Annotated in this window: 49 protein-coding genes and 1 tRNA gene; 24 read left to right on the top strand and 26 right to left on the bottom strand. The window is 68.7% G+C overall.

The features are described 5' to 3' along the window. The first annotated feature begins 437 nt into the window (after positions 1-437). From FG154_RS15910 to recR, 3 genes are read left to right on the top strand one after another with little or no spacing between them, the layout of a single operon-like run. Complete coding sequence (locus FG154_RS15910; protein WP_145110044.1) at positions 438-2,183, top strand: DNA polymerase III subunit gamma/tau; 1,746 nt, start codon at positions 438-440, stop codon at positions 2,181-2,183. A 12-nt stretch (positions 2,184-2,195) separates the two neighbouring features. After that, positions 2,196-2,540, top strand: a complete 345-nt coding sequence (locus FG154_RS15905; RefSeq protein ID WP_011907576.1) for a YbaB/EbfC family nucleoid-associated protein — start codon at positions 2,196-2,198, stop codon at positions 2,538-2,540. 1 nt (position 2,541) lies between these two features. Then, entirely contained in the window at positions 2,542-3,141 is a 600-nt protein-coding gene (recR, locus tag FG154_RS15900; protein WP_145110041.1) for a recombination mediator RecR, read from the top strand. 39 nt (positions 3,142-3,180) lie between these two features. Here the strand turns inward: recR and opgC are convergent, their stop codons facing one another. Together opgC and FG154_RS15890 are read right to left on the bottom strand one after the other, a co-directional pair. Beyond that, the gene (gene opgC / locus FG154_RS15895; RefSeq protein ID WP_145110038.1) at positions 3,181-4,401 is read right to left on the bottom strand and encodes an OpgC domain-containing protein; all 1,221 of its coding nucleotides are present in this window, start codon (positions 4,399-4,401) and stop codon (positions 3,181-3,183) included. Positions 4,402-4,598: 197 nt separating this feature from the next. Continuing rightward, entirely contained in the window at positions 4,599-5,354 is a 756-nt protein-coding gene (locus tag FG154_RS15890) for a DUF1013 domain-containing protein (protein WP_145110035.1), read from the bottom strand. Positions 5,355-5,475: 121 nt separating this feature from the next. Here FG154_RS15890 and FG154_RS15885 point away from each other — a divergent pair, with 121 nt between their 5' ends. After that, on the top strand, positions 5,476-6,096 hold the full coding sequence (locus FG154_RS15885; protein ID WP_145110033.1) for a ribonuclease T2 family protein: 621 nt from the start codon (positions 5,476-5,478) through the stop codon (positions 6,094-6,096). 250 nt (positions 6,097-6,346) lie between these two features. Here FG154_RS15885 and FG154_RS15880 read toward each other — a convergent pair whose 3' ends face one another. The 4 genes from FG154_RS15880 to FG154_RS15865 form a co-directional block, all read right to left on the bottom strand. Then, positions 6,347-6,865, bottom strand: a complete 519-nt coding sequence (locus tag FG154_RS15880; protein WP_145110030.1) for a lipocalin family protein — start codon at positions 6,863-6,865, stop codon at positions 6,347-6,349. Positions 6,866-6,939: 74 nt separating this feature from the next. Next, complete coding sequence (locus tag FG154_RS15875) at positions 6,940-8,958, bottom strand: M3 family metallopeptidase (RefSeq protein WP_145110027.1); 2,019 nt, start codon at positions 8,956-8,958, stop codon at positions 6,940-6,942. Positions 8,959-9,026: 68 nt separating this feature from the next. Then, entirely contained in the window at positions 9,027-10,073 is a 1,047-nt protein-coding gene (locus FG154_RS15870; RefSeq protein ID WP_145110024.1) for a HesA/MoeB/ThiF family protein, read from the bottom strand. Between the two features lie 60 nt (positions 10,074-10,133). After that, entirely contained in the window at positions 10,134-10,628 is a 495-nt protein-coding gene (locus FG154_RS15865; protein WP_186312399.1) for a HugZ family pyridoxamine 5'-phosphate oxidase, read from the bottom strand. 71 nt (positions 10,629-10,699) lie between these two features. Between FG154_RS15865 and FG154_RS15860 the strand changes: the two genes are divergently transcribed. The 9 genes from FG154_RS15860 to FG154_RS15820 all read left to right on the top strand — a co-directional run bounded on the left by FG154_RS15860 (position 10,700) and on the right by FG154_RS15820 (position 22,419). Then, positions 10,700-12,334 carry a SulP family inorganic anion transporter gene (locus tag FG154_RS15860; RefSeq protein WP_186312398.1) on the top strand — a complete coding sequence of 545 codons (1,635 nt, stop codon included), beginning with the start codon at positions 10,700-10,702 and terminating at the stop codon, positions 12,332-12,334. A 351-nt stretch (positions 12,335-12,685) separates the two neighbouring features. Beyond that, on the top strand, positions 12,686-14,647 hold the full coding sequence (acs, locus tag FG154_RS15855) for an acetate--CoA ligase (protein ID WP_145110018.1): 1,962 nt from the start codon (positions 12,686-12,688) through the stop codon (positions 14,645-14,647). A gap of 3 nt (positions 14,648-14,650) precedes the next feature. Then, positions 14,651-15,340 (top strand): adenylate kinase, encoded by a 690-nt coding sequence (locus tag FG154_RS15850; protein ID WP_186312396.1) that lies wholly within the window; start codon positions 14,651-14,653, stop codon positions 15,338-15,340. A 67-nt stretch (positions 15,341-15,407) separates the two neighbouring features. Continuing rightward, positions 15,408-15,689: a DUF4212 domain-containing protein gene (locus tag FG154_RS15845; RefSeq protein ID WP_011907564.1), complete on the top strand. Its 282-nt coding sequence runs from the start codon at positions 15,408-15,410 to the stop codon at positions 15,687-15,689. Between the two features lie 15 nt (positions 15,690-15,704). After that, positions 15,705-17,522 carry a sodium:solute symporter family protein gene (locus tag FG154_RS15840; RefSeq protein WP_145110015.1) on the top strand — a complete coding sequence of 606 codons (1,818 nt, stop codon included), beginning with the start codon at positions 15,705-15,707 and terminating at the stop codon, positions 17,520-17,522. Positions 17,523-17,583: 61 nt separating this feature from the next. Next, positions 17,584-19,404, top strand: coding sequence for a DUF294 nucleotidyltransferase-like domain-containing protein (locus FG154_RS15835; protein WP_145110012.1), 1,821 nt, complete (start codon positions 17,584-17,586; stop codon positions 19,402-19,404). Between the two features lie 11 nt (positions 19,405-19,415). After that, on the top strand, positions 19,416-19,937 hold the full coding sequence (locus FG154_RS15830; RefSeq protein WP_145110009.1) for a hypothetical protein: 522 nt from the start codon (positions 19,416-19,418) through the stop codon (positions 19,935-19,937). A 1-nt stretch (position 19,938) separates the two neighbouring features. Continuing rightward, complete coding sequence (locus FG154_RS15825; protein ID WP_011907560.1) at positions 19,939-20,328, top strand: response regulator transcription factor; 390 nt, start codon at positions 19,939-19,941, stop codon at positions 20,326-20,328. A gap of 3 nt (positions 20,329-20,331) precedes the next feature. Next, positions 20,332-22,419 (top strand): 3'-5' exonuclease, encoded by a 2,088-nt coding sequence (locus FG154_RS15820; protein WP_145110006.1) that lies wholly within the window; start codon positions 20,332-20,334, stop codon positions 22,417-22,419. Between the two features lie 21 nt (positions 22,420-22,440). Here FG154_RS15820 and truA read toward each other — a convergent pair whose 3' ends face one another. Further along, positions 22,441-23,214: a tRNA pseudouridine(38-40) synthase TruA gene (gene truA, locus FG154_RS15815; RefSeq protein WP_145110003.1), complete on the bottom strand. Its 774-nt coding sequence runs from the start codon at positions 23,212-23,214 to the stop codon at positions 22,441-22,443. Between the two features lie 197 nt (positions 23,215-23,411). On the opposite strand from truA, the gene FG154_RS15810 reads away from it, so the two are divergent. The 4 genes from FG154_RS15810 to FG154_RS15795 all read left to right on the top strand — a co-directional run bounded on the left by FG154_RS15810 (position 23,412) and on the right by FG154_RS15795 (position 30,015). After that, positions 23,412-24,827, top strand: a complete 1,416-nt coding sequence (locus FG154_RS15810; RefSeq protein WP_145110001.1) for a YcjX family GTP-binding protein — start codon at positions 23,412-23,414, stop codon at positions 24,825-24,827. A gap of 61 nt (positions 24,828-24,888) precedes the next feature. Next, a complete protein-coding gene (locus tag FG154_RS15805; RefSeq protein WP_145109996.1) occupies positions 24,889-25,947 on the top strand; it encodes a YcjF family protein in 1,059 nt (352 codons plus the stop codon). A 187-nt stretch (positions 25,948-26,134) separates the two neighbouring features. Then, positions 26,135-29,068, top strand: coding sequence for an isoleucine--tRNA ligase (gene ileS / locus FG154_RS15800; RefSeq protein ID WP_145109993.1), 2,934 nt, complete (start codon positions 26,135-26,137; stop codon positions 29,066-29,068). 110 nt (positions 29,069-29,178) lie between these two features. Further along, entirely contained in the window at positions 29,179-30,015 is an 837-nt protein-coding gene (locus tag FG154_RS15795; RefSeq protein ID WP_145109991.1) for an EamA family transporter, read from the top strand. 103 nt (positions 30,016-30,118) lie between these two features. Here the strand turns inward: FG154_RS15795 and FG154_RS15790 are convergent, their stop codons facing one another. The 3 genes from FG154_RS15790 to FG154_RS15780 all read right to left on the bottom strand — a co-directional run bounded on the left by FG154_RS15790 (position 30,119) and on the right by FG154_RS15780 (position 32,929). Beyond that, positions 30,119-30,835, bottom strand: coding sequence for a CDP-alcohol phosphatidyltransferase family protein (locus FG154_RS15790; RefSeq protein WP_145109988.1), 717 nt, complete (start codon positions 30,833-30,835; stop codon positions 30,119-30,121). A gap of 151 nt (positions 30,836-30,986) precedes the next feature. Then, positions 30,987-32,492 carry a choline-sulfatase gene (gene betC, locus FG154_RS15785; protein ID WP_145109985.1) on the bottom strand — a complete coding sequence of 502 codons (1,506 nt, stop codon included), beginning with the start codon at positions 32,490-32,492 and terminating at the stop codon, positions 30,987-30,989. Between the two features lie 230 nt (positions 32,493-32,722). Beyond that, positions 32,723-32,929 carry a cold-shock protein gene (locus FG154_RS15780; protein WP_002720759.1) on the bottom strand — a complete coding sequence of 69 codons (207 nt, stop codon included), beginning with the start codon at positions 32,927-32,929 and terminating at the stop codon, positions 32,723-32,725. A 251-nt stretch (positions 32,930-33,180) separates the two neighbouring features. Between FG154_RS15780 and FG154_RS15775 the strand changes: the two genes are divergently transcribed. Next, a complete protein-coding gene (locus FG154_RS15775; protein WP_145109982.1) occupies positions 33,181-33,471 on the top strand; it encodes a hypothetical protein in 291 nt (96 codons plus the stop codon). A gap of 44 nt (positions 33,472-33,515) precedes the next feature. On the opposite strand, the gene FG154_RS15770 is transcribed toward FG154_RS15775, so the two are convergent. After that, the gene (locus tag FG154_RS15770) at positions 33,516-33,674 is read right to left on the bottom strand and encodes a DUF3309 family protein (protein WP_145109979.1); all 159 of its coding nucleotides are present in this window, start codon (positions 33,672-33,674) and stop codon (positions 33,516-33,518) included. Between the two features lie 143 nt (positions 33,675-33,817). Here FG154_RS15770 and FG154_RS15765 point away from each other — a divergent pair, with 143 nt between their 5' ends. After that, entirely contained in the window at positions 33,818-34,021 is a 204-nt protein-coding gene (locus tag FG154_RS15765) for a YgaP family membrane protein (RefSeq protein ID WP_145109976.1), read from the top strand. Between the two features lie 49 nt (positions 34,022-34,070). Here FG154_RS15765 and FG154_RS15760 read toward each other — a convergent pair whose 3' ends face one another. Together FG154_RS15760 and ettA are read right to left on the bottom strand one after the other, a co-directional pair. Beyond that, positions 34,071-34,430 carry a hypothetical protein gene (locus FG154_RS15760; RefSeq protein WP_145109973.1) on the bottom strand — a complete coding sequence of 120 codons (360 nt, stop codon included), beginning with the start codon at positions 34,428-34,430 and terminating at the stop codon, positions 34,071-34,073. Next, complete coding sequence (ettA, locus tag FG154_RS15755; RefSeq protein ID WP_145109970.1) at positions 34,427-36,082, bottom strand: energy-dependent translational throttle protein EttA; 1,656 nt, start codon at positions 36,080-36,082, stop codon at positions 34,427-34,429. The genes FG154_RS15760 and ettA overlap by 4 nt, the downstream gene beginning before the upstream one ends. A 66-nt stretch (positions 36,083-36,148) precedes the next feature. Between ettA and FG154_RS15750 the strand changes: the two genes are divergently transcribed. Further along, positions 36,149-36,772 carry a nicotinate-nucleotide adenylyltransferase gene (locus FG154_RS15750; protein WP_186312394.1) on the top strand — a complete coding sequence of 208 codons (624 nt, stop codon included), beginning with the start codon at positions 36,149-36,151 and terminating at the stop codon, positions 36,770-36,772. Here the strand turns inward: FG154_RS15750 and FG154_RS15745 are convergent. After that, on the bottom strand, positions 36,769-37,191 hold the full coding sequence (locus FG154_RS15745; protein WP_145109967.1) for an OsmC family protein: 423 nt from the start codon (positions 37,189-37,191) through the stop codon (positions 36,769-36,771). The two genes, FG154_RS15750 and FG154_RS15745, sit on opposite strands and share 4 nt — an antisense overlap. Before the next feature lie 169 nt (positions 37,192-37,360). Beyond that, positions 37,361-38,941, bottom strand: a complete 1,581-nt coding sequence (locus tag FG154_RS15740) for a lysine--tRNA ligase (protein WP_145109964.1) — start codon at positions 38,939-38,941, stop codon at positions 37,361-37,363. Positions 38,942-39,212: 271 nt separating this feature from the next. On the opposite strand from FG154_RS15740, the gene FG154_RS15735 reads away from it, so the two are divergent. After that, positions 39,213-39,644: a tellurite resistance TerB family protein gene (locus FG154_RS15735; protein ID WP_412842010.1), complete on the top strand. Its 432-nt coding sequence runs from the start codon at positions 39,213-39,215 to the stop codon at positions 39,642-39,644. A gap of 163 nt (positions 39,645-39,807) precedes the next feature. On the opposite strand, the gene dacB is transcribed toward FG154_RS15735, so the two are convergent. The 4 genes from dacB to FG154_RS15715 all read right to left on the bottom strand — a co-directional run bounded on the left by dacB (position 39,808) and on the right by FG154_RS15715 (position 44,362). Beyond that, a complete protein-coding gene (gene dacB, locus FG154_RS15730; RefSeq protein ID WP_145109961.1) occupies positions 39,808-41,265 on the bottom strand; it encodes a D-alanyl-D-alanine carboxypeptidase/D-alanyl-D-alanine endopeptidase in 1,458 nt (485 codons plus the stop codon). 102 nt (positions 41,266-41,367) lie between these two features. After that, a complete protein-coding gene (coaBC, locus tag FG154_RS15725; RefSeq protein WP_145109958.1) occupies positions 41,368-42,558 on the bottom strand; it encodes a bifunctional phosphopantothenoylcysteine decarboxylase/phosphopantothenate--cysteine ligase CoaBC in 1,191 nt (396 codons plus the stop codon). A gap of 101 nt (positions 42,559-42,659) precedes the next feature. Beyond that, a complete protein-coding gene (locus FG154_RS15720; protein ID WP_145109955.1) occupies positions 42,660-43,487 on the bottom strand; it encodes a ChaN family lipoprotein in 828 nt (275 codons plus the stop codon). Continuing rightward, positions 43,484-44,362, bottom strand: a complete 879-nt coding sequence (locus FG154_RS15715; protein WP_145109952.1) for an RNA polymerase factor sigma-32 — start codon at positions 44,360-44,362, stop codon at positions 43,484-43,486. Before FG154_RS15715 ends, FG154_RS15720 begins: the two co-directional genes overlap by 4 nt. A gap of 54 nt (positions 44,363-44,416) precedes the next feature. Between FG154_RS15715 and cobU the strand changes: the two genes are divergently transcribed. The 3 genes from cobU (at position 44,417) to FG154_RS15700 (ending at position 45,689) form a co-directional block, all read left to right on the top strand. Then, entirely contained in the window at positions 44,417-44,971 is a 555-nt protein-coding gene (gene cobU / locus FG154_RS15710) for a bifunctional adenosylcobinamide kinase/adenosylcobinamide-phosphate guanylyltransferase (protein ID WP_145109949.1), read from the top strand. Then, positions 44,968-45,546 carry a histidine phosphatase family protein gene (locus FG154_RS15705; protein WP_145109946.1) on the top strand — a complete coding sequence of 193 codons (579 nt, stop codon included), beginning with the start codon at positions 44,968-44,970 and terminating at the stop codon, positions 45,544-45,546. The genes cobU and FG154_RS15705 overlap by 4 nt, the downstream gene beginning before the upstream one ends. A 66-nt stretch (positions 45,547-45,612) precedes the next feature. Next, positions 45,613-45,689, top strand: a tRNA-Arg gene (locus FG154_RS15700). Between the two features lie 80 nt (positions 45,690-45,769). Here FG154_RS15700 and FG154_RS15695 read toward each other — a convergent pair. From FG154_RS15695 to FG154_RS15665, 7 genes are all read right to left on the bottom strand, one after another. Beyond that, the gene (locus FG154_RS15695) at positions 45,770-46,129 is read right to left on the bottom strand and encodes a hypothetical protein (protein WP_145109943.1); all 360 of its coding nucleotides are present in this window, start codon (positions 46,127-46,129) and stop codon (positions 45,770-45,772) included. Between the two features lie 11 nt (positions 46,130-46,140). Further along, positions 46,141-47,784 (bottom strand): terminase large subunit, encoded by a 1,644-nt coding sequence (locus tag FG154_RS15690; protein WP_222120564.1) that lies wholly within the window; start codon positions 47,782-47,784, stop codon positions 46,141-46,143. Between the two features lie 93 nt (positions 47,785-47,877). Continuing rightward, the gene (locus tag FG154_RS15685; RefSeq protein WP_181318527.1) at positions 47,878-48,285 is read right to left on the bottom strand and encodes a phage terminase small subunit P27 family; all 408 of its coding nucleotides are present in this window, start codon (positions 48,283-48,285) and stop codon (positions 47,878-47,880) included. Then, on the bottom strand, positions 48,282-48,746 hold the full coding sequence (locus FG154_RS15680) for an HNH endonuclease (protein ID WP_425456853.1): 465 nt from the start codon (positions 48,744-48,746) through the stop codon (positions 48,282-48,284). The genes FG154_RS15685 and FG154_RS15680 overlap by 4 nt, the downstream gene beginning before the upstream one ends. Next, a complete protein-coding gene (locus FG154_RS15675; RefSeq protein ID WP_145109940.1) occupies positions 48,731-49,279 on the bottom strand; it encodes a head-tail connector protein in 549 nt (182 codons plus the stop codon). The genes FG154_RS15680 and FG154_RS15675 overlap by 16 nt, the downstream gene beginning before the upstream one ends. 52 nt (positions 49,280-49,331) lie before the next feature. Then, entirely contained in the window at positions 49,332-50,966 is a 1,635-nt protein-coding gene (locus FG154_RS15670) for a phage major capsid protein (RefSeq protein ID WP_145109937.1), read from the bottom strand. A 327-nt stretch (positions 50,967-51,293) separates the two neighbouring features. Then, positions 51,294-53,185: YfjI family protein (locus FG154_RS15665; RefSeq protein WP_145109934.1), on the bottom strand; the 1,892-nt coding region annotated here is incomplete at its 5' end.

Here is a 53,185-nt window from a genome sequence, read left to right as displayed (position 1 = left end):
CCCATGCGCAAAACGGCTTGACCGGAACGGCCCCGTTACCGAAGTCTGGAGCCTAATCCACTGCCCCACAAGCCGCCGCTTATGCGCCTTGATCGCATCAAGGCGACAAGAGTTGATTCCGCACGCCGAGATTCGGCCATTTTAGAAAATGCACCAAGCAACCGCGCCCGCGCCCGAGACCGAGACCGAGACCGAGACCGGCGAACCTCGGAGCGTGCAGCTGAACATGATCAATCTGTTGCTTGGCGCCCTTGGAGGGTGCCGCCGGGGCGGCACTGGTGGGTCAGCCCTCACCACATGCCGGTTCCCCGGGTGAGGATAGCGGTGCGGTTCCATCGGACGTCGTCCGCTTCACGGCGCGGCGGCGGGCCCCTTCGGGTGGACGTTGCGCGTTTGGGGCCCTAATCTCGCTCCGTCCCCGAATCCGCCGAGGCCCGATGTCCGACACACCCGAGCAAGGCTACCAGGTCCTTGCCCGCAAATACCGTCCGCAGACCTTCGCCGACCTGATCGGGCAGGATGCGATGGTGCGCACGCTGAAGAACGCCTTCGCCGCCGACCGGATCGCCCATGCCTTCGTGATGACCGGCGTGCGGGGCGTGGGCAAGACCACCACCGCGCGGATCATCGCCAAGGGGCTGAACTGCGTCGGCCCCGACGGAAACGGCGGACCGACCACCGAACCCTGCGGGGTCTGCGAAGCCTGCCGCTCGATCGCCGAGGGCCGGCACGTCGATGTCCTGGAGATGGACGCGGCCTCGCGCACCGGCGTGGGCGACATCCGTGAGATCATTGATTCGGTGCACTATCGCGCGGCCTCGGCGCGCTACAAGATCTACATCATCGACGAGGTCCACATGCTCTCGACCAGCGCGTTCAACGCGCTGCTCAAGACGCTCGAGGAGCCGCCGGCCCATGTGAAGTTCATCTTCGCCACCACCGAGATCCGCAAGGTGCCGGTCACGGTGCTGTCGCGCTGCCAGCGGTTCGACCTGAAGCGGATCGAGCCCGAGGTCATGATGGCGCATCTGGCGAAGGTGGCCGACAAGGAAGGCGCGCGGCTTACGGCCGACGCGCTCGCGCTCATCACCCGCGCGGCCGAGGGATCGGTGCGCGACGCGATGAGCCTGATGGATCAGGCCATCGCGCACGGCGCGGGCGAGACGACGGCCGATCAGGTCCGCGCGATGCTGGGCCTTGCCGACCGGGGCCGGGTGCTCGACCTGTTCGATCTGGTGATGAAGGGCGATGCGGCCAGCGCGCTGGCCGAGCTTTCGGGCCAGTATGCCGATGGCGCGGACCCGATGGCCGTCCTGCGCGATCTGGCCGAGATCACGCACTGGATCTCGATCATCAAGATCAGCCCGGACGCCGCCGACGATCCGACCACGCCGCCCGACGAACGCAGGCGCGGCCTCGAGATGGCCGAGCGGCTGCCGATGCGGGTGCTGACCCGCATGTGGCAGATGCTGCTGAAGGCCATCGAGGAGGTCTCGCTGGCGCCCAACGCCATGATGGCGGCCGAGATGGCGGTGATCCGCCTGACCCATGTGGCCGATCTGCCCGACCCCGAGGCGCTGATCCGCAGGCTCCAGTCCGAGCCGCGGCCCTCGGGTCCGGGGGGCGGTGGTGGGCTGCAGGCAGGGCTGCCGGCCGCGGCGCCGATGGCGCGGATGCAGGCCGCCGCGCCGCGCACCGCCGCCCCTGCGCCGCAAGCCTCGGGCGCCGCCACCGCCATGGCGCTCGCGCCCGGCGCCGTCCTCTGCCAGAGCTTTGGCCAGATGGTCGAGCTGATCCGGCAGAAGCGCGACATGAAACTGCTTTACGAGGTCGAGACGGGCGTGCGGCTCGTCCGCTTCGCCCCCGGCCGTATCGAGTTCGAGCCGGCGCCCGATGCCGCGCCCGACCTGGCCGCCCGGCTTTCGCAGCGTCTGCAGGGCTGGACGGGCACACGCTGGGGCGTGTCGGTCGTCTCGGGCGGCGGCGCGCCGACGCTGGCCGAAGAGCGCGACAAGGGGCGCCTTGAAGAAGAGGCGCGGGCACTGGAAAACCCGCTCGTGCAGGCGGTGATGGCCGCCTTTCCGGGCGCGCGGATCGCCGAGATCCGCAAGCTCGAGGAACAGGCCGCGGCCGAGGCTCTGCCCGAGGTCGAGGACGAGTGGGACCCGTTCGAGGACAATTGAGAGGAGCAACGAATGCTGAAGGGTTTGGGCGGTCTTGGCGACATGGCCAAGATGATGAAGGCCGCGCAGGGATTCCAGGAGAAGATGGCGCAGCTGCAGGAGGATCTCGGCAGCATGACCGTTGTGGGCGAGTCCGGTGCGGGCCTCGTGCGCGCCACGGCGACCGCCAAGGGCGAGCTGACGGGTCTCGAGATCGACCCCTCGATCTTCGTGGCCTCGGAGAAGGAAGTGGTCGAGGACCTGATCCTCGCCGCGATCAAGGACGCGCAGTCGAAGGCCTCCGAGCGGGCCAAGCAGGAAATGGGCAAGCTGACCGACGGTCTCGGCCTGCCGCCGGGCATGAAGCTGCCCTTCTGACATGGCCGAGGCCCCGGGCGACATCGAGCGGCTGATCGAGCTGATGGCGCGCCTGCCGGGCCTCGGGCCGCGCTCGGCCCGCCGGGCCGTGCTTGTGATGCTGAAGAAACGGGGGGCCGTGATGGCCCCTCTGGCGCAGGCCATGGCCGAGGTTGCGGCCACGGCGCGCGACTGCGCCCGCTGCGGCAACATCACCAGCGCCGACCTCTGCGACATCTGCCGCGACGACCGCCGCGCCACGGGCGAGCTGTGCGTGGTCGAGGATGTGGCCGACCTCTGGGCGCTCGAGCGCGCGGGCGTGTTCCGCGGCCGCTACCATGTGCTGGGCGGGGTACTCTCGGCGCTCGACTCGGTCGGGCCGGACGAGCTGCGCATCCCCCGCCTTGCCGAAAGGGTGCGGGAGGAGCGCATCTCCGAGGTGATCCTCGCGCTCAATGCGACGGTGGACGGGCAGACGACCGCCCACTACATCGCCGACGTGCTCGCGCCCTCGGGCGTGCAGGTCACCTCGCTTGCGCAGGGCGTGCCGATCGGCGGCGAGCTGGATTATCTCGACGACGGCACCATCGGCGCGGCACTTCGGGCGCGCCGGAGGTTCTGAGGGCCGCCGCCCCGCCGGGCGGCCGCCCCCTCGCCCGGCCTAGCCCCGTGACGGCACGAGCCGCGACACCGTCCCGTCCACCGGCCGCTGCATCCAGCGCACGAGGCGCTGGAATCCGGTCGCGACCTTGCGCCAGATCCCGCTCGCATCCGCGGCGACCGGCGTCATGAGCCGCAGGAAAAGCCAGCTCTGCCCCATCATGATCGTGAAGAACGCAAGCGCAAGCGGCAGGCCATCACCGATCGCGGGGACCCTCTCGGGCGCCAGATAGAGCAGGATGTTGCCGAAGGCGAAGGTGAAGAGGCTCGTCTGCCCGAAGAACAGCAGGGGTTTGCCCCAGCGCCGCCCGAGCCGGTCAAAGAGCATGACCGCAAGCATCACCTCGATCAGCGTCACGGTGAGGCCGACGGAGCCGTAGAGCGGGTGATTGTCGTTCCGCAGGCTCATGTCGGCCAGCGCGGCCAGGGTGGCGAAGGGCGCCTGCCAGTTCCACATCAGCGCCGAGGCTGTGCCGGCCGCACCCAGCATCAGCCCGAAGATCAGCCGGCCCTCACGCCGCGTCGATCCCTCGGCCGAGAGAAGGAGGCGGACGCCACGCCCGAGGATCATCCCGGCCGCGACCAGCGCCAGCCCGTGCAGCACCGAGGGGCCGCCCGCTTCGCTCGTGCCGCCGTAGAGGAAACTGGCGGGCTTGAGCAGGTAGTCGTGGCCGAAGACGAGCGGCGGCTCGGGCAACCGTGCGAGCAGGGGATAGGCGGCCGGAACCGCCACCGCGAACAGAAGCAGCGGGCTCATCCCGTGGCGGCGCCGCACACGCAGCAGCAATGGCGCCGCCAGCAAGGCCAGCGCGTAGAATTTCAGGATATCCGTGTAGGGCGTCACGCCCAGCATCAGGAGGCAGCGGATCGTATAGCCCGGCGACGACCCGCCCGACACATGGAGCGCGACCACCGACAGCGCATACAGCAGGTAGCATTGCAGCGCCCGCGTCCAGAGCCGGCGTGTCACGGCCTGCTCCGCGCCCGGGACGAAGCGCGGCGCGTACACGATCTCGAGCATGGCGCCGAAGAGGCAGATGAAGGTGACGGGCGCGGTCTGGATCAGGAAGCGCGTCAGCGTGGTGGCGGTGCCGGGGAAGGCTGAAAACACGTCGAACTCGATAAGGGCGTGGCTCAGCATCACCAGCATGATCGCGAAGGAGCGGGTGACATCCACGCCGTTGATGCGCGGTGTCGAGCTTCGGGAGATGGTGGTTGGCATGGTCGGTCCTGCACGGGAGGCGACTGCCCGGCGCTCGACCGGCGGCAGCCCCCAAGGCGGAAATGGCAATGTGTCGTCAATGCGGCACGATCAAAAGCGAACAGCCGCCCGAGGCGGCTGTTCGTGTCCTCGCCCATCGAACGAGTGAGATCAATCACAAATTGTCCGGCATCGCCCTGCCGGCGACGGGCCGCCGGTCAGCGGCGGGGATCCTCGTCCTCGTCCTCGTCCGCATCATCGCCGTGCGGCAGGTTGAAGAAGGAATCGGCGTCCGAGAAATCCGCAGGCCGCTTTTCCTCTTCGGCGCGGCCGAACTGCTCGAGCCCCGCCAGGCCCGACGGCATCCGCGGCTCGTCCGGCATCGAGAGCGACTGCTCGGTCGAGACGAGCTTGCGGCGCTCGTCATCGCTCATCACCACGCCCTCGGCGGCCTTGCGGCGGGCCGCCTGCTGCACCGCCGTGTCAAGCTCGGACTGCCGGCAGAGACCCAGCGCCACCGGGTCGATCGGCTGGATCGAGCCGATGTTCCAGTGCGTCCGCTCGCGGATCGACTGGATGGTGGGCTTGGTGGTGCCGACAAGCTTGGCGATGGCGCCGTCCGAAAGCTCGGGGTGGAACTTGACGAGCCACAGGATCGCCGCCGGCCGGTCCTGCCGCTTGGACAGCGGCGTATAGCGCGGGCCGCGGCGCTTCTCCTCGCCGACGGCGGCGGGATTGAACTTGAGCTTCAGCCGGTAGAGCGGGTCCTTTTCGCCCTTCTGGATCTCGATCTGGTCGAGCTGGTTGTTGGCCACCGGGTCGAAGCCCTTGACCCCGGTCGCCACATCCCCGTCGGCGATGCCCTGCACCTCAAGCTCGTGCATGCCGCAGAAGTCCGCGATCTGCTTGAACGAGAGAGTGGTGTTGTCGATCAGCCAGACCGCGGTGGCCTTGGACATCAGCGGCTTGTTCATCGGGCGATCCTCTGCAAATCTTGACCATGCCGGGAAAACGGCTGCGGCCTGGCCGCGTCTTCTCGTTTTCGGGAAGTTCACGCTGGCATATACTGCCGATCCGCAGCGAGGGGAAGTAAAAATGCGCATCCTGGCTGTCATACTCGCACTGGGCGCGGCACCGGCCCTTGCCGATCACGACCGGGCGGGCGACTTCACCCACTACATCCTTGCCCTCAGTTGGGAGCCGACCTGGTGTGCGCTGGAAGGCGAGGCCCGGGGGGCCGAGGAATGCAGCTGGGGCCGCGGCTTCGTGCTGCATGGCCTCTGGCCGCAGCGCGAGGAAGGCTGGCCGGCCTATTGCCTGACGGTCGAGCGCGACCCCTCGCGGCGCGAGACGGACGCCATGTCCGACCTGATGTCGCCGGGCCTTGTCTGGCACCAGTGGAAGAAGCACGGCCGCTGCGCCGATCTACCGCCGACGGACTACTTCGCCCTCATGCGCGAGGCCTTTGCCCGCGTGACCGTGCCCGAGCCGCTGCGACAGCTGGAGCAGGATATCTCGCTGCCGCCGCGCGTCCTCGAGGAGGCTTTCACCGAGGCCAATCCCGGGCTGATGCCCGACGGGATCACGATCACCTGCGAAGGCGGCCATGTGCAGGAGGTGCGGGTCTGCCTGACGAAGGACCTCGAGTTTCGTGCCTGCGCGTCGGACGCGCGAAGGGACTGCCGTCTGCCGGTCGCGATGATGGACCGGCCGTAGCGACCGGAGCCGGCGGCCGGGGGCGCTGCCCCCGGACCCCCGGGATATTTGGACAAGAGTGAAGGCCGCAGCGGTGGCAGGCTGTGGCGTGGGGGTGCTCTCGGGAGAACCGGTGGAGGGGGTCTCCGGGCGCTTGTGATCACCGTCTGTCGATACACGGGCCGCCTTCCGCGGCAGCGCCGCCTGAGGGGGTTCGATGCCCCCGAGGGCGGCTCCGCCTGCCGGTCCGGGTGATGGCCGGGCGTTGCCCTCAGCGATGGTCCATGCGCTGAAGCGCGGCGGCGTCGTAGCCGCTCCGCTCGAAGAGGTCGCGGGCCGCGCGCAGTTCCTCGGGTCCGATCCGCGGGTCACGGTGCAGCACCCATCCGGCGATGCGCGTCGGCGTGCCCACCACCAGCGTCCGCCCGTCGCGCGACTGCCCGAGGATCCAGTAGTCGCCCCCGAAGGGCACGCCTTGCAGATCCACCGTCAGTCGGGCCGGTGCCACCACCCGCGCCGTGCCCGAGACCTGACGCACCGTGCCGTTCACCTCGCAGCGGTTGGTCAGGGCGATGGTCCCGTCCGGCAGCGGCCGGTATTCCGCGGTCGTCCGGCGACAGCCCTGCTGGAAGGGCGCGGGATAGCTCGCCACCTCGTACCACAGCCCCGCGATGTCGGCGGGCTGCACCGTCGGATCGAGGAAGAAGGGCGCCCCCAGCCAGCGATCCGAGGGCACGTGCCGCTCGCAGGCCGCCAGAGCGAGAAGGGCAAAGAGGGCCATACCTTTCATCGGTAACTTCCTTGTCCAGTTGCCGCGTTGCCGGGTGCAGCCTTCAATGGCCGCGCCCCGTCCGTCCTGCCGCCTCAGGCGGCGTCGAGCAGTCCGCGGCCGCGAAGCAGCGCCTCCACCCCGGGCATCCGGCCGCGGAAGGCGGTGTAGAGCGCCTCTGCCTCATCCGAACCGCCGGCCGACAGCACATGCCGCTCAAGCCGCCGGGCCATCTCGGGGCTGAACGCGCCCCCCGCCTCCTCGAAGGCGGCGAAGGCGTCCGCATCCATCACCTCGGACCACATGTAACTGTAGTAGCCCGCGGAATAGCCGTCGCCAGTGAAGACATGCGCAAAGTGCGGCGTCGCGTGGCGCATACGGATCGCCCGGGGCATCCCGAGGCCCTCGAGCACTTCGGCCTGTCGCGCCATCGGATCGGCCGGGGCCTCGCCTTCATGGAAGGCCAGATCCACCATGGCCGACGAGATGAACTCGACGGTCGCAAAGCCCTGGTCATAGGTCGAGGCGGCGAGCAGCCGTTCCCGCATCGCGGCCGGCATCGGCTCGTCCGTCTGCCAGTGGCGCGCGTGCCGTTCCAGCACCTCGGGCACCTCGAGCCAATGTTCGTAAAGCTGGCTCGGCAGTTCGACGAAATCGCGCGCGACCGAGGTGCCCGAGATGTAGCCGTAGGTCACGTCCGAGAGCATCTGGTGCAGCGCATGGCCGAACTCGTGAAAGAGCGTGCGCGCATCGTCCCACGACAGCAGCGCCGGCTCGCCCTTGGCGAAGTTGCAGACATTGACCACGATGGGCCGCACCTCGCCGCCAAGCTTGCGCTGCCCCCGCATGGTCGAGCACCAGGCACCGGAGCGTTTCGAGGCGCGCGCGAACCAGTCGCCGAGGAAGACCGCCATGTGCCGGCCCTCGCGCGTCACCTCCCAGGCGCGCACGTCGGGGTGGTAGAGCGGCACGTCGAGCGGCCGGAACTCCAGCCCGAAGAGGCGGTGGGCGCAGTCGAAGGCCGCCTCGATCATCCGCTCGAGCGGCAGGTAGGGTTTCAGCGCCGCCTCGTCGAGGTCGAACTCGGCCGCGCGGCGCTTCTCGGAGTAGTAGCGCCAATCCCAGGGTTCGAGATCGCCGTTGATCCCGTCGCGGTGCATCATCGCCTCGAGCACGACCCCGTCCGCCTCGGCCCGCGCCTTGGCGGGCTCCCACACGCGCAGCAAAAGCTCTCGCACCGCGTCGGGGGTCTTGGCCATTTCGGTCTCGAGCTTGTAGGCCGCAAAACCCGGATAGCCGAGGAGCTTCGCCCTCTCCTCGCGCAGCGCGAGTATCTCGGCCGCCACGGCGCGGTTGTCGGTGGCGTTGCCGTTGGCCCCCCGAGCAACCCAGGCCTCATAGGCGCGCCGGCGCAGCTCGCGCCGCGGCGAGAATTGCAAAAAGGGCACGATCAGCGAGCGGTTGAGCGTGACGACCGGCCCTTCGGCCCCGCGTTCGGCGCCCGCCGCGCGGGCGGTCTCGACCACGAACGCCGGCAGCCCCTCCAGATCCTCCTCGGCCAGCGGCATCATCCACTCGCGCTCATCGGCCAGCAGGTTCTGCGCAAAGGTGGTGCCCAGCACCGCCAGCCGTGCCTTGACCTCGGTCAGCCGCTCGGCCTCGGCCCCCTCGAGCCGGGCGCCTGAGCGCACGAACATCCGCCGGTAGAGCATCAGCACCCGCTCCTGTTCAGGGGTGAGGCCGAGCCCGTCGCGCTGCTGCCAGAGCGTCTCGATCCGCTGGAAGAGCGGGCGGTTGGTCACCACCTCGGAGGAGAAGGCCGACATCTTCGGCGCCAGCTCGCGCTGGAGCGCCTCGCGCGCGGCGTTGCTGTCCGCCCCGGCGAGGTTGTAGAAGACGCCCGCCACCCGGTCGAGCGTCTCCTCGGCCAGTTCCAGCGCCTCGATCGTGTTGGCAAAGCTCGGGGCGTCGGGATTGTCGGCGATGGCGCGGATGTTGGCGCGCGCCTCGGCAAGCCCCGCCTCGAAGGCCGGACCGAACTGCTCGTCGCGGATCTCGGCGAAGGGAGGCAGGGCAAACGGCGTGGTCCAGGGCGCAAGCAGCGGATGGGTCATGGCGGGTCTCCTTCGCCCTCAAGGCTAGGGCGGCGACCCGTCGCCGTCCATCCCCTCGGGCGCGACCGTCAGCCGGCGCCGCCTCGGCCGCCGCAGACCGGGCAGCCTGCACGAGGTTTCAGCGCGATCCGCCGCGTCTCGCCCCAGAGCGCATCGTGGATCAGCAGCGCCCCGCGCAGCGTTGCGCCCGCACCCGTCAGATGCTTGATCGCCTCGACCGCCATGATCGAGCCCACCACCCCCGGCAGCGGTGCGATCACCCCCGCCTCGGCGCATGTGGGCACAAGGCCCGGTGCCGGCCGCTCGGGGAAGGTGCACTGGAAGCAGGGACCGCCGCGCGCCGGGTCATAGAGGCTGACCTGCCCCTCCCATTGCGTGATGGCGCCCGAGATGAGCGGCTTCTCGGCCGCCACGGCCATGCGGTTGGCGAGGTAGCGCGTGTCGAAATTGTCCGTCCCGTCGAGGATCAGGTCGTAATCGGCGAACAGGGCCGCCGCATTCTCCTCGGTCAGCCGCCGCTCGTAGGGGCGCACCTCGACGAAGGGATTGAGCGCCCGCATCGCCTCGGCCGCCGAGCGCACCTTGGGCCAGCCGATCCGCGCGTCGGTGTGGATCACCTGCCGCTGGAGGTTCGAGGCCTCGACCCGGTCGGCGTCGATCACGCCCACCGTGCCCACGCCCGCCGCCGCCAGATAGAGCAGCGCGGGCGAGCCGAGGCCGCCGGCCCCGATCACCAGCACGCGCGCCTCCTTCAGCCGCTTCTGGCCCGGGCCGCCCACCTCGCGCAGCATGATGTGGCGGGCGTAGCGTTCCAGCTCGGCCGGGCGGAAGAGCCCCGGCGCAGGTGGCGCCTCGGCGCCGCGCGCGCGCCGCCGCAGCGCGCCAAGGCCCAGCCGGTAGCCCAGCACCAGGGCCGCGAGCCCGCCGATGACCAGCCAGGGCTCGGCCCCCCCGCCGGTGGCCTGACGGAACGGATGTGCCGCAGGCAGCAGCAGATGCGCGAGCACCACGGCAAGCCACAGGACCGAGAGGGCCAGCAGCCGCAGCCGGACCGGAATCCCGAGGAACCAGGCCAGACCCCACAGAGCCGCCGCAAACAGGATCAGCGAGAGCATGTCATCCTCCGGCCCGTGGCCGAGCCTTCCCGCCCACCGGCCCCTGCCGCACGATGCCCCTCAGGCCGGGCGCAGATCATCGGGGCTCAGGCGCCAGGCGCGGCCGAAGCCGCCGTTCAGGATCGCCGAGACGGGCGTCAGGCGGGCGAAGGCGAAATCGGCGAAATCGACATAGAGCTTCGCCTTGTGGTGCAGGCCAAGCCAGTGCGCCCGCAAGTCGCCATGTTCGGGCGTGCCCCGGGCGATCAGCTCGGCCCGGACGCGGATCATCAGGCGCGGATGCGTCAAAGGGTCGCCCTTCGCGCCGGGGCTGCCCACCATCACGGCCGCATCGGGATGCGCCCTCAGGGCCGCCATGTGCGGCGCAAGCCCCGAGACCAGCGTCAGCGGTGTGCCCTCGGGATCAAGGCCAAAGGCGATCAGGCTGATTCCGGGCGTGTTGCTCTGCGCATCGGTCACGGCCAGCGAGGCATGGCGGGACTTCGACAGAAGCGTCCGCGCCAGCACGCGGGCATCGTCATCGGCCGCTAGCAGAGGGTCTGTGGGATCGGGCATCATCCGCGCCGAGGCTTGACAAGCAGGAAAGCGGACGTTCCGCTCTTGCTGCCAAGCGGTACAGGTATGCGATGCGCGATACAACCCTCACCTTCTGGGATCATTTCCTGCCGAAGATCGTGACGGTGCTGCGCGAGGGCTACGGGCTGCGCGACCTCAGGGCCGACGCGCTGGCCGGGCTCACGGTGGCCATCGTGGCCCTGCCGCTCTCGACGGCCATCGCCATCGCATCGGGGGTCGGCCCCGAGCGCGGGCTTTACACCGCGATCGTGGGGGGCTTCCTCGTCTCGGCCCTGGGCGGCAGCCGGTTCCAGATCGGCGGGCCCGCCGGGGCGTTCATCGTGCTCGTGTCCGCCTGCGTCATGCAGACCGGGATCGAGGGGCTGATCCTTGCCACCTTCCTCTCGGGCTTCCTGCTGATCGCGCTCGGCACGCTGAGGATGGGCAGCTACATCCGCTTCATTCCCTATCCGGTGACGGTGGGCTTCACGGCGGGCATCGCCGTCATCATCGGGGCCAGCCAGATGAAGGAGCTGCTCGGCCTGACCCTTGCCGGGCCCGAGCCTTCGGACGTGATCGAGAAGATCAAGGTGCTCTGGGCCGCGCGCGGGACGCTGACACCGCCGGCCCTTGCGGTGGCCGTGGGCACCATCGCCATGATCGAGGCGCTGAAACGGCTGGCGCCCCGCCTGCCGAGCCTGCTGATCGCGGTCGTCGTGGCCTCGGTCACGGTCGAGATGCTGGGCCTTCCGGTCGAGACGATCGGCACCCGCTTCGGCGAGCTGCCCACGATGCTTCCCATGCCCGCGCTGCCGGATCTCGGGACCGAGGCCCTGATCGCGGCGCTTCCCTGGGCCGTGAGCTTCACGCTTCTGGGCGCGATCGAGTCGCTCCTGTCGGCGGTGGTGGCGGACGGGATGGCGGGCACCCAGCACCGTCCCAACGCCGAACTGATCGCACAGGGCTGGGCCAACGTCGGTTCGGCCGTCTTCGGCGGCTTCTGCGTCACCGGCACCATCGCCCGGACCGCCACCAACGTGCGGGCGGGCTCGCGCAGCCCCGTCTCGGGGATGCTCTGCGCCCTCTTCGTGCTGGGGTTCATGATGCTGGCCGCGCCCCTGGCCGCCTATATCCCGCTGGCGGCGCTTGCGGGGCTGCTGGCCGTCGTTGCGTGGAACATGTTCGAGAAGGAGGAATTCTGGACGCTCCTGCGGACCTCGCGCGGGGATGCGATGGTGGTGCTGGTCACCTTCCTGCTCGTCGTGTTCCGCGACCTGACCGAAGGGATCGTCGTGGGCTTTGCGCTGGGTGGCCTTGTCTTCATCCGCCGCATGTCGGAAAGCGCCTCGGCCGAACCGGCCCCGGTGCCCGATCCCTCGGGCGCCGTCACGTCCGAGCGTGTGATCTACCGGCTGCGCGGCCCCTACTTCTTCGGCGCGGCGGCCATGCTCGGTTCGGCGCTTGACCGCTTTGCCGAGCGTCCGCGCGCCTTCGTGCTCGACTTCACCGAGGTGCCCTTCATCGACAGTTCGGGAGCGCGCTCCTTCGAGCTTCTGGCCCACAAGATGCACCGCCGCGGCGGCCAGCTCTTCCTGACCGGGGCCAACGTCGAGGTGCGCCGCGTGCTGCTGGCGCAGGGGCTGCGCGAGCCTCTGGTGCGCTACCTGCCGGACGTGGCGGGCGTGGACGAGTTCCTCGCAAACTGAGCGAATCGCCTTCTGCCGCAGATGCATGGGGCAGCGGCATGGTGCCGCTGCGGCCTTGCGAGCCATTTGCCGGGCGTGCGCCGCGGCGGGCACGGTCCGGCGGCGGGTCTCGTGACCCTGCGTCAGCCGACCGCGGACAGGCCGTTGAAAAACAAGCGCAAATGAGTTTGTCAATTTTCAGGATTTACAGCTTTTCGACGCGACAGTAAAGGAAATTACAGAAAAAGCGAGGCTGCAAAAAGAGTTACGCGAAAATTGACTGATGCGTTACACTCTGTCTATTGGAGGAGGGTGGCCGCGGTTGCGGCCGTGTGGCGGGCCACGCCAGGCCTGCATGTTGGAGGAGCTTTCATGGATCACGCTCAGACGAATGCGGTCTATTCCGCCTCGGCAGATTTCATTGCGCAGGCGCATGTCGATGCCGCCGGCTACGAGCGGATGTATGCTGCATCCGTGGCCGATCCCGAGGCCTACTGGGGCGAGCAGGGCAAACGGCTCGACTGGATCAAGCCCTACACCAAGGTCAAGAACACGAACTTCAAGCTGGGCGAGGTCTCGATCAAGTGGTTCGAGGACGGCACGCTGAACGTTGCCTGGAACTGCATCGACCGCCATCTGGCGACCCGCGCCAGCCAGACCGCGATCATCTGGGAGCCGGATGATCCCAACACTCCCGCCCAGCACATCACCTATCAGGAGTTGCACGATCAGGTCTGCCGCATGGCGAACGTGCTGGTCAGCCAGGGCGTGCGCAAGGGCGACCGCGTGGTGATGTATCTGCCGATGATCCCCGAGGCGGCCTATGCGATGCTGGCCTGCGCGCGGATCGGCGCGATCCATTCGGTGGTCTTCGCGGGCTTCTCGCCGGACGCGCTGGCGAACCGGATCAACGACTGCCAGGCCAAGGTGGTGATCACCGCCGACACCGCGCCGCGCGGCGGCCGCCGCACGCCGCTGAAGTCGAACACGGATGCCGCGCTGCTGCACTGCTCGGACCGGGTGCGCTGCCTTGTGGTCAAGCACACCGGCGACCAGATCCACTGGATGGACGGCCGCGACGTCGATGTGAAGGCGATGATGGCGCAGGCCTCGCCCGACTGCCCGATCGAGGAGGTCGGCGCCGAGGATCCGCTCTTCATCCTCTACACCTCGGGTTCGACCGGCAAGCCGAAGGGCGTCGTCCACACCTCGGGCGGGTATCTGACCTACGCGGCGATGACCCACCAGATGACGTTCGACTACCATGACGGCGACGTCTTCTGGTGCACGGCGGATGTGGGCTGGGTCACCGGCCACAGCTACATCGTCTATGGTCCGCTGGCCAATGGCGCCACCACGCTGATGTTCGAGGGCGTGCCGACCTACCCGGATGCGGGGCGCTTCTGGGCGGTCTGCGAGAAGCACAAGGTCAACCAGTTCTACACCGCGCCGACGGCGATCCGCTCGCTGATGGGCCTCGGGCCGGAGTGGGTCGAGAAGTACGACCTCTCGTCGCTGAAGCTGCTCGGTTCGGTCGGCGAGCCGATCAATCCCGAAGCCTGGAGCTGGTACAACACCCATGTCGGCAAGGGCCGCTGCCCGATCGTCGACACCTTCTGGCAGACCGAGACCGGCGGCCACATGATCACGCCGCTGCCGGGCGCGATCCCGGTCAAGCCGGGCGCGGCCTCGAAGCCCTTCTTCGGGGTGAAGCCGGTGGTCCTAGACCCGACCGACGGGCACGAGCTGACCGAGACGGCGACCGAGGGCGTCCTTTGCATCGCCGACAGCTGGCCGGGGCAGATGCGCACGCTCTGGGGCGATCACGAGCGCTTCGAGGAGGCCTACTTCTCGCAGTACAAGGGCTACTACTTCACCGGCGACGGCTGCCGCCGCGATGCGGACGGCTATTACTGGGTCACCGGCCGGGTCGATGACGTGATCAACGTCTCGGGCCACCGGATGGGCACGGCCGAGGTGGAATCGGCGCTGGTCGCCCATGCCCAGGTCGCCGAGGCCGCGGTGGTGGGCTATCCGCACGACATCAAGGGGCAGGGCATCTACGCCTATGTCACGCTGATGAACGGGGTCGAGCCGTCGGAAGAGCTGCGCAAGGATCTGGTCAAGTGGGTGCGGACCGAGATCGGCCCGATCGCCTCGCCCGACATCATCCAGTGGGCGCCGGGCCTGCCCAAGACCCGCTCGGGCAAGATCATGCGCCGCATCCTGCGCAAGATCGCCGAGAACGACTTCGGCAGCCTCGGCGACACCACGACGCTGGCCGACCCTTCGGTGGTGGACGACCTGATCTCCAACCGCAAGAACCGGGGCTGAGGCATGGAGGGCGTGACCGGGACCACGACCCGTCCGGCCGTGCTGATCCTGCTCGGGCCTCCGGGAGCGGGCAAGGGCACACAGGCGCGGATGCTGGAGGAGCGCTTCGGCCTCGTCCAGCTCTCGACGGGGGATCTCTTGCGCGCGGCGGTGGCCGCGGGCACGCCTGCGGGCATGGCCGCCAAGGCGGTGATGGAGGCCGGCGGCCTCGTGTCGGACGAGATCGTGCTCGAAATCCTCGCCGACAGGATGGCCGAGCCGGATGTGGCGCGCGGCATCATCCTCGACGGCTTTCCCCGCACCGCGGGGCAGGCTGCGGCCCTCGACGGGCTTCTTGGGCGCACCGGCCAAAGGGTGACGGCCGCCATCAGCCTCGAGGTGGATGACGCGGCCATGGTCGAGCGTGTCTCGGGCCGCTTCACCTGCGCTGCCTGCGGCGAGGGCTATCACGACCACTTCAAGCAGCCTGCCGTGGCAGGAACCTGCGACAAGTGCGGAGGGACGGATTTCAGGCGCCGCCCCGACGACAACGCCGAAACCGTGGGAGCGCGGCTTGCCGCCTACCATGCGCAGACGGCGCCGCTGATCGCCTACTACGACGGCTGCGGCGTGCTGGAGCGGATCGACGCGATGGGAGCCATCGACGAGATCGCCCGGTCCCTCGGCCGGATCGTGGATCGCGTATCCGCGTGAAGAGGCCAGCGTCCCTCGAGGAGGTGGGACGCCGGCAGGGAGAAGAAACCTACAGGGAGAAGGTCCAATGGTGGACAGAACTGGTCATGTGACATCAGACCGGACGTCGTCGAATGCCTACTGGTCGGCGAACGTCCGCATCATCCTCATCTCGTTGGCGATCTGGTTCGCCTGCTCGTTCGGTCTCGGCATCCTCCTGCGTCCGGCGCTGGAAGGCATCATGGTGGGCGGCGCCGACCTGGGCTTCTGGTTTGCGCAGCAGGGGTCGATCTACGTCTTCCTCGTGCTGATCTTCGTCTATGCGTGGCTGATGAACCGCCTGGACCGCCAGTACGGCGTGGACGAGTAAGGGAGGCAGGAACGAATGGATCAATTCACCCTCAACCTGATCGTGGTTGGCATCACTTTCGCCATCTACATCGGGATCGCGATCTGGGCCCGGGCGGGCTCCACCGCCGAGTTCTATGCGGCCGGCCAGGGCGTCCACCCCGTGGCGAACGGCATGGCGACCGGCGCCGACTGGATGTCGGCGGCGTCCTTCATCTCGATGGCCGGCATCATCGCGCTGGCCCCGGCGGGCGGCTACACGCAGTCGGCCTTCCTCATGGGCTGGACCGGCGGCTATGTGCTGCTGGCGCTGCTGCTTGCGCCCTACCTGCGCAAGTTCGGCAAGTTCACCGTGCCGGAGTTCATCGGTGACCGCTTCTACTCGGGCACCGCGCGCCTCGTGGCGGTGATCTGCCTCATCATCATCTCGGTCACCTATGTGATCGGGCAGATGCGCGGCGTGGGCGTGACCTTCGGGCGCTTCCTCGAGATCTCGACCGACATGGGCCTCTACATCGGCGCGGCGATCGTCTTCGCCTATGCGGTGTTCGGCGGCATGAAGGGCATCACCTACACCCAGGTCGCGCAGTATGTCGTGCTGATCATCGCCTACACGATCCCGGCGATCTTCATCTCGCTGGCGCTGACCAACTCGTTCCTGCCGCAGCTGGGCCTGATCGGCAACTATGCTCCGGGCGGCGGCGACCAGGCGTTCCTGGCCAAGCTCGACCAGGTGGTGACCGAACTCGGCTTCACGGCCTACACCGCCGACACCACCAGCCAGCTGAACATGTTCCTGTTCACCATGTCGCTGATGATCGGCACCGCGGGTCTGCCGCACGTCATCATCCGCTTCTTCACCGTGCCGAAGGTGGCCGACGCCCGTTCGTCCGCCGGCTGGGCGCTGGTCTTCATCGCGCTGCTCTACACCGTGGCCCCGGCCGTCGGCTCGATGGCGCGCCTGAACCTGACCACGACCATGTGGCCGAACGCCGTGGCCGGCAATGCGCTGGACGGTGACGCCATCAGCCTCGAGTCGATCCAGAACGACCCGCGCCTGAGCTGGGTGAAGACCTGGGAACAGACCGGCCTTCTCGTCATGGAAGACAAGAACGGCGACGGCATGATCCAGTACTACAACGAGGCCAACCCGGCGATGCAGGCCATCGCGGCCGAACGCGGCTGGGTCGGCAACGAGGTCACCAAGATCGACAACGACATCATGGTGCTCGCCAACCCCGAGATCGCCGCGCTTCCGGGCTGGGTGATCGCGCTCGTGGCCGCCGGTGCGCTGGCTGCCGCCCTCTCGACCGCCGCGGGCCTGCTTCTGGCCATTTCGTCGGCGATCTCGCACGACCTCATCAAGGGCTCGATCAATCCCAACATCTCGGAGAAGGGTGAGCTTCTGGCCGCGCGGATCTCGATGACGGGTGCGATCGTGATCGCCACCTGGCTCGGCCTCAACCCGCCCGGCTTCGCCGCGCAGGTGGTGGCGCTGGCCTTCGGTCTGGCCGCCGCGACGATCTTCCCGGCGCTGATGATGGGGATCTTCTCCAAGCGCGTGAACAAGGAAGGCGCCATCCTCGGGATGCTCGTCGGCCTCGTCTTCACCGCGGTCTACATCTTCCTCTACAAGGGCTGGTTCTTCATCCCCGGCACCGCCACGTTCGAGGACGTGCCCGCCAACTACTTCTTCGGCATCTCGCCGCTGTCCATCGGGACCGTGGGTGCGCTGCTGAACTTCGGCGTGGCCTTCCTGGTGTCGGCCATCACGAAGGCGCCCCCGCGCGAAGTGGTCGAACTGGTCGAGAGCATCCGCATCCCGCGCGGTGCCGGCAAGGCCACGGCCCACTGAGATCAACGGTGCGCCCCCACCCTCGGGGGCGCGCCACCCAGGTGCAGTGTCGAGGAGCCTCATGGAAGACGTCCAGACCATCGTGAGCTTTCTGGAGACGGTGCATCCCTACGACAGCCTGCCGCAGGACGAACTGGCGCGTGTCGCCGGTTGCTTCAGCCGCAGGGTGATCGCCGCCGGCGAGACAGTCTATCGTCACGGAGACCGGCTGGTCGGGCTCTATCTCGTCAAGCGTGGCGGGGTCGAGATCCTCGAGCCGTCGGGCGACGTGATCTCGGTGCTCGGGCCGCGCAACTCGTTCGGCGAGCGGGGGCTCATGCGCGACGGCCGCGCGGCCACCACGGCGCAGGCCACGACGGACGGGGTGCTGTTGATGCTGCCCGCCGACGAGTTCCGGCGGCTCTTTGCCGCCTCGCCCGCCTTCGAGCGGTTCTTCACCCGGCGACGGACCCAAGGGTATCGCGCGTCCGACCTGACCACGCAGAAGGTGGCCGACCTGATGGCGCGCAAGCCCGTGACCTGCGGGCCCGCCGAGACGATCCGGGCCGCGGCGATGAAGATGCGCGACGCCGGCGTGTCCTCGCTGGGTGTCGTGGAGGGGCCGACCTTCCTCGGCATCGTGACCACGCGCGACATGACCAACAAGGTGGTGGCGGTGGGGCTCGATCCCGCGACGCCGGTGGCCGAGGTGATGACCCGCGACCCGATCGCCCTTCCGCCCGAGGCTCTTGGGTCCGACATCCTTCATGTGATGCTCGAGCGGCGGATCGGCCATCTGCCGGTGATCGAGGAAGGCCGTCTGGTGGGCATGATCACCCAGACCGACCTGACCCGCTTTCAGGCCGTGTCCTCGGCCCAGCTCGTGCGGGATGCGGCCACGGCCGAGTCGCTGCCCGAGTTGCAGGCCGTGACCTCGCGCATCCCCAAGCTGCTGGTTCAGCTGGTGGCGGGGCACAATTCGCATGAGGTGGTCACGCGCCTCATCACCGACATTTCCGACACTGTGACACGGCGCCTGCTGACGCTGGCCGAGGCCCGGCTCGGGCCGCCGCCCGTGCCCTATTGCTGGTGCGCCTGCGGAAGCCAGGGCCGGCAGGAGCAGACGGGCCTTTCGGATCAGGACAACTGCCTGATCCTGTCCGACAAGACGCTTCCGGCCGATGACGCCTACTTCTCCGAGCTGGCTCGGCAGGTCTCGGACGGGTTGCACGCCTGCGGCTACATCCACTGCCCCGGCGACATGATGGCCACCAACCCGCGCTGGCGTCAGCGGCTTTCGGTCTGGCGGCAGTATTTCCTCGGCTGGATCGACCGGCCGGACCCGATGGCGCAGATGCTCTCGTCGGTGATGTTCGACCTGCGCCCGATCGGCGGCGACGAGAGCCTTTTCCACGAGCTGCGGGCCGATACGGCGGCGGTGGCGGCGAAGAACTCGATCTTCGTGGCCCACATGATCTCGAACTCGCTGAAGCATACGCCCCCGCTGGGCCTGATCCGCGGCTTTGCCACCATCCGGTCGGGAGAGCACAAGAACCACATCGACCTGAAGCACAATGGCGTGGTGCCGGTGATCGACCTCGGCCGCGTCTATGCGCTGATCGGCGAGCTTGAGCCGGTGAACACCCGCGCGCGGCTACAGGCGGCCGAGAATGCCGGCGTGATCTCGGTGTCGGGCGCGCGCGATCTGGTCGAGGCCTACGACATGATCGCCCAGATCCGGCTCGAGAACCAGGCACGGCTGATCCGGTCCGGCCGCAGCCCTGACAATTTCCTCGCGCCGTCAGACCTGTCGGATTTCGAACGCAGCCACCTGCGCGACGCCTTCGTGGTCGTCCGCACCATGCAATCCGCGCTGGGCTCGGCCCGCGGCGCGCGCACCTGAAGGCCTGAATCATGGTCATGGACCTCCTCGCCACCCTCGCCGCCGGAGCCGGTCTCGCCGGGATCGCGCTGCTCCTGCGCCGGCTGAGCGGTCAGCGCCTGCCGAAATGGATCGTTCCGGCGGCGGCGGGGGCGGGGATGCTGCTCTTTTCGGTCTGGAACGAATACAGCTGGTATCCGCGCGTGACCGCCGCCCTGCCGTCCGAGGTCGTGGTGATCTCGGCGCCGCAGGACCGTGTGGGCATCCGCCCCTGGACGTTCCTCTTCCCGGTCGCCACCCGCTTCATGGCGCTGGACCGGACGGGGATGCTGCGATCGGAGACCGATCCCGCCATCCGCCGCGCCGAGGTGGTGGTGGTGCAGCGGTGGCACAACACCCAGCGCGTGCCCATGGCCTTCGATTGCGCGCGCCGGCGCACGGCAAATCTCGAGACCACGTCGGAGCTTCGGCCCGACGGCACCTTGACCGGCACCAGCTGGCTGTCGGTCCCGGACGACGACGAACTGCTGACAGCGGCCTGCAGGGAGGGGTGACATGGCCGACGGAGCCAGAAAGCGCCGGATCCTCGTGGTGGAGGACGAGGACAACATCGCCATCGCGCTCGACTATCTCATCACGCGCGAAGGCTACGAGCACGACCGGGTGGCAAGCGGGGCCGAGGCGCTCGGCCGCATCCGTGCCACCCATCCCGATCTCGTGCTGCTGGACGTGATGCTGCCCGAGGTCTCGGGCTACGAGATCTGTCAGGGCGTCCGGCTCGACCCGACGCTCGCCGACGTCAAGATCCTGATGATGACGGCGCGCGGGTCGGCCATCGAGCGCAAGAAGGGTCTGGCGCTCGGCGCGGACGGGTTCATCTCGAAGCCGTTCGAACTCAAGGCCCTGCGTGAGGAGGTCCGCCGGCTCCTGGGCGAAGGGGTCTGATCCATGCTCGATCGCCTCAACCTGCGCGTGCGGATCCTGCTCTTCTTCGCTGCGCTGGCAGTGGGGGCGAATGTGGCGGTGTCGATCGGCCTGTTCCTCGCCTATCGGCGCCTCAGCGCCCCCGAGCTGCTGCCCGCCTTCCAGCAGGTCGGCCTTGTGGCCGGGCTTGCGATCCTGGGCCTCGTCACCTGGATCTGGTATCTGTTCGATGCCAATGTGGCGCTGCCGATCATCCGGCTCGCCTCGAAGCTGCGGGCACGGGCCCATGCCGCCGTCGATGGCGCGATCGAAGAGCCGACGGCCCGCTACCTCGGCGATCTCGAGCCCGCGGCTTCGGCCACGGCCCTGACGCTGGCCGAGACGCGGAACGCCCTGGCCGAGTCCGTCGCGCGCGAGACGTCGCGCCTCTCGTCCGAGAAGGCCCGGCTCGAGGCGCTGCTGTCCGATGTGCCGGTGGGGGTGCTGCTCTGTTCGGGCGACCACCAGCTCGTGTTCTATAACGGACCGGCGACCGACCTGATGAACACGGCCGGCGCGCCGGGCCTCGACCGCAATCTCTTCGACTATCTGCGCGACGGGCCGATCCGCCACGCCCACCAGCGGCTCGTCGAGGCGGGCGACCCGGATGCGGCCTCGGACATCCTCTGCACGACGGTAGTCGGTGCGCGGGTGCTGGCCGCGCGGATGCGGCTGATCGGGGGCGAGACCACGAAGCCCGGCTATGTCCTCACGCTGCGCGACGTCACCTCGGCGCTTGCGTCCTACGCGCGTCGCGAGGCGCTGCTGGCCGAGGTGTTCGACCGGGTGCGGCGGCCGGCGGCCAACCTCCAGACGCTGTTCGAGGTGCTTCCGCCCGGCACCTGCCCGCCGCCGGATGTCGAGCGGGCGCTGCGGCAGGAAGTCGGCGGTCTCGCCGCCGCGATCACCGACCTCGGCGCCCGGCACGACGAGAGCCGGCACGACGGCTGGCCGCTGTCGATCACGCGCGCCTCGGATCTGCTCGACGGGCTGAGGGCGCGGATGGAACAGGCGGGCCTTTCGGCCGAGATCGGCGAAGCGCCGCTGCTGTTGCGCTGCAACGGGTTCGAGGTGATCGGTCTGGTGGCGACCCTGGCCGCCCGCGTCGCGGCCCGCCGCACCGGCAACCACTTCCGCGTGACCCTGACCGAGGACGGAACCGAGGCCATGCTGCGGCTGGTCTGGCAGGGCGCTCCGCTGCCCGTCGGCCTGCTCGAGGACTGGCTGGGCGAGCCGCTCGAACCGGGTGTGCCCGAGGTGACGGGCCGCACCGTGCTTTCCACCCACACGACCGAGATCTGGCCCGAACCTGCGGCTCCGGGAGAGAATGCGCTCTGCCTGCCGTTGCGCGCCGCCCGCCGTGCCGGCCGCCGCCCGCGTCCGATCCCGCGGGCCGTGGTCTATGATTTCGAGCTGCTCTCGAAGGCCCGCAACGAGAAGGTGGCCGAGGCGCGGCTCGAGGATCTGACCTACGTGGTCTTTGACACCGAGACCACCGGCCTCATGCCCTCGCAGGATGAGATCGTGCAGATCGCCGCCGTCCGCATCGTGAACGGCCGCCGCGTCGAGGGCGAGGTGTTCGACACGCTGGTCAATCCGCGCCGGCCGATCCCTCCCTCGTCCACCGAGGTCCACGGGATCACGGATGCGATGGTGGCCGAGGCGCCGGACATGATCGAGGTCGGGCGGCAGTTCCACAAGTTTGCCGAGGGCGCGGTGCTTGTCGCGCACAATGCGCCCTTCGACATGGAGTTCCTGCGCCGGGCCGAGCTGCTGATCGACCGTCGGTTCGACAATCCGATACTCGACACGGTGCTCCTGTCGGCGGTTCTCTTCGGGCAGACCGAGGTGCACAGCCTCGATGCGCTGGCGCACCGTCTGGGGATCACCATCCCGGAAGAGGCGCGCCACACGGCCATCGGCGACACGGTCGCCACGGCCGACGCCTTCCTGAAACTGCTGCCGATGCTGCAGGGCCGGGGCTTCGAGACCTTCGGCGCCGTGCTCTCCGAGGTGCGCCGCCACGGGCGGCTGCTCAAGGATCTGAACGAGGCCCATCTGACCGAAGCCTGAGCGGCTTCGCGTGCCCGGCCGTCAGGTGGCGGCGAACGGATCCTCCGGGTAGCCCACCCCGGTGAGATAGAGGCCCTGCGGCGGGCAGACCGGACCGCAGGCGGCGCGGTCGCGGGCCTCGAGCGCCTCCTTCACCCGATCCGGTGCCCAGGCGCCGGCGCCCACCCGCTCGAGCGTGCCCACGATCGAGCGGACCTGATTGTGCAGGAAGCTGCGCGCCCGCAGGCGGAAGCGGTATTCCACCCCGTTCGGCACCTCGACCGTCTCGAGCGTCAGCTCATCCAGCGTCTTGATCGGCGAGGCCGCCTGACAGCCGATCGCCCGGAAGGTGGTGAAATCGTGCCGCCCCACAAGATGGATTGCCGCCTCGCGCATGGCCGCACCATCCAGCGGATGCGGCACGCGCCAGACCCGCCCCCGGTCATGGACCTCCGGCGCGCGCCGCGCGAGCAGCCGGAAGAGATAGCGCCGCTCGATCGCCGAGAAGCGGGCGTGAAAGTCCTCACCCACCCGTGCGGCGGCGACAACCGCCACCGGCAGGGGTTTCAGATGGGCGTTGAGCGCCCCCGCGAGGCGGAACGGGTCCCAGTCCTTGCCAAGGTCGCAGTGGGCCACCTGTCCCGTGGCGTGAACGCCCGTATCGGTGCGCCCGGCCGCGGCGATCGTGTGGGGGCCGGGTTCAAGACGCCCCAGCGCGGCCTCGATCGCGCCCTGCACCGAGGGCAGGACGGCCTGCCGTTGCCAGCCCGCGAACGGGGCACCGTCATACTCGATCTTCAGCGCATATCTCGGCATGACGCGCCCCCTAGCACCGCAGCCGCGCCCTGCCAAGGACGGGGTGCGCCCGCCATTCACGAAGCGCCAATGGCCGGCTGCCGCCGATCCTGCGATCCGCGCCGGCGGATGCGGCCTGTTGGCACAGCGGCCCGTCGCGCCTACATCCATCCTCAAGGGCCGCCTATCCTTGAAGCGGCACAAAGAGAGGCAGGCGCGTGGTTCTCCGCAGACTGACCGACGGTGTGGCGCGCGGAATCGAGGGCGCCGTCAGCACCGTCTCCGAAACCTTCTTCGAGCCGGTGATCCGGCTCGGTGTCACCGGCCTGTCGCGGGCGGGAAAGACCGTCTTCATCACCGGCTTGGTGGCGAACCTGCTGGACCGGGGGCGGATGCCACAGCTGCGCGCCCACGCCGAAGGGCGCATCGACGCGGTCTTCCTGCAGCCCCAGCCCGACGACACGCTGCCGCGGTTCGATTTCGAGAACCATCTGGCCGCGATCCTTGGCGAGGATCCCCGCTGGCCCTCGTCCACGCGCTCGATCTCGGAGCTTCGGCTCTCGTTCCGGGTGCGGCCTTCGGGGATGATCTCGGGCCTGACCGGGCCGCGCACCGTCCATCTCGACATCGTGGATTATCCGGGAGAGTGGCTGCTCGACCTCGCGCTGATGGACAAGACCTACGCGCAATGGTCCGAAGAGACGCTGAAGCGGCTGTCGCTGCGCGAGGAAGCGCGCGATTTCATGGCGACCGCGCGCGCCGCCGATGGCTCGCTCCCGCTCGAGGAGTCGCAGGCGCAGGCGCTGGCGGCGAGCTTTACCGCCTATCTGCAGGCCGCGCGCCGGGCGGGCTGGTCGGATTGCACGCCGGGGCGGTTCCTGCTGCCGGGGGATCTGGCGGGCTCGCCGGTGCTGACCTTCGCGCCGTTGCCGATGCCCGCCCAGACGTCCCGCACGAGCCTCTGGCGCGAGATGGGCCGGCGCTACGAGAGCTACAAGGAGAATGTCGTCCGCCCCTTCTTCCGCGAGCATTTCTCGAAGATCGACCGGCAGGTGGTGCTGGTCGATGCGATGGGGGCGATCCATGCGGGGCCGCAGGCTCTCGAGGATCTGCGCCGCACGATGGCCGAGATCCTGACCGCCTTCCGCCCGGGTCGGAACTCGTTCCTCTCGACGCTGCTTCTGGGCCACCGGGTCGAGCGGATCCTGTTCGCGGCCACGATGGCCGACCACCTGCACCACACCCAGCACCCCAAGCTCACCGCCATCATGGAGGCGATGCTGCGCGAGGCGCGCGACCGGGCGGCCTTCGCGGGATCGCTGACGGCGGCCATGTCGCTCGCCTCGGTGCGCGCCACCGTCGAGGAGGAGGTGACGCGCCACGGCGAGACGGTCGAGGCGGTGCGCGGGCGGCTTCTGTCGAGCGGGCGGCAGGTGGCGATGTATCCCGGCGAGTTGCCCTCGGACCCCACGCGCCTCCTCTCGCCCGCGCGTGAGGGGGTGCAACGCTGGCTCGACGCCGAGTTCGCGCTGATGACCTTTGCGCCCGCGCGCGTGCTGCTCAAGCCCGGCGAGGGGCCGCCGCACATCCGGCTCGACCGCGCCGCCGAGTTCCTGATCGGGGACCGGCTGTGACCCGTTTCGACCGTCCGGCGGGGTGCCGGGCGGCTGTCCTTCATCCGCAGGGAGACAGGTCGTGAGCGACAAGCCCCCGAAGAAACCGATGCTTCTCGACTGGGACACACGCGAGGAGGGGCCGGCCGACGCGCCGCGCCTGGCCCGCCGCCCGCCACCGCCGCCCGAGACCGTCTCAGGGCCCACGCCCGCTGACGTGCCGCCGGTGCCCGACCTCGACCTGCCGCAGGGGCAGGGGATGCTGGCCGCAAGCCGGATCGCCACAGTCCGCACCTCGCGGCTGGGCCGCTTCGCGGGCTGGGTGTTCGGCACGCTGCTGGTGTTCGTCCTGTCGGTGGCGGCGGTGGATTTCGTCACCTCGCTCCTGACGCGCAACAGCCTGCTGGGGGCGGTGGCCTTCGTGCTGATCGGCACCGCCGTCGTCACCGGCCTCGCGCTCGCGCTGCGCGAATGGTGGGCCTATGTCCGGCTCGAGCGGCTCGACAGCCTGCGCGAGTCCGCGATCGCCGCCCGCGCCTCGGGCGATCTGAAGGCCGCCCGCCGCGTGGTGGGGGCCATCGAGAAGATGTATGGCCACCGGCCCGACCTGCGCTGGGGCCGCGCGCGGCTGGCCGAGCGGCAGGCCGAGGTCTTCGACGTGGACGGGCTGCTGGGGCTGGCCGAGAACGAGCTTCTGGTCTCGCTCGACCAGAGCGCGCGGCGCGAGATCGAGGCGGCGGCGCGGCAGGTGGCGGCGGTTACCGCGCTGGTGCCGCTGGCGCTGGCCGATGTGGCGACGGCGCTTTACGCCAACCTCCGCATGGTGCGCCGCATCGCCGAGATCTACGGCGGGCGCTCGGGCAGCTTCGGCAGCGTGCGCCTGTTGCGCCGGGTCTTCACCTCGCTGATCGCGGCGGGGGCTGTGGCCATGACCGACGACCTGCTCCACTCGGTGGCGGGCGGAGGGGTTCTCTCGAAGGTCTCGCGCCGCTTCGGCGAGGGGATGGTGAACGGTGCGCTCACCGCGCGGGTGGGCGTGGCCGCGATGGAGCTGTGCCGCCCGCTGCCCTTCCACACCGCGCCGCGCCCGAAAGTCACGAACCTCATCAGCCGCAGCCTTACGGGCCTCTTCGACAGGTGAGGCTCCGCGCCACTGGACCGGCCCGCGGGGCGCGTCTATAAGCCAGCCCATGAGGCATCGCATCGCGATCATCGCCCGAATTACCGGCCCGGCGTCCTGACTTCAGGCGCCGGGTGACGACGTTTGCGCGGCGCCAAGGCCCGGGGGGCCGCGCCCGATCCCCCACATTCCCAAAGGACCGCATCCGATGTCCGCCGACACGACCACCGTCCCCGACTACAAGGACACCGTCTTCCTGCCCGAGACCGACTTTCCGATGCGCGCGGGCCTGCCCCAGCGCGAGCCGGAGTGGCTGGCGCGCTGGGAACGGATCGGGATCTACGACCGCCTGCGCGAGAAGACCGGCCGCAAGCCCTTCACGCTGCACGACGGCCCTCCCTACGCCAACGGGCACCTGCATATCGGGCACGCGCTGAACAAGACGATCAAGGACATGATCGTGCGCTCGCACCAGATGATGGGCTTTGACGCGCGCTATGTGCCGGGCTGGGACTGCCACGGCCTGCCGATCGAGTGGAAGATCGAGGAGCAGTATCGTGCCAAGGGCCTGAACAAGGACGATGTGGATGTGGTGGCCTTCCGGCAGGAGTGCCGCAAGTTCGCCGAGGGCTGGGTGCAGATCCAGCGCGAGGAGTTCAAGCGGCTGGGCGTGACCGGCAACTGGGCCGATCCCTACCTGACGATGGACTTCCACGCCGAGGCGGTGATTGCCGAGGAATTCATGAAGTTCCTGATGAACGGCTCGCTCTATCAGGGCTCCAAGCCCGTGATGTGGAGCCCGGTCGAGAAGACCGCGCTGGCCGAGGCCGAGGTCGAATATCACGACCACACCTCGCACCAGATCTGGGTGAAGTTCCCGGTGGTGGTGGCGGGCGCCTTCCCCGAGGCCGAAGCCTGCCTGCACACCGAGGCGCTGGTGGCGTCGGTCGTGATCTGGACCACGACGCCCTGGACCATCCCGCAGAACCGCGCCGTGGCCTTCAACCCCGAGATCGCCTACGGCCTCTACCGCATCGAGGTGGTGGCCGAGAATGCCACCTCGAAGGTGGGCGAGACGGTGATCCTGGCCGACAAGCTGGCGGAGGGCATCTTCAAGGCGGCCCGGATCGAGGCCGCTACCCGCCTGCGCGCCGTCTCGTCCGACGAGCTGCGGGGCCTAGTGCTGTCTCATCCGTTCCGGGGGCTCGAAGGCTCCACGGGCGAGTGGGACTTCGACGTGCCGATGCTGCCGGGCGAGCATGTCACCGACGATGCGGGCACGGGCTTCGTCCATACCGCGCCCAGCCACGGCGACGATGACTATCAACTCGGGCTGAAGTTCGGCCTGCCCATGACCTACAACGTGCTCGAGGACGGCTCCTACCGGGCGGACCTGCCGCTCTTCGGCGGGCAGGTCATCATCACGCCCGAGGGCAAGGAAGGCCCCGCCAACGTCGAGGTCATCAAGGCGCTCGCCCGCGCGGGCGCGCTCTTCGCCAAGGGCAAGCTCAAGCACTCCTACCCGCATTCCTGGCGCTCGAAGGCGCCGCTGATCTACCGCAACACGCCGCAATGGTTCGTGGCCATCGACCATCCGCTCGACGACGGGATGGGCGAGTATGGCGACACGATCCGCAAGCGCGCGCTGCGCTCGATCGAGGAGCTGGTGAAGTTCACGCCGATCTCGGGCCGCAACCGCCTCCATTCCATGATGGAGACGCGGCCCGACTGGGTGCTGAGCCGCCAGCGCGCCTGGGGCGTGCCGCTCACCTGCTTCGTGAAGAAGGGAGCGAAGCCCGCCGACCCGGACTTCCTGCTGAAGGACCCTGAGGTCAACGCCCGCATCTCGGCCGCCTTCGAGGCCGAGGGCGCCGACGTCTGGTATCGCCAGGGCTTCAAGGCCCAGGTGCTGGGCGGGCTCCACGATCCCGAGGCCTATGAGCAGATCTTCGACGTGCTCGACGTCTGGTTCGACAGCGGCTCGACCCATGCCTTCGTGCTGCGCGACCGGCCCGACGGCACCGAGGACGGCATCGCCGACGTCTATATGGAGGGCACCGACCAGCACCGCGGCTGGTTCCATTCCTCGATGCTGCAGGCCTGCGGCACCAAGGGACGCGCGCCCTACCGGGGTGTCGTGACCCACGGCTTCACGCTGGACGAGAAGGGCATGAAGATGTCCAAGTCGCTCGGCAACACCGTGGTCCCGCAGGAGGTGATCGACCAGTATGGCGCCGACATCCTGCGGCTCTGGGTGGCGCAGGCCGATTTCACGGTCGATCAGCGCATCGGCAAGGAGATCCTGAAGGGCACAGCCGACAGCTACCGCCGCCTGCGCAACACGCTGCGCTACATGCTGGGCGCGCTCGGCGGTTTCTCCGAGGCCGAGCGCGTGGCCCCCGCCGACATGCCCGAGCTGGAACGCTGGGTGCTGCACCGGCTGGCCGAACTCGATACCGAGGTGCGGCGCGGCTATGCCGCCTACGACTTCCAGGGCGTGTTCCAGAAGCTCTTCACCTTCTGCACCAGCGACCTCTCGGCCTTCTACTTCGACATCCGCAAGGACGCGCTCTACTGTGACGCGGCCACCAGCCTCCGCCGCCGCTCGGCGCGCACGGTGATGGACCTGCTGTTCCACCGGCTGACCACCTGGTTCGCGCCGATCCTCGTCTTCACGATGGAGGATGTCTGGCTTTCGCGCTTCCCCGGCGCGGACAGCTCGATCCACCTGCAGGACATGCCCGACACGCCCGCCGACTGGCGCGACGAGCCTCTGGCCGCGAAGTGGGCCACGCTGCGGCAGGTGCGGCGCGTGGTGACGGCCGCGCTCGAGGTGCAGCGGACGGCCAAGGTGATCGGGGCCAGCCTCGAGGCCGCGCCGGTCGTCCATGTGCGCGAGCCCGACGTGCTGTCGGCGCTGAAGTCGGTCGATTTCGCCGAGGTCTGCATCACGTCGGACCTGGCGCTGACCGGCGATCCGATGCCGGCCGAGGCTTTCCGCCTGCCCGAGGTTCAGGGCGTGGGCGTGGTCTTCGAGCGCGCCGAGGGCGCCAAGTGCGAGCGGTGCTGGCAGTATCTGCCGGACGTGGGCACCCACAGGCATCCGGGCACCTGCGCCCGCTGCAACGAGGTCCTCGGCTGAGCCGATTCCGGCGGATCTGACCGGGGGCGAGGCAGGTGCCCTCGCCCCCGGTCAGGATCGCGCACTGGCCGTCGGGCGGACGGCAGAAGATTGTTCTGCGGACGGTGCGGATGAGCCTTCCTGTCCTTCTGGCGGTCCTGTGCGCGGCCTTCCTCCATGCCGGCTGGAACGCGATCATCAAGGTCGGCACCTCGAAGATCTCGGCCATGGTCATCCTGTCCGTGGCCGAGGTGCCGATCGGGCTGGCGGTGGCCCTCACGCGGCCCTGGCCTGCGGCCGAGGTCTGGCCGTGGGTCCTCGCGGCGGGCTGCTGCCATTTTGCCTACAAGGCCTTCCTGACCTTTGCCTACGAGCATGGCGACCTGAGCCGCGTCTATCCAATCGCGCGCGGAGCCGCGCCGATGGTCGTGGCGCTGGTGGGGGCGGCGACGCTCCCCGACGTGGTGAGCGCGGGGCAATATGCAGGGATCGCGGTCCTCGGGGCGGGGATACTCCTCATGGCGCGCGGCGTCTTCACCTCGGGCGAGGAGCGGCGGCTCCTGCCGCTCGCGCTCGGCTCGGCGGCGGCGACGGCCTGCTACACGATGATCGACGGGCTGGGCGCGCGGGTCTCGGGGGATGCGGTGGCCTATGTGGCCTGGGTCTTCGTGGCGGACGGGATCCTGTTCGGCGCGGGCATGGTGGCCTGGAAGGGACGGGCGCTTCTGCGGGTTGACCGCAATGCCTGGGCCGCCGGGACGCTGGCCTGCGCCGCGTCCTACGGGGCCTATGCGATCTCGATCTGGGCCATGACTGTGGCCCCCATCGCCGTGGTGGCGGCGCTGCGCGAGACCTCGATCCTCTTTGCGGTCCTGATCGGCTGGCTGGTCTTCGGCGAGCGGATGACACGGGACAAGGCGGTGGCCGCGGGCCTCATCGTGGCGGGCGTGATGCTCACACGGCTCTGAGGCAACGTGCCGCGGAAACCGCCGATCGCGGCTCGACCCGGATCAGGGACCGCACGCATCCGCTGCAGCCCCCCTTAGCCCAGCCGCGCGAGCCCGACCCGGCCTAGGCCTTCGCGCGGGACGGGATGATCTGCTGCACCACGCCCGCCAGCACAAGATAGACCGAGGTCACGACAAGGCCCCAGTGCGCCCAGCTTTCCTCGTTGAACTCGACCCAGGCGGCCCATGCGGCGAAGAAGACCCAGGCCGTTGCGACCGGAAGCGAGACCATGCGCCAGCGCGCCGTCCGCACCGGATGGATGAACTTGAGGTTCGTGAACATGGCGAGCGTCAGCGCCAGCACGATCCCCAGGATGGTCCATTCCCCCGGCGAGATGGCAAAGAGAACGAGCACCACCATGTTCCAGCAGGCCGGGAAGCCGGCAAAGGAATAGTCCCGGGTTTTCATGCGGGTATCGACGAAATAGATCGCCGAGCCATAGACGATCACGATGATGACCAGCCAGCCCGTCCATCCCGTCAGCAACCCCGACTTGAAGAGCGCATAGGCGGGTATGAAGACATAGGTGAGATAGTCGATGATGAGATCCAGCACCACGCCGTCGTAGGTTGGCCAGTTGGTCTTGACGTCATAGCGGCGGGCGAGCGGACCATCGATCCCGTCCACGAACAACGCCACGACAAGCCACAGGAACATCAGGCTCCATTCTTCCTCGACCGCAGCCAGCATGGCGAGCATCGAGAGCACGGCCCCCGTGGCGGTCAGCAGGTGAACGGACAGGGCTTTGAGGCGTGCATTCATCTGTCCCTCATGCCGCATCCGAAGCCATGAGGCAAGGCGCGAGGCCCCGGTGCGACACGTCCGCCGCCAGACCTACGGCACTTGCGGCACGGCGCGGGCGGGGGGGGCCGCCTGAGGGGGCTTCGAACCCCTTCAGGCGGCGCTGCCGCGGCCACGGGCTGGCCGAGGCTCACTCGCCGCGGGGGAAGCGCTTGCTCTCCTCGAGGATGTTCAGATCCATGTGGTTGCGCATGTAACGCTCGGAGGCCTTCTGCAGCGGCTGATAATCCCACGGGTAATAGCCGCCCTGCCGGAGCGCCTCATAGACCACCCACCGGCGGGCCTGACTCTCGCGCACCGCCGCATCGAAGGCGGCCAGATCCCAGCGCGCCTCGGAGAGCGCCCGGAGCCGGGCCAGCGTCTCGCCGTGGGCGGGATCGGCGGCAAGGTTCGTCCGCTCGGCGGGGTCGGCCTCAAGGTCGAACAGCTGATCGGGATCGGCAAGGCACCGGACATGCTTCCACCGCCCGTCCCGGATCGCGACAAGGGGCGTCACCGACCCTTCGGCGGCATATTCCATCAGCACCGGCTCGGGACGCGCGGCGCCCTGCGCCAGCGGCATGAGGTTGATCCCGTCGGTCCAGGGCGCGATCTCGCCCATGTCGATCCCCGCCAGCGCGCAGAGAGTCGGCGTGACGTCGATGGTCGAGACCGGCGCCGCGATCCGCCCCGCCGGCAGGTCGGGTGCGGCGATCATCAGCGGCACCCGCGCCGAGCCCTCGCGGAAGCTCATCTTGAACCACAGGCCGCGCTCGCCCAGCATCTCGCCGTGGTCCGAGACGAAGACCACGATCGCCTCCTGCCGCGAGGCCTCCAGCACCGCGAGGATCTCGCCGATCTTATCGTCGATGTAGGAGATGTTGGCGAAATAGCCCTGCCGCGCCCGGCGCACATGGTCGCGCGTGATCTCGAACGCGCCGAAGTCGCAGGCGTCCATCAGGCGCTGCGAGTGGCGGTCCTGCTGGGCATAGGGGATCGGCTCGGGCGGCTCGAGCATCGGATGATCCTCGTAGAGATCCCAGTATTTCCGGCGCGCCACGAACGGATCATGCGGATGGGTGAAGCTGACCGTCAGGCACCAGGGCCGCGCGTCGGCGCCGCGCGACAGGTCATAGAGCTTCTGGATCGCCTGATGCGCCACGTCATCGTCATATTCCAGCTGGTTGGTGATCTCGGCCACACCGGCGCCGGTCACGGAGCCCAGGTTGTGATACCACCAGTCGATCCGTTCGCCCGGCTTGCGGTAGTCCGGCGTCCAGCCGAAATCGGCCGGGTAGATGTCGGTCGTCAGCCGCTCCTCGAACCCGTGGAGCTGGTCGGGTCCCACAAAATGCATCTTGCCCGAAAGGGTCGTCTGGTAGCCCGCGCGCCGGAGATGGTGCGCGAAGGTCGGGATGTCCGAGGCGAACTCGGCGGCATTGTCATAGACGCGGGTCCGCGAGGGCAGCTGGCCGGACATGAACGAGGCGCGAGCCGGCGCGCAGAGCGGGCTGGCCGTATAGCTGTTCGCGAACCGCGTCGATCGCTCGGCCAGACGCTTGAGGTTCGGCGCGTGCAGCCAGTCGGCCGGCCCGTCGGGAAAGAGCGTCCCGTTGAGCTGATCGACCATCAGGATGAGGATGTTGGGTTTTGTCATGAAGGGCCTTCCCGGACTGTCTCGGGAACCTCTGCCCCGCCTCGGCAGGACCGTCTGTTCCGCAGGCGACCTGTTGGCGCCGGCTTCACCGCCCGAGGACTGCCCGGCCCGCGGTAGCGCGTGCCCGCGTCCTGGGCCAGCCGGGCCGAGAGCCTGCCGCCTTATCGACCCGGGCCTTCCATGCAAAAGGGCGGGCCTGCGCCCGCCCTTTTGCTGCCGAGGACGGATCCTCAGGCGATCGAGATGTTCGTCGCCGATTCGCGGCCGTCGCGGCCCGACTCGATGTCGAAGGTCACGGCCTGGCCGTCGTTGAGGGCGCGGATGCCGGCGCGCTCGAGGGCGGTGATGTGGACGAACACGTCCTTCTTGCCGCCTTCAGGGGCGATGAAGCCGTAGCCCTTGGTGGCGTTGAACCATTTCACGGTGCCTTTGGCCATCGTGATGTCTCCTGTTCATGTGCCGCCCGCGGAAGTGCGGCGGCTCGGCTCAGTCAGGGCAAGATCGAAGGACTGTTGCCGGCGAGGGAGACAGTGGTCGATAAAGATAACGTCGCGGCCGGAATTATGACCAAATATCCGCCGCGTTCAACAGAAATTGCGAGGTCGGGCAGAAGGTCGCCGGTGCGTCGCATTGGCAGCGGCGAAGGCAGGCGCTAGGCTCGCCGCAAAGGACAGTCTGGAGGCTGAGAATGACCTGGGGAACATTGATGAGCCGCGCCCACGGGATGTGCGAGTTCTGCGGCGGCATGGACGACTGCCTGCCGGTCGATGTCGAAGGAGCGGGTGAAATGCTCGTCTGCGCCGTCTGCGACAGCGATCCGCCGGTCGAGCATTGGCGCTGTCTGGAGGAGGCCTCGCGGACGGACGTCCCCGAGGTTCAGGTTGCGGTCTGGCGCAAGCTGGGCGAGATCGACACGCCCTGGGCCGCCGAGATCAGGTCGAGGATGACGCTTCTGCCCGAAGCGCAGGCGCTGGTCTGAGGGGCTCAGGCCCGGACCGGATCCGGGCCACTCCCCTGCCCCGCTCAGATGCGTCCGGTGAGGACGAGGATCAGCACGATCAGGACGACGACCCCGATGGCGCCCGACGGGCCATAGCCCCAGCTGCGGGAATAGCCCCAGCTGGGCAATGCGCCGATCAGGATCAGGATCAGGATGATCAGCAGAATGGTCGAGACCGTCATGGCGTCCTCTCTGGCCGGGGGTGTTTTCCGGCCAACGCCTTGGCGCAGCGGCGGTTCCGGGGCGCCGAAAATCATTCACATTATTGAATGTGGTGACGGGCCCTGTTAGGCTGGCGGCATTAACCCTGTCAAGGAATGGCCCGATGACCCTCGATCGCATGGTGATGCTCTTTGCCGGCTGCATGGTGCTTGTGAGCGTCCTGCTCACCCTGCTCGTCTCGCCCCTCTTCGTCTGGTTCACGGTCTTCATCGGACTGAACCTGATCCAGTCCTCGTTCACCGGCTTTTGCCCCGCGGCCATCGCCTTCCGCAGGATGGGCGTCCGAACGGGCTGCGCCTTCGACTAGGGCTCGCTGACGCCGGTCCCGGCGGATGGGCTTCGGCCTGGGGGGTGCCTCAGGGCAGGCGGCGCGGCTCGAGCATCTTCAGCCGGTCGCCCATCTGCGTGTTGACGTCCCCCATCGAATCAAGCGCCTCCTGCGTCCGGCGCGCCCGCTCGTTGAAGGGGGAGGTGCGCCGGTCGAGGTCATTCACCGCGCCCTCGGGGATCTGGGTCTTGTCCTGCGGCGGCACGACCCGGACACGCTGGCGTTGCAGCGCCTCGACCTGTTCGCGGTGCTTGCAGATCAGATAGTCGAGCGTCAGCTCGTCGTCGGTGCGCAGCGGCGTGCCCTTCGACTTGACGCAGGCTGCCTGCGCCGCCCCCGGAAGGGCGAGCGCCAGAGCCGCGGCAAGGAAGAGCCGCCGTGCCGTCATCGGGTGAACTTCTTGTATTTCACCCGGTGCGGCTCGACCGAGTCGGGGCCGAGACGGCGGATCTTGTCTTCCTCATAGGCCTCGAAGTTGCCCTCGAACCATTCCACATGCGCATCCCCCTCGAAGGCGAGGATATGCGTGCAGAGCCGGTCGAGGAAGAAACGATCGTGCGAGATGATGATCGCCGAGCCCGCGAAATCGTCGATCGCCGCCTCAAGCGCCTGCAGCGTTTCCACGTCGAGGTCGTTGGTCGGTTCGTCCAGCAGCAGCACGTTCCCGCCCGAGCGCAGCAGCTTGGCCATGTGCACGCGGTTGCGTTCGCCGCCCGAGAGCAGCCCCACCTTCTTCTGCTGGTCGGTGCCCTTGAAGTTGAAGGCCCCGCAATAGGCGCGGCTGTTCATCTCGGCATCGCCCAGATGGATCACCTCGAGCCCGTCCGAGATCTCTTCCCACACGGTCTTGTTCGGGTCGAGCGCGTCGCGGCTCTGGTCCACATAGGACAGCTGGACCGTCTCGCCGACGGTGATGGTGCCGGAATCCGGCGGCTCCTGCCCGGTCAGCATCTTGAAGAGCGTGGACTTGCCCGCGCCGTTCGGCCCGATCACACCCACGACGCCGCCCGGCGGGATCGAGAAGCTGAGGTTCTCGATCAGGAGCTTGTCGCCCATGTGCTTCGTGAGGTTCTCGACCTCGATCACCTTGCCGCCCAGACGCTCGCCGTTGGGGATGATGATCTGCGCGGTGTTGATCCGCTCGCGCACCGACTGGCCGGCGAGTTCGTTGTATTTCTGGATCCGGGCCTTTTGCTTGGCCTGACGGGCCTTGGCGCCCGAGCGGATCCATTCCAGTTCGCGCTGCAGCACCTTCTGCTTGGCCTTGTCCTCGCGCGCTTCCTGCACCATCCGCTTGGCCTTCTGCTCCAGCCACGAGGAATAGTTGCCCTCGTAGGGCACGCCCCGGCCGCGGTCGAGTTCGAGGATCCAGCCGGTGATGTCATCAAGGAAGTAGCGGTCGTGGGTCACGATCAGGATCGTGCCCTTGTAGTCGATCAGGTGCTGCTGCAGCCAGGCGATCGACTCTGCGTCGAGGTGGTTGGTCGGTTCGTCCAGAAGCAGCATGTCGGGCGCTTCCAGCAGAAGCCTGCAGAGCGCCACCCGGCGCCGCTCGCCGCCCGAGAGGGCCTCCACGTCGGCGTCATCCGGCGGGCAGCGCAGCGCCTCCATCGCGATGTCCACCTGGCTGTCGAGATCCCACAGGTTCTGCGAGTCGATCAGGTCCTGCAGCTGGGCCATCTCGTCCGCGGTCTCGTCCGAGTAGTTCATGGCAAGTTCGTTGTAGCGGTCGAGGATCGCCCGCTTGGCCGCCACGCCCTCCATCACGTTGCCGCGCACGTTCAGCGCCGGGTCAAGCTGCGGCTCCTGCGCCAGATAGCCGACCTTGGCGCCCTTGGCGGCCCAGGCGTCGCCTTTGAAATCGGTGTCGATGCCGGCCATGATGCGCAAGAGCGTCGACTTGCCCGAGCCGTTCACCCCGACGACGCCGATCTTGACGCCGGGCAGGAAGTTCAGGTGGACGTTCTCGAAGCACTTCTTGCCGCCCGGATAGGTCTTCGAGACGCCTTCCATGTGGTAGACGTATTGGTACGAGGCCATGCCAACTCTCCAGATCGCGGTTTGGCGGCCCTTTTACCGATTGCGCTGGACAAGCACAACGCGGGGATGGTTTCAGGTCGCGGACTTGTGGAGGAGGTGCCGGTGCAGGGCTGGCCGGTGGCACGGAAAGGCATGGTCGTGGGACTGCTGGGAGGATCGTTCGATCCGCCGCACGCGGGCCATGTCCACATCAGCCTCGAGGCGCTGAAGCGGTTCCGGCTGGATCGGGTCTGGTGGCTGGTCTCGCCCGGCAATCCGCTCAAGCCCCGCCCCCCCGCTCCGCTGCCCGCGCGCATGGCCGAGGCGCGGCGCCTGATGCGCCATCCGCGGGTGGTGGTGACGGACATCGAGGCGCGCCTCGGCACCCGCTTCACTGCCGAGACGCTGGCCGCCCTGCGGGCGCGCTATCCGGGCGTGCGCTTCGTCTGGCTGATGGGGGCCGACAACCTTGCCCAGTTCCACCGCTGGGACCGCTGGCAAGGCATCATGCGGACGGTGCCGGTGGGGGTTCTGGCCCGTCCCGGGGCGGGGCTGCGCTCTCGCACCAGCCCCGCGGCGCGCATCCATGCGCGCGCGCGGGTGGAGGCGGCGGATCTCGCCGCCGCGCGGCCGCCCGCCTGGTGCTTTCTGAACCTGCCGATGGTGGATCTCTCCTCGACCGCGATCCGCGCCACCGGCCGCTGGCGCTAGGCCAGCCGCGCCATCAGCGTGATCTCGGCGGTGAACAGCTTCGACACGGGACAGTTGGCTTTTGCCGTCTCCGCCGCCTCGCGGAAGGCCGCCTCGTCCGCACCGGGAATCGTTGCGCTCAGATCGAGATGGACCGCCGTGATGGCAAAGCCGTCGCCCTGCTTCTCCAGCGAGACGGTGGCGGTGGTCTCGATCCGGTCGGCCACCATGCCCTTCTCGCCCAGCACGTTCGACAGCGCCATCGAGAAGCAGCCGGCATGGGCCGCGCCGATCAGCTCCTCCGGGTTGGTGCCGGGGCCGTCCTCGAACCGGGTGTTGAAGCCATAGCGCGCTCCCGACAGCACGCCCGACTGGGTGCTGACCGTGCCCTGGCCGCTCTTCAGGTCGCCCGTCCAGACCGCTGAAGCCTTGCGTTTCATGGTGCCCTCCGTTCTCCCGGGGCAGGCTCGCCCCACGGGCCAACGGCAGCCCTGCACAACGGTTCCACGAGGCGGCCCGCCGTCCGGCCCCGAACCGGAGGTCACCACCGTCCGCGGCAGCGCCGCCCGAGGGGGCTCGATGCCCCCGAGGGCGGCTCCCCCGCGCGGCTCAGGCGGCCAGCGCGCCCGAGAGACCCCGGTCGATCAGGACAATGGTCTCCTCCACGCCGTAAAGCGCGATGAACCCGCCGAACCGCGGCCCTTCCGAGGCACCGAGCAACACCTCGTAGAGCGCCTTGAACCAGTCGCGCAGCGGCTCGAACCCATGCTCGCGGCCCACGGCAAAGACCAGCGACTGCAGCGCCTCGGCGTCGAGCCCGCCCTCCCACGCCGCCAGCCGGTCTCGCAGGTCGGCGATCGCCGCACGCTCCTGGTCTGTCGGCAGGCGGTAGACCCGCTTCGGCGCCACGAAATCGTGGAAATAGCGCACGGCGAACCCCGCCGCCGCGTCGAGGTCGGGATGCGTCTCGGGGCTCGCCTCGGGCGCATAACGCTTGATGAAGCCCCAGAGCCCCTCCTTGTCCCGTGCCTGCGCGACCGAGGCGAGGTTCAGCAGCATCGCAAAGCTCACCACCATCTTCGATTCCGGCGGATGGCCCTGGTGGATGTGCCAGACCGGGTTGTCGATCTGCTTGGCCACATCCTGCGTCGGATAGGCGCGCAGCTGCTGGTGATACTCGTCCACCGCCTTCGGGATCACGTCGAAATGCATCCGCTTGGCGGTCTTGGGCTTGAGGAACATGAAATAGGAAAGGCTCTCGGTCGAGGCGTAGCTCAGCCACTCGTCGATCGTCAGCCCGTTGCCCTTCGACTTCGAGATCTTCTCGCCCTTGTCATCGAGGAACAGCTCATAGGTGAAATGCTCGGGCTTCTTCCCGCCGAGCACCTCGCAGATCCCGTCATAGATCGGCGTGTTGGTCGAGTGGTCCTTGCCATACATCTCGAAGTCCACATCGAGCGCCGCCCAGCGGGCGCCGAAGTCGGGCTTCCACTGCAGCTTCACGTTGCCGCCCGTCACCGGCAGCGTCGTCTCGGTGCCGTCTTCGTCGTCGAAGGTGATGGTCCCGTCCTTGGCGTTCACCTCCTTCAGCGGCACATAGAGCACGCGGCCGGTGGTGGGCGAGATCGGCAGGAAGATCGAATAGGTCTGCTGCCGCTCCTCGCGCAGGGACGCCATCATGATGTTCATCAGCGCGTCATAGCGTTCGCAGGCGCGCAGCAGCACCGCGTCGAACTGACCCGAGCGGTAGAAGTCGGTGGCCGAGATGAACTCGTACTCGAACCCGAACGTGTCGAGGAAGCGGCGCAGCATCGCGTTGTTGTGGTGGCCGAAGCTCTCGTATTCCCCGAACGGGTCGGGAACCGAGGTCAGCGGCCGCTGAAGGTTCTCGCGCAGCATGTCGCCGTTCGGCACGTTGTCGGGAACCTTTCGCATCCCGTCCATGTCGTCCGAAAAGCAGATGAGCCGCGTGGGAATGTCCGAGATCGCCTCGAACGCGCGGCGGATCATCGTGGTGCGCGCCACCTCGCCGAAAGTGCCGATGTGCGGCAGGCCCGAGGGGCCGTAGCCGGTCTCGAACAGGACATAGCCCTTCTCGGGTGCCTTGCCCTTGAAGCGTGCGAGAATCCGGCGGGCCTCTTCGAAGGGCCAGGCTTTCGACGTCATCGCGGCATCGCGGAGCGCGGACATGGGCGGCATTCCTCGGCAGGCGGGCGACCCCGTGCCGCCCGAACCCCCGTCCTCTATTGCCGGGGGGCCAGCGCGTCAATAACGGGGACGGGAGAGCGCGCGCGCGCCTCCCCCTGCCGCACAGCGGCCGTGACGGGGGCGCCGAGGGACAGGCCACCTCGGCCGGGGCACGAAAGCTGCGCCGCCCCGCTGACGCCTCCGTGATCGGGCAGACCCCGACTTGCCGGACGCGGAGGCGATCCATATTGTGCGCCGCGACATGGACTTCAGGATGCGCACCTTGGCCGATACACTCCCCTCGCTCAGCCCTCAGGATGCCCTCGTGGCCATCATGATCGCCGTATCCTTCTCGGACGAGACGGTGCGGACGGTCGAGCTGATCGCCATCGAGCGCATCGTCACCCATCTGCCCATCTTCGCCAACTACGACGGGGACAGGATCCGCCCCATCGCACAGACGATCATCGACCTCTTCGAGGAGGACGAGGGCCTCGACGCCCTGTTCGGCCTGATCCGGGCGGCGCTGGACGAGCGGCTTCACGAGACCGCCTATGCGCTCGCCTGCGACGTGGCGGCGGCGGACGGGACGCTCGGCCAGCCGGAACTCCGCATGCTCGAGGAGATCCGCAACGAGCTCGACATCGACCGGCTGCATGCCGCGGCCATCGAACGCGGAGCCCGGGCGCGGCACATGCTGGTCTGAGAGCGGGAACCGTCGCGCCTTCAGTGCGCGTCGCACGGGGGCTGTCTGCCCCCGGCCGCCCCGGCGGGGCGGCTCCCCCGAGGATATTTGGGCAGAGTGAAAGACGAAAGAGGGTGCCGGCGGCTCGGGCCCTGGCGTGTCTTCTTGAGCCGCGCGCGGGGCGTCAGGCGGGCAGTGCGGCCCAACGTTCGATAAGGGACCGTTGCAAGCCACGGGCGCGGCCGAGCCACTCGGACCCGCCGGGCGGGCGCTCGCGCGCGTCCATCGGCAGAGCCGAGCGGCGGGTGCGGTCGGCACAGTAGATCGCAAAGACGAGGTCGCGGCCTGTCTCGGGGCGGGCGATGCCCGCGAGCCCCGAGACGAAGTTCAGCGTCCCGGTCTTGGCCGCGACCGCGATGGGAGGCCTGCGCGTCCTCGCGCCTGCCGGATCGCCCAGGTCTGTCCGCTTGAGGATCTCGCGCAGGCCAAGCCCCTCACGTTCGGCTGCGAGCAGCGCCGTCACCATGTCGCGTGCCGAGACGAGCGAGCCGCCACCGAGGCCCGAATGGTCCTGGAACGCGGTGGAGAGGCCGAAGCGGCCATTGACCCAGGCGTTCATCGCGGCCGCCGACTGGCCGAGGGAGGGCGCGCCCGAGGCGGCCAGTCCCACCGCCTCGGCGGTGATGTTGGTCGAGAACTTCAGCATGTCGCGCAGGATCTCGCGCAGGGGCTGGCTCTGCCATTCGACGAGGCTCGTGCCCTCGGGGCGGACCCGCACGATCTGCGCGTCGGGCAGGGTGATGCCCTGCGCCCGGGCCAGCGTCTGGAACACCTCGGCGGTGTAGGTCTCGGGGTGACGCACCGGAAGCCAGCGGCTTCCCGCCTTGCCGAGCGCGCTGCTGGCGACGGTCCAGCTGTCCGAGCCCTGATCGCCGGCGTAGGTGTAGATCGGCAGGTCGCGGGTGACGACCTCCATCCGGGCCATCGCCACCTGCGGCACGAACCGCTCGGCCCGGGCATCCATGGTGACGGACCAGCCGGTCTTCGCCCGCCGCCATTCGAAATGCACCCGGTTGAAGTTCAGGTTCAGGCCGGAAAGGGCGGGATTGTAGCCGACATGGGCGGGCTGCTCGGGATCGATCAGCGGCACGGCGGGCAAGGCGCTCGCGTCGGCGATGTAGCGCCCCGTCACCCCGCGCACACCGGCCGCGCGCAGCTTCGCCGCCATGTCTCCGAGCGCATCGGTGGAGAGTGTGGGATCGCCCGCGCCCGACAGCACGAGATCGCCCTGCACGATCCCGTCCCGGACCGGCCCGGTGGCGAGGAGGCGCGTGGTGAAGCGGAAGTCCGCTCCGAGCGTCTCGAGCGCGTAGAGCGCAGTGATGGCCTTGGCGGTGCTGGCGGGCGGCAGGCGCAGCGCGGCGTTGCGGGCCTCGAGCAACTCGCCGGTGGCGGCATCGGCCACGGCAAAGGCCACCGCACCGCCAAGCGAGGCCCGCGCGATGAGGCTGTCGGCGTCGGGCGGCGGCTCGATGAAACCGCGGCGCGGCGGGCGGGGCGATGTGAGGGGCGCATCGGGCAGCGCGGGCGTGGCGGCGCCCGCGAGAAGCGCGGCCAGCAGCCAGCGCCGGGAGACATTCATGCGATCATCCTCATGGGGCGAAGGTAGCGGCAACTCCCGCCGGCTGACAAGCCTGCCGGCGATCACGCGCGATGACCGCTGCGTGCGCCCGCGGGCGCGACCTCAGGCGAGGCGGTCGGCGATCCGTTGCGCGAGCCGCCGCGCCACCTCGTCCTTGCTCAGGCGCGGCCAGTCCTCGATGCCGTCTTCGGTCACCAGATGAATGGCGTTCTCGGTGCCGCCCATGATCCCCGTGCCGGGCGAGACATCGTTGGCCACGATCCAGTCGCAGCCCTTCCGCGCGCGCTTGGCGCGGGCGTGATCGACCACCCGGTCGGTCTCGGCCGCGAACCCCACCACGAGGCGGGGCCGTCCCGTCTCCATCCGCGAAACGGCGGCGAGGATGTCGGGATTTTCAGCGAACTCCAGCGCCGGGCCGCCCGCCTGCTTCTTCATCTTGGAGCCGGCCGCATTGGCCACCCGCCAGTCCGCCACGGCGGCGGCGAAGATGGCGGCATCCACCGGCAGGGCCGTCGTGACGGCCGCCATCATCTCCTGCGCGGTCTCAACCCGCACCAGCTCCACCCCGGCCGGAGGCGGGACCGAGGCCGGGCCGGTGACGAAGGTTACCCGCGCGCCCAGATCGCGCAGCGCCGCGGCGAGCGCTGTCCCCTGCGCGCCCGACGAGCGGTTGGCGATGTAGCGCACCGGGTCGATCGGCTCATGCGTCGGGCCCGATGTCACGAGCACCCGCCGCCCGGCAAGCGGCCCCGCACCGAGGGCGCCCTCGATCGCGGCAAGGATCTCGGCCGGTTCGGCCATCCGCCCGAATCCATATTCGCCGCAGGCCATGTCGCCCTCGTTCGGGCCCACTGTCCGCACGCCGTCGCCGCGCAGCGTGGCCAGGTTCCGGCGGGTCGCGGGATGTTCCCACATCCGCACGTTCATGGCCGGGGCCACCAGAACGCGGGTGTCGGTGGCCAGCAGCAGGGTCGAGGCGAGATCGTCCGCCCGCCCCTGGGCCATCCTGGCCATCAGATCCGCCGTCGCGGGCGCCACCACCACCAGATCGGCCACGCGGGACAGCGCGATATGGCCCATCTCGGCCTCTTGCGTGAGATCGAAGAGTTCGCGGTGCACGGCCTCGCCCGCCAGTGCCGAGACCGACAGCGGCGTCACGAATTCGGCCGCGGCGCGCGTCATGACGGGCGTCACCGCGCAGCCCCTCTCGCGCAGACGGCGGATGAGCTCCAGCACCTTGTAGGCCGCGATCCCGCCGCCGATGATAAGAAGTATCCGCTTTCCGTTCAGCATGTCCACGCCCCCGAGGCCGAGGCTCTGGTGTAGGAGGGGCGCGGCCGCGTGACAAGCCACCGGGGCGCGCGAGCCGGGCCGGACGTCGCCCCCCTGCCCCGCTACGGGGTCGTGCCGGCTTCGCGCAGACCCGCGCAGGGATCGTCCCGCTCGACGGGTGCGGTCACCACCCACATGTCAAAGGGCACCTCTCCTTCCGGCACCTGCTCGAACTGCCCCACCGAGAGCACGCGCAGATGCGGGGCCGCCTCGGACAGAAGCGACGGCACACCGACGTCGCGCCGGGCGTGGCCCGTCCCCGTGATGACGGCCACCGGCCCTCCGGTCGCCTCCATCGCCTCGAGCACGGCAAGGGCCAGCGACGCATCGCGCAGGCGCTGCGCCTCGACCATGCCCGGCAGCAGCTCGGTCGGCAGCGCGTCGCAATGGGCCACACGCTGCTCCTCGGTCCGGCGGGCCAGCTCTGCGGATTCGAGCGGACGGTCGAGCCCGAAGCGCGCCGCCTCGGCGCCGAAAGTGGCCGCAGCGCCGTCCGCCACCGCGCGACGAACATCCTCGCGCGGCATCTCGGCGCCGAAGACCTGCGCCTCGGGGGCGGCGAGGAAGATGGGATGATACATCGCAAAGTCGGGCCAACCCGACCGATCCCAATCAAGATGCAGCGCAAGCTTGCGCTCGTTCGGCAGAAGATCGGGTGTCACGAGGGCCGCCTGCTCGGCCGTCAGCATCTCGAAGACCAGCGCCGCGGGCCTCAGGCCGGCCACGGCCACGGCCTGGTTCTCGTGATGGCGGGGGTTGTCATGCACCTCGCCCAGAATCACCACATCCGCCGACGGCAGCCGCGCAAGCTGAGCCGGCTCGATCCGGTCGGCCAGCCCCGGCCGGGCCACGACGGCCAGTCCGGCCGCAAGGAGGAGGCACTGTTTCATAGAAGGAAGTGATGCACCTCCCGCGACTGGGCTTCAAGGCTCCGCCGCATCTTGGCAAAGGCCGCCGCTTCAAGCTGACGCACCCGCTCCTTGGACAGTTTCAACTCTTCGCCAAGGCTTTCGAGCGTGCGCGGCACGTCGCGTAGCTTGCGCTCGGTCACGATGAACCGCTCGCGCGCGTTGAGCTGCTGCATGGCCACGACCAGCCAGCCGCGCAACCGCTCGGCATCGAGCGAGCCCTCGACCACTTCCGAGGCCTGGGCCGAATCATCCTCCAGCGCGTCGATCCACTCGCGGCCCTCGTCATCCGCCGACTGCGTGGCGTTGAGCGAGAAGTCCGAGCCCGACAGCCGCCCCTCCATCATCTCGACATCCGAGAGCGGCACGCCCACGTCATGCGCCACCAGTTCGCGCAGCTGATGCGCGTCAAGCTGCTCGCCCCGCTGAGAAGCCTCGCGCTCGAGGCGGGCCTGCACGCGGCGCATGTTGAAGAACAGCGCCTTCTGGCTCGAGGTGGAGCCGGTGCGCACCAGCGACCAGTTCCGCATGACATAATCCTGGATCGAGGCCTTGATCCACCAGACGGCATAGGTCGAGAAGCGCACGCCCCGATCCGGGTCGAACTTGTCCGCGGCCTTCATCAGCCCCAGCGAGGCCTCCTGGATCAAGTCGTTCATCGGCGCGCCGTAGCGGCGGTATTTCGAGGCCATCGAGATCGCAAGCCGCATGTAGGCGGTGATCAGACGGTGCAGAGCCCGCTCGTCGCGCCGGTCGCGCCAGGCATAGGCGAGGCGAAGCTCGGTCTGGGCATCCAGAAGCTCCGCCCTCATCGCTTGGCGGGACATCGTTTGATCGGTATATCCGTCCAGTGCCATCAGGACCCCCTGTCGAACCCGGCCGCGTCTCGGGAAATACTACGGAAAAAACACATGCCCGGATCACACGATTTCGCGCTGCCACCGCTCACCCTGGTGCTGGGCGGGGCGCGGTCCGGGAAATCTCGGATGGCGGAGCGGCTGGTCATCGGTTCGGGCCGCCCCCGGTTCTATCTGGCAACGGCCGAAGCATGGGATGACGAGATGCGCGAGCGGATCTCGGCTCACCGCCGCGACCGTGGCGACGGGTGGCAGACCGTCGAAGAGCCTCGTGATCTCTCTCCTGTCTTGTCACGGATGCCTCCCGAGGCTTGCGTGCTGCTGGATTGCGCTACGCTCTGGCTGACCAATCATCTGCTTGCCGACAGCGACCTCGATGCCGCGATCGCCTCGCTTCTTCATGCGCTTGACGCCTGTCCTGCGCCTGTTGTCGTGGTCTCAAACGAGGTTGGCTGGTCGATAGTTCCCGAAAATTCTCTGGCAAGGCGCTTCCGCGACGAACAGGGACGCCTGAACCAGAGGCTTGCGGCCCAGGCGGATCTGGTCGTGGCGGCGATGGCGGGCCTGCCGATGGTTCTGAAGGGCTGCCCGCCCGAGGGGGTCCTGTGACCCGGCTGCACTGGGTCCGGCATGGGCCCACCCACGCCACGGTGATGCTGGGCTGGACGGACCGGCCGGCGGATCTCTCCGACCGCGAGGCCGTGGCACGGCTTGACGCGGCCCTGCCGCGCAAGGCGCTCCTGGTCTCGTCCGACCTGTCGCGCGCCTCGCGGACCGCCGATCTTCTGGGCAACGGCCGCTTCCGCCTGCCCCACGACCCGCGCCTTCGAGAGATCCATTTCGGCGCGTGGGAAGACCGCAGCTTTGCCGCGATCGAAGCCGGCACGCCCCAGCGCATCCGCGCCTTCTGGCGCGACGCAGGGCCCGCCCGCGCCCCCGGCGGTGAGACCTGGCACGAGCTTCAGCACCGCGTCACCCAGGCCGTGCGCGAGCTGTGCGCGCGTCACCCGGACGAGGAGATCGTGATCGTCTCGCACTTCGGGCCGATCCTCACCGCGCTGCAGCTCGCGCTTGGGCTGAGCATCCAGGCGGCCTTCGCCCACCGGATCGAACCGCTCTCGATCACCTCCATGACCCTCGGCCCCGGCGGATGGAGCATTGGCCCCATCAACCGGCTCGCGTGAAAGTCGCCGGTGACGCACAGCACCCTGTTGCAGGCGCCGCATCAAGCCGCTATACCCCACCTCGACGCACCCGTAGCTCAGCTGGATAGAGCGCTGCCCTCCGAAGGCAGAGGCCAGGGGTTCGAATCCCTTCGGGTGCGCCATAAAATCAAAGACTTAGCCAGAAACGCCGAACAGCCGCCGCAATGCAGTGAGCGTATAGTGAGCAGCACGCGGTTTCGGCTCACTCTTGCAGGAATCTGTTCAGACCATCGCGATCTTCGGGCCTCGGTCCCATGGGGATGCTCTTGCCGATCCACTCGGCATCGGTGCCGCCCAGTGCCCGGTAGGCCTCCCGCGCGTGCAGCATCATGGCGTGCCGAAGCGAATCGTCCTCGATCTCCACGCGGCGCCTCATGCCGTCCTCGGCCTCGATCTTCGGCGGCCACGCCACCATGCCGTTCTTCGGCGTCCGCACGAGCGCGCAGCCGTAGAGCGCCAGCCCGCGCGCGGCGCAGTCGAAGAACGCCAGGATGGTGAAGCCTGCCCGGTTCGGCTTCGGTCTCGCCACGCGGGTCAGGCCACGGATCTCCACTTCGCTCATGTCGGTCTCCTTCAGATGAACAGGAAGCCGCCCTCGCGGCCCTCGTAGGGTGACGGCGCGGACTCAGCGGCGAGGATGCGGCCCACGGCCATGGCGGCAGCGACAGCCCCGTCAATCCGGCCCCGCGCCTTCGCCTTGGTGAACTTCTCGTTCTCGGCGGCGTCCTTCTCGGCCACGACATTGCCGAAGCACATGCGCAGGAGCGGGTTGCCGCCGTGTCGGAAGTGCCCGGCGAGGATCGCCCGCTTCAGTTCCTTGACCGGCGCGGCCATGCTGACCATGCCTTGCCCGAACTGGTTGATGGTGAAGCCGCGCTCTTGCAGCGCCGTGTTGACGGCGGTCGAGTTCCAGCGGTCGATAGCCACCTCCTGGACGCCATGCCGCTCGCCCAGATCGGCGACATGCTCCACGATGGCGGAATGATCCACCACGTTGCCGGGCGTCAGCGTGAGGAAGCCGGCTTCGGCCCACCGCAGATAGTCGGCGCGGTCCTTCTCGGCCTTCAGCGCGAGATTGGCCTCGGGCAGGAAGAACATCGGCAGCACGTCGTAGCGCCGCGCCTCGCCGTCGCCTTCGGGGAACACCGCGACCACGGCCGTCAGGTCTTCGACGCTCGACAGGTCCACGCCCAGCCAGCACGCCCGGCCGGTCAAATCCGCCACGGGCGTCATGTCCTCGGCCCGGTCGTAGATGTCGAGCGCGAGCCACGGCTCGGCGGCGCCCTCCTGCCACATGTTCAGGTGGAACCGCTTGAAGTCGGCGATCTCGGCCGGGAAGTGCTCGATCCGCCGCGCCTTCGTCCGCAGCTCGTGCAGCGACAGGAAGCCGGCATCGATCGCCGGGTTCGCTGCCCGCCATGCCGCCTCGTCGCGCCAGTCCGCATCCGGCTCGGCCGCCAGGATGATCGGCGCGAAGGTCGGGTCGTCCACCTCACCGGAGGCGACCTTGTGCGAGTACGCCCACATGTCGGCGGCAAGCCCGCCCGTGCCCTCGCCGGCCGTGGTGATGATGACCGTGAGCGGGTTCGACCGCTTCACCATGGAGTCGGTGACGGTCTTGAACAGCTTCCTGCCCTCGGCCGTCGGCCATGCGTGGATCTCGTCGGCAAGGAAGAACGAGACGTTCAGGCCGTGCTTGCTGTAGGCCTCCGACGAGATGGCTTTCAGTGTGCTCTTCGTCTTCGGGTGCGACAGGAGCTTCCGGCTCTCCACCGGGCGCACGCGAGCCGACAGGGCTTCCTCCTGAAGCACGAACTGGTGCGCCGCATTGAAGGCGATCCCGGCGTTCTCCCGGTCGGCGGCAGCCATGACGACCTGCCCGCCGGCCTCGGCCTCCGGCCCCATGAAGTGCGCCAGGCTGATTGCGCTGGCCAGCGTGGTCTTCGCGTTGCCCCTCGGAATCCAGATGCAGGCGATCCGCACCACGGGACTGCCGTCCTCGTTCACCGGCCCGTAGATCCGGCGAATGATTGCCTCCTGGAACGGGTGCAGCTTGAACGGCTCGCCCGCGAAGTCGCCCTCCCAGAGCGACAGGTTGCGGACAAAGCGGCAGATCCGCTCGGCGCGGCCGGTCGGGTCAGGATAGAGACTCGGGTCGGGAATGAAGATCGGGCTGCCCATCAGGTGCGCCTCGCCGCCGATGCAGCCCGTTTCCAAGGGGAATGCGGGGAACAGGGGGAACACGCCTGATATTGCTTGCCTTTCTCTGTTCCCCCACGCTGGGGATCACGGGGAACAGCGGGGAACAGGTCAGGCGAGCAAGTCGCCGCTCCATTTGTCATCGCTCGGCTTTCCTTCTGCGCTGCCCGATCCGCGCCGATGCGGCGTCAGGCCCAGTTCGGCCGCGAGTAGCCTTGCCTCACGCATGGCACCCATCAGCATCTTGAAGGCCGGATGCGTCACCGGCCCCTTCTCGGTCGCGATGACATGGCCTTCCGCCGCCATCATCTCGTTGTAGATCCGCGACAGGCCCACGGCCCGGCAGTAGCCCTCAAGGGTCGCAAGCGTGTCGTCGGTCAGGTGGCCGCGCCCGTCGAGGATCGGCGCCACACGCTTCCACTCGGCCGCGCCGTGCTTGTCCAAGCCTCCGGGCGGCGGCGGGCAGAGACCGGCGGCAACGCCCTCGATCACGTTCAGCTTCGGCTTGCGGCCCTTCATCCCCAGAACTCCCATTTCGAAGTCGTCATTTCCGGCGATGTTGCGCGCGAGACTACCCCGCCGGTTTCCTTCCCCCTCGGGCAAATTCGATCATCCCCCCGGCCCTTGACCGGGTTGCCAAAGCCGCCATCCTCGCGGACGGTCTTCCGGTCGTGACAGGGCTTGCACATCGGCTGCCAGTTCGACCGCTGCCAGAACAGCTTCTGGTCGCCCTTGTGAGGAACGACGTGATCCACGACCGTGGCTGTCGCACCGCAGGCGCAGCGCGGATGCAGCTTCAGGAACTCGGCCCGCGCCTTTGCCCACTTGCCGGTGTAGCCACGCTCGTTAGCGGACGGCCGGCGCGCCTCGGCGGCAGCCTTGGCGGCGGCGGCGCAGATCGGGCAGCGGGCGCCAGTGAACGGCGGATGCCCGGCAGCACAATGGCGAGGCGCGGCCCACGGCATCAGCCGAAGCTCCACACTCGATGGTTCCGGGTCAGATCCTCTTCGCGGGCGGGCGCGAGGTCTTCCTCGTCGCCGTCGTAGGACTGGCTCAGGCGTTCGAGGATCGCCATTCGGATCGGCTCCGGCACGGTCGTGTAGCCGCAGGAGAAGCGGATGGTGACGGCCTCGGGATGCGCGGCAGTCGCCGGCCAGCCGGTCGCCGGATGGATCACGGCGCCCTCGTCGCTGCCGATCCCGGCGACGATGTAGGCGGCCGGGTCGAGCGTTACGGTCGAGCCATCGGCGGCGACATAGGCGACGGATGTCACCTCGCGGCACGGCGGCAGCGGCAGGCGGATTGGCCCGGTGAAGCGGTCGAGGGTGATCTCCCACACTTGCGGCATGATCGCCCGCCCAAGATAGCCGTTCGGCCCGTCGAGGCGTTCGGTCGCCGCGCGGATGTAGGTTTCGAGGATCGCGTCGTCCTCGTCGTGGTCGATGCGCAGGCGGGCCTTGGCCTCGCCCAGCGGCACCGGAAGTTCGGTCGGTGGCGTGATCTGCTTCAGCATGGCTTCCCCCGGAAGAGCGGCAGGCCGGGAAGCCCCGGCCCGCCTTGTTCGCTTAGACGCTGGTGGCGACCTTCAGCAGGCGGATCGCCTCGGCCTTCACCACGTCGCCCCCGACACGGCGGCGGCCATGGAAGCGCGTCTGCCCGTTGGTCGCGCGGCTGTAGGGGTCACGCATGACCGACAGGCTCAGCCGGTCCACCACGCGGTAGCCCTGCTTCAGATCGCCGAACATGATCGGCAGCGCGTTCGCGGCCACGTCGGGCATGTCCGGCAGTTCGATGACCGGGCGGCCCAGGATGGTCGGCGGGTTGCCCTCGGCCAGGCTCTCGGCCCAGAGGAAGGCGCCGTCGGTGGTCTTCAGCTTGCGCACGGCGCCGATGGTCGAGCGGTTCATGCCCCAGACCGCGTTCGCCGCGTAGAAGCCCGGCAGCGCGTGGAACAGGTTGATGATCGCATCAGCCGAGATGGCAGCCGCCGCGCCGCTGGCCACGAGCGGAACCGACGTGTCGGTCAGGATGCCGCCGGGTTGCCCGGTGCCGGTGCCCGAGACGAAGGCCGCGCCTTCCAACCGTCCGAACTCTTCGGCGAAGTCCGCCGCAAGCTCGCCCTGAAGGTTGTACTGGTTGTCTTCGAGCAGCGCGTTGCTGACGTCCACATAGCAGGCGGCCTCGTGCGGGGTCAGCACGATCTCGCCATAGGTCGGATCGGTCGAAGAGCGGTTGCCGGTCTCCGAGACCCACGCGGCAGTGAGCGTGCCGGTGCGCTTTGGCATCCGGGCCTCGGCCGCGCCGATGCTGATGACACGGGCATATTGCCGGATCGGCGCGAACTGGACGAGGTTCTTCACCACTTCCTTGACGAACTCGCTCGGCGCCAGGTAGCCGCCGCCGTTGGTCGCCATGTCGAGCGACTTCAGTTCCGCGCCGGCCGCGTCACCGTGCTTGATGTAGGCGCCGAAGGCCTTGGTCTGGATCTCGCCCGGCTCTTCCTGCTTCGTGATGATGCCCGGCCGCGCCAGCTTCTGTTCGATCCGGCCGGCAGCCTTCGCGACGTTGCCCACGCTCTCTTCGACGGCGGCGAGGCGGGTGTCGAGGCTTGCCACCGTCTCTTCGACGGCGGTCACGCGGTCTTCGTTCGCCGCTTCAGGCGCGGCAGCCTTCTGTTCATCAGCCATGATCCGGCTCCTGTTGCTTGCCGCACGCGCGGCGGATGGTGCCGCGACGGCGGCAGTCTTCACGCTGGTGATCCGCGCGGACGAGGCCGCCGGGATGGACACGAGCGAGATTTCGATGAGGTCGATTTCGGTCAGCAGGCGCGCCCCGCCCGGCAGGCGCTCGGCCCGCTTCGTCCGGTAGCCGATGCTCAGCCCGTTCAGCGCGCCGGCCTTCAGCAGCGCATAGGCCTCGGCGCCCCGCACCGTTTCCAGCACGAGGCGGCCGGTGACATGGAGGCCCTTCTCGTCCTCCCGCATGTCGAGCCAGCGCCCGACAGGCTGCGTCGGGTCGTGCTGCCAGAGCAGGAGCGGCATCGTCCCGGCTTCCCGGTGTGCCTTCAGGCTCGCGGCGTAGGCGCCCCGCGCGATCACGTCGCCCGCGCTGTCCGGCTCGCCGCCGAAGGGCGAGGCATAGCCCGAGATGAGACCGGCCTCGGCCGCCTGGAACTTCACTTCGAGGTCAAGCCGCTCCATGCGCGCCCCCTGCGTCTTCGGTGTTGAGGGGAAGCCGGAACTGGTCGCCGCCCGCGTAGGGCGCGCGGTTCTCGGCTAGGTCCGCCCACTTCGATGGATGAACGAGGCGACCGCACCATGTCCGCCAGTGCCCGCCGACGGACACGCCATAGGGCGCAGCCTCTTCGTTAAGGTCTCTCCCGCCCCAATTAACCGAATTAACCGAATTAACCGGCGCAGGAGCAGAGACGGCCGGGGCGGGCGCGGGCGCCTCGGCCATCGTCGAGGTTGTTTCGGTTCTCTCGGAAGACCGGGCGTCGAAGTCCCGTGCGATGGAGAACCACTTGCTCATGTCGCCGCCCGGATTGCAGGGTTGACGATGAAGCGCCGGGCCGGGCGCCCGCCACGCGGCCCGCCTGGAACCGGAACCTGCCGGATCAGATCGCCGACGACGAGCGCATCAAGAGCCGGATCAAGATCCGCCTTCGTCGCCAGGCCGGCCCGGTCCAGACGCAGCACGTCCGACGAGTTGAAGTCCTCCCATCCTTGCTCGATGATGAGTGCGGCCAGCTTTCTGCCGGCCCGGTCTTCCTTGGCGATGGCGCCGTCGGCGTAGGACCGGACGGCCATCGGCAGAACATAGGCTTCGATAAAGCCAGCGGCCCGGCCGAAGTGGTTCGGCGTGATCTCGAAGACATCCGGCCCCCCGGCTGCCCAGTCGAGGAACGCGAGGATGAGCGACAGCCTCACGGCCATGCCCGGCAGCTTGCCGATGAACGACAGGAGCAGGCCTTCATTCTGCCCTTCCAGATCGCGGCACAACTTCCTGAACTCGTTCAGATAGTCCCGCGCTTCGTCATTGAAGTTGATGAACCACGGGCGCAGTTCGCCGTGCTCGTCGGTCACCATCGGCAGTTCGACGAGCCGCCGGAGCGCGTTTTCGATGAAGCCTTCATCCGCCAGGCGGTTCGGCCTCTTGATCGGCGCCGGCTCCGGCCAGACCGGGATGAAGCGGGCGAGAAGCCCGTCGTCGTCGGTCTTCATCAGCAGCGACTTCAGCTTGTCCGGCTGGATGCCGCCGACAACTCCGACCGTCAGGCGGCTGATCCAAACCGGATCGCGGCCCATACGCTCGACGCTGTAGCCCTTGCCGCCGTAGGCTTCGAGCCAGAACGGCCGGTCGGTGCCGCCCGAGTAGCGGCTCATGTTCCCCAGCCAGCCCGACAGTTCATCGCGGAACATCATCGTGCCGCGCGGTTGCCCGGCGAGGATCACGGACAGCTTCTCGACCGTCGTATCGGCGAGCGCGTAGCGAGGCATCACAGGTTCAGGCCCCGGATCGGCTTCGCGCGGCTTCGGCGGAATGTCGTCGCCCGCCTTGATCGCGGCCTTGACGGCTTCCTTCCACGTCGATTCCGCCAGCTTCGCCACCTCGGCACGGGCGCGCCACTCGCTTACACGCGTCTGCGCTTCCTGCCGGGCGTTGCGCTCCACGATCCGCAGCGGCGCGAGAATTGCGTCGAGACCGGGTGACTTGCCTGCCGACGGGTTGCCGATTGCCATGGTCCAGATCAGCGGCGGCTCGGTCCATCCATCCCACGGGCAGGCCCACCGGCTGTTCCCAATCATCGCGCCCGCCACGCTCAGCAGGCCGGCGACAACGTAGTCGGCGGGCGCGCCCTTGGCCTCGGCCGCGCTGCCGATCCACGAGGCCCACGCGGGCGCGAAGACTTCGTTCAGCGGCAGAACCGGAGCTTCAGGCAACTGCGGTTGAAGGTAGCGAGGATCAGGTTCGCCCCAGCCGTGCTCGTCAGCCGTCTGATCCGAAGATGCCGGGAACTCATAGGCCCGGATCGCCCGGCGCACCTGGTCGGCGCTGATGCCCTCTTCGGCCGCGTCGGCGAGGTCATATCCCTCTGGCGCGTCTTGCCTCAGCGCCTCGCCCGGCAGATGCAGTATTTCAGCCGCGCCAGCCTCTCGCACCAGTCGGGCAACCTCGTCGCCGAACTCGCGGCCGGGCTTGTCGGCGTCGGTAGCGATGATGACGCGGCGGCCCTTCACGTGCGCCCAGTCAGCCTTCGACGGCGCCTTCGCCCCGCCCGGCGGCGTCGTGCCGATCACTTCGGGCAGCAGCCCGGCAGCGGCCTCGGCGACCTTCTCGCCCTCGCCGATCAGCAACGCCGCTTCACCGTGTTCACCTATGCGCCCGGCCGGGGCGGCACCCACGCCGAGGAGATCCT

The sequence above is a fragment of the Cereibacter sediminicola genome, assembly GCF_007668225.1.
GTDB classification, from domain to species: Bacteria; Pseudomonadota; Alphaproteobacteria; order Rhodobacterales; family Rhodobacteraceae; genus Cereibacter_A; species Cereibacter_A azotoformans.
This window is presented reverse-complemented; position numbering and strand designations above follow the sequence as displayed.

Bases quoted from the DNA above. Each gene is read 5' to 3' on its own strand.
- FG154_RS15825 (WP_011907560.1), top strand. From the start codon at position 19,939: ATGGCCGACGGAGCCAGAAAGCGCCGGATCCTCGTGGTGGAGGACGAG.
- FG154_RS15765 (WP_145109976.1), top strand. From the start codon at position 33,818: ATGACCCTCGATCGCATGGTGATGCTCTTTGCCGGCTGCATGGTGCTT.
- FG154_RS15830 (WP_145110009.1), top strand. From the start codon at position 19,416: ATGGTCATGGACCTCCTCGCCACCCTCGCCGCCGGAGCCGGTCTCGCC.
- FG154_RS15675 (WP_145109940.1), bottom strand. From the start codon at position 49,279: ATGCTGAAGCAGATCACGCCACCGACCGAACTTCCGGTGCCGCTGGGC.
- FG154_RS15820 (WP_145110006.1), top strand. From the start codon at position 20,332: ATGCTCGATCGCCTCAACCTGCGCGTGCGGATCCTGCTCTTCTTCGCT.
- FG154_RS15875 (WP_145110027.1), bottom strand. From the start codon at position 8,958: ATGACCCATCCGCTGCTTGCGCCCTGGACCACGCCGTTTGCCCTGCCT.
- FG154_RS15890 (WP_145110035.1), bottom strand. From the start codon at position 5,354: ATGAACAAGCCGCTGATGTCCAAGGCCACCGCGGTCTGGCTGATCGAC.
- acs (WP_145110018.1), top strand. From the start codon at position 12,686: ATGGATCACGCTCAGACGAATGCGGTCTATTCCGCCTCGGCAGATTTC.
- FG154_RS15850 (WP_186312396.1), top strand. From the start codon at position 14,651: ATGGAGGGCGTGACCGGGACCACGACCCGTCCGGCCGTGCTGATCCTG.
- FG154_RS15740 (WP_145109964.1), bottom strand. From the start codon at position 38,941: ATGTCCGCGCTCCGCGATGCCGCGATGACGTCGAAAGCCTGGCCCTTC.
- FG154_RS15760 (WP_145109973.1), bottom strand. From the start codon at position 34,430: ATGACGGCACGGCGGCTCTTCCTTGCCGCGGCTCTGGCGCTCGCCCTT.
- FG154_RS15780 (WP_002720759.1), bottom strand. From the start codon at position 32,929: ATGGCCAAAGGCACCGTGAAATGGTTCAACGCCACCAAGGGCTACGGC.
- FG154_RS15670 (WP_145109937.1), bottom strand. From the start codon at position 50,966: ATGGAGCGGCTTGACCTCGAAGTGAAGTTCCAGGCGGCCGAGGCCGGT.
- truA (WP_145110003.1), bottom strand. From the start codon at position 23,214: ATGCCGAGATATGCGCTGAAGATCGAGTATGACGGTGCCCCGTTCGCG.
- FG154_RS15845 (WP_011907564.1), top strand. From the start codon at position 15,408: ATGGTGGACAGAACTGGTCATGTGACATCAGACCGGACGTCGTCGAAT.
- opgC (WP_145110038.1), bottom strand. From the start codon at position 4,401: ATGCCAACCACCATCTCCCGAAGCTCGACACCGCGCATCAACGGCGTG.
- FG154_RS15750 (WP_186312394.1), top strand. From the start codon at position 36,149: ATGGTTTCAGGTCGCGGACTTGTGGAGGAGGTGCCGGTGCAGGGCTGG.
- FG154_RS15715 (WP_145109952.1), bottom strand. From the start codon at position 44,362: ATGGCACTGGACGGATATACCGATCAAACGATGTCCCGCCAAGCGATG.
- FG154_RS15770 (WP_145109979.1), bottom strand. From the start codon at position 33,674: ATGACGGTCTCGACCATTCTGCTGATCATCCTGATCCTGATCCTGATC.
- cobU (WP_145109949.1), top strand. From the start codon at position 44,417: ATGCCCGGATCACACGATTTCGCGCTGCCACCGCTCACCCTGGTGCTG.
- FG154_RS15695 (WP_145109943.1), bottom strand. From the start codon at position 46,129: ATGAGCGAAGTGGAGATCCGTGGCCTGACCCGCGTGGCGAGACCGAAG.
- FG154_RS15735 (WP_412842010.1), top strand. From the start codon at position 39,213: ATGCGCACCTTGGCCGATACACTCCCCTCGCTCAGCCCTCAGGATGCC.
- FG154_RS15880 (WP_145110030.1), bottom strand. From the start codon at position 6,865: ATGAAAGGTATGGCCCTCTTTGCCCTTCTCGCTCTGGCGGCCTGCGAG.
- FG154_RS15775 (WP_145109982.1), top strand. From the start codon at position 33,181: ATGACCTGGGGAACATTGATGAGCCGCGCCCACGGGATGTGCGAGTTC.
- FG154_RS15795 (WP_145109991.1), top strand. From the start codon at position 29,179: ATGAGCCTTCCTGTCCTTCTGGCGGTCCTGTGCGCGGCCTTCCTCCAT.
- betC (WP_145109985.1), bottom strand. From the start codon at position 32,492: ATGACAAAACCCAACATCCTCATCCTGATGGTCGATCAGCTCAACGGG.
- ileS (WP_145109993.1), top strand. From the start codon at position 26,135: ATGTCCGCCGACACGACCACCGTCCCCGACTACAAGGACACCGTCTTC.
- coaBC (WP_145109958.1), bottom strand. From the start codon at position 42,558: ATGCTGAACGGAAAGCGGATACTTCTTATCATCGGCGGCGGGATCGCG.
- recR (WP_145110041.1), top strand. From the start codon at position 2,542: ATGGCCGAGGCCCCGGGCGACATCGAGCGGCTGATCGAGCTGATGGCG.
- ettA (WP_145109970.1), bottom strand. From the start codon at position 36,082: ATGGCCTCGTACCAATACGTCTACCACATGGAAGGCGTCTCGAAGACC.
- FG154_RS15685 (WP_181318527.1), bottom strand. From the start codon at position 48,285: ATGAAGGGCCGCAAGCCGAAGCTGAACGTGATCGAGGGCGTTGCCGCC.
- FG154_RS15910 (WP_145110044.1), top strand. From the start codon at position 438: ATGTCCGACACACCCGAGCAAGGCTACCAGGTCCTTGCCCGCAAATAC.
- FG154_RS15865 (WP_186312399.1), bottom strand. From the start codon at position 10,628: ATGCCCGATCCCACAGACCCTCTGCTAGCGGCCGATGACGATGCCCGC.
- FG154_RS15905 (WP_011907576.1), top strand. From the start codon at position 2,196: ATGCTGAAGGGTTTGGGCGGTCTTGGCGACATGGCCAAGATGATGAAG.
- FG154_RS15885 (WP_145110033.1), top strand. From the start codon at position 5,476: ATGCGCATCCTGGCTGTCATACTCGCACTGGGCGCGGCACCGGCCCTT.
- FG154_RS15745 (WP_145109967.1), bottom strand. From the start codon at position 37,191: ATGAAACGCAAGGCTTCAGCGGTCTGGACGGGCGACCTGAAGAGCGGC.
- FG154_RS15870 (WP_145110024.1), bottom strand. From the start codon at position 10,073: ATGCTCTCGCTGATCCTGTTTGCGGCGGCTCTGTGGGGTCTGGCCTGG.
- FG154_RS15840 (WP_145110015.1), top strand. From the start codon at position 15,705: ATGGATCAATTCACCCTCAACCTGATCGTGGTTGGCATCACTTTCGCC.
- dacB (WP_145109961.1), bottom strand. From the start codon at position 41,265: ATGAATGTCTCCCGGCGCTGGCTGCTGGCCGCGCTTCTCGCGGGCGCC.
- FG154_RS15720 (WP_145109955.1), bottom strand. From the start codon at position 43,487: ATGAAACAGTGCCTCCTCCTTGCGGCCGGACTGGCCGTCGTGGCCCGG.
- FG154_RS15860 (WP_186312398.1), top strand. From the start codon at position 10,700: ATGCGCGATACAACCCTCACCTTCTGGGATCATTTCCTGCCGAAGATC.
- FG154_RS15790 (WP_145109988.1), bottom strand. From the start codon at position 30,835: ATGCGGCATGAGGGACAGATGAATGCACGCCTCAAAGCCCTGTCCGTT.
- FG154_RS15835 (WP_145110012.1), top strand. From the start codon at position 17,584: ATGGAAGACGTCCAGACCATCGTGAGCTTTCTGGAGACGGTGCATCCC.